The 57,671-nt window shown below is 54.4% G+C and carries 31 protein-coding genes (2 of these 31 only partly in view); 23 read left to right on the forward strand and 8 right to left on the reverse strand.

Annotated features, from left to right (window positions below):
* The 8 genes from gltB (BIT28_RS05215) to BIT28_RS05250 all read left to right on the forward strand — a co-directional run.
* Positions 1-1,527, forward strand: partial view of a glutamate synthase large subunit gene (gltB, locus tag BIT28_RS05215; protein WP_075762583.1) — the 3' portion only. 3,021 nt of this gene lie to the left of the window's left edge; only the last 1,527 of its 4,548 coding nucleotides appear in the window; its start codon lies beyond the left edge, outside the window; the stop codon is at positions 1,525-1,527.
* Positions 1,520-2,992, forward strand: a complete 1,473-nt coding sequence (locus tag BIT28_RS05220; RefSeq protein ID WP_075762584.1) for a glutamate synthase subunit beta — start codon at positions 1,520-1,522, stop codon at positions 2,990-2,992. The genes gltB (BIT28_RS05215) and BIT28_RS05220 overlap by 8 nt, the downstream gene beginning before the upstream one ends.
* A gap of 445 nt (positions 2,993-3,437) precedes the next feature.
* Positions 3,438-7,901: a glutamate synthase large subunit gene (gene gltB, locus BIT28_RS05225; RefSeq protein WP_075762585.1), complete on the forward strand. Its 4,464-nt coding sequence runs from the start codon at positions 3,438-3,440 to the stop codon at positions 7,899-7,901.
* A gap of 14 nt (positions 7,902-7,915) precedes the next feature.
* Positions 7,916-9,328, forward strand: coding sequence for an FAD-dependent oxidoreductase (locus BIT28_RS05230; protein ID WP_075762586.1), 1,413 nt, complete (start codon positions 7,916-7,918; stop codon positions 9,326-9,328).
* Positions 9,329-9,467: 139 nt separating this feature from the next.
* Positions 9,468-10,166, forward strand: coding sequence for a 5'-methylthioadenosine/S-adenosylhomocysteine nucleosidase (mtnN, locus tag BIT28_RS05235; protein WP_075762587.1), 699 nt, complete (start codon positions 9,468-9,470; stop codon positions 10,164-10,166).
* The gene (locus BIT28_RS05240; RefSeq protein WP_075762588.1) at positions 10,166-11,122 is read left to right on the forward strand and encodes a cobalamin biosynthesis family protein; all 957 of its coding nucleotides are present in this window, start codon (positions 10,166-10,168) and stop codon (positions 11,120-11,122) included. Before mtnN ends, BIT28_RS05240 begins: the two co-directional genes overlap by 1 nt.
* Positions 11,123-11,944: a vitamin B12 ABC transporter substrate-binding protein BtuF gene (btuF, locus tag BIT28_RS05245; RefSeq protein WP_075762589.1), complete on the forward strand. Its 822-nt coding sequence runs from the start codon at positions 11,123-11,125 to the stop codon at positions 11,942-11,944.
* Between the two features lie 120 nt (positions 11,945-12,064).
* Positions 12,065-12,676 (forward strand): trimeric intracellular cation channel family protein, encoded by a 612-nt coding sequence (locus BIT28_RS05250; RefSeq protein WP_075762590.1) that lies wholly within the window; start codon positions 12,065-12,067, stop codon positions 12,674-12,676.
* 161 nt (positions 12,677-12,837) lie between these two features.
* Here the strand turns inward: BIT28_RS05250 and tyrS are convergent, their stop codons facing one another.
* On the reverse strand, positions 12,838-14,025 hold the full coding sequence (tyrS, locus tag BIT28_RS05255; RefSeq protein WP_075762591.1) for a tyrosine--tRNA ligase: 1,188 nt from the start codon (positions 14,023-14,025) through the stop codon (positions 12,838-12,840).
* Between the two features lie 130 nt (positions 14,026-14,155).
* Between tyrS and shyC the strand changes: the two genes are divergently transcribed.
* A complete protein-coding gene (gene shyC, locus BIT28_RS05260) occupies positions 14,156-15,475 on the forward strand; it encodes a peptidoglycan DD-endopeptidase ShyC (RefSeq protein WP_075762592.1) in 1,320 nt (439 codons plus the stop codon).
* 161 nt (positions 15,476-15,636) lie between these two features.
* Here shyC and erpA read toward each other — a convergent pair whose 3' ends face one another.
* On the reverse strand, positions 15,637-15,978 hold the full coding sequence (erpA, locus tag BIT28_RS05265; RefSeq protein ID WP_075762593.1) for an iron-sulfur cluster insertion protein ErpA: 342 nt from the start codon (positions 15,976-15,978) through the stop codon (positions 15,637-15,639).
* A gap of 60 nt (positions 15,979-16,038) precedes the next feature.
* Positions 16,039-17,442 (reverse strand): H(+)/Cl(-) exchange transporter ClcA, encoded by a 1,404-nt coding sequence (clcA, locus tag BIT28_RS05270; RefSeq protein WP_075762594.1) that lies wholly within the window; start codon positions 17,440-17,442, stop codon positions 16,039-16,041.
* Positions 17,443-17,696: 254 nt separating this feature from the next.
* Here clcA and hemL point away from each other — a divergent pair, with 254 nt between their 5' ends.
* The 14 genes from hemL to BIT28_RS05340 all read left to right on the forward strand — a co-directional run bounded on the left by hemL (position 17,697) and on the right by BIT28_RS05340 (position 40,332).
* Entirely contained in the window at positions 17,697-18,995 is a 1,299-nt protein-coding gene (gene hemL / locus BIT28_RS05275) for a glutamate-1-semialdehyde 2,1-aminomutase (protein WP_075762595.1), read from the forward strand.
* 279 nt (positions 18,996-19,274) lie between these two features.
* Complete coding sequence (locus BIT28_RS05280; protein ID WP_083651732.1) at positions 19,275-20,360, forward strand: AI-2E family transporter; 1,086 nt, start codon at positions 19,275-19,277, stop codon at positions 20,358-20,360.
* Positions 20,361-20,482: 122 nt separating this feature from the next.
* Entirely contained in the window at positions 20,483-21,502 is a 1,020-nt protein-coding gene (rsmC, locus tag BIT28_RS05285) for a 16S rRNA (guanine(1207)-N(2))-methyltransferase RsmC (RefSeq protein WP_075762596.1), read from the forward strand.
* Between the two features lie 337 nt (positions 21,503-21,839).
* The gene (locus BIT28_RS05290; protein WP_075762597.1) at positions 21,840-25,226 is read left to right on the forward strand and encodes a response regulator; all 3,387 of its coding nucleotides are present in this window, start codon (positions 21,840-21,842) and stop codon (positions 25,224-25,226) included.
* 772 nt (positions 25,227-25,998) lie between these two features.
* A complete protein-coding gene (locus tag BIT28_RS05295; RefSeq protein WP_075762598.1) occupies positions 25,999-27,678 on the forward strand; it encodes an ABC transporter substrate-binding protein in 1,680 nt (559 codons plus the stop codon).
* Positions 27,679-27,823: 145 nt separating this feature from the next.
* Positions 27,824-28,810 (forward strand): ABC transporter permease, encoded by a 987-nt coding sequence (locus BIT28_RS05300; protein WP_075762599.1) that lies wholly within the window; start codon positions 27,824-27,826, stop codon positions 28,808-28,810.
* Between the two features lie 2 nt (positions 28,811-28,812).
* Entirely contained in the window at positions 28,813-29,841 is a 1,029-nt protein-coding gene (locus tag BIT28_RS05305) for an ABC transporter permease (protein ID WP_075762600.1), read from the forward strand.
* Positions 29,841-30,812 (forward strand): ABC transporter ATP-binding protein, encoded by a 972-nt coding sequence (locus tag BIT28_RS05310; RefSeq protein WP_075762601.1) that lies wholly within the window; start codon positions 29,841-29,843, stop codon positions 30,810-30,812. Before BIT28_RS05305 ends, BIT28_RS05310 begins: the two co-directional genes overlap by 1 nt.
* A gap of 29 nt (positions 30,813-30,841) precedes the next feature.
* Complete coding sequence (locus BIT28_RS05315) at positions 30,842-31,837, forward strand: ABC transporter ATP-binding protein (protein ID WP_075762602.1); 996 nt, start codon at positions 30,842-30,844, stop codon at positions 31,835-31,837.
* An 11-nt stretch (positions 31,838-31,848) separates the two neighbouring features.
* Positions 31,849-33,585 (forward strand): glycoside hydrolase family 9 protein, encoded by a 1,737-nt coding sequence (locus BIT28_RS05320; RefSeq protein ID WP_075762603.1) that lies wholly within the window; start codon positions 31,849-31,851, stop codon positions 33,583-33,585.
* On the forward strand, positions 33,578-34,465 hold the full coding sequence (locus tag BIT28_RS05325; protein ID WP_075762604.1) for a glucosamine kinase nucleotide-binding domain-containing protein: 888 nt from the start codon (positions 33,578-33,580) through the stop codon (positions 34,463-34,465). The genes BIT28_RS05320 and BIT28_RS05325 overlap by 8 nt, the downstream gene beginning before the upstream one ends.
* A 9-nt stretch (positions 34,466-34,474) precedes the next feature.
* On the forward strand, positions 34,475-36,406 hold the full coding sequence (locus tag BIT28_RS05330) for a beta-N-acetylhexosaminidase (RefSeq protein WP_075762605.1): 1,932 nt from the start codon (positions 34,475-34,477) through the stop codon (positions 36,404-36,406).
* Between the two features lie 41 nt (positions 36,407-36,447).
* Entirely contained in the window at positions 36,448-38,853 is a 2,406-nt protein-coding gene (locus tag BIT28_RS05335) for a glycoside hydrolase family 94 protein (RefSeq protein ID WP_075762606.1), read from the forward strand.
* Positions 38,854-38,919: 66 nt separating this feature from the next.
* Positions 38,920-40,332, forward strand: a complete 1,413-nt coding sequence (locus tag BIT28_RS05340; protein ID WP_075762607.1) for a phosphoglucomutase/phosphomannomutase family protein — start codon at positions 38,920-38,922, stop codon at positions 40,330-40,332.
* Between the two features lie 285 nt (positions 40,333-40,617).
* Here the strand turns inward: BIT28_RS05340 and BIT28_RS05345 are convergent, their stop codons facing one another.
* The 5 genes from BIT28_RS05345 to BIT28_RS05365 form a co-directional block, all read right to left on the reverse strand.
* On the reverse strand, positions 40,618-46,083 hold the full coding sequence (locus BIT28_RS05345; RefSeq protein ID WP_075762608.1) for a non-ribosomal peptide synthetase: 5,466 nt from the start codon (positions 46,081-46,083) through the stop codon (positions 40,618-40,620).
* Entirely contained in the window at positions 46,080-47,834 is a 1,755-nt protein-coding gene (locus tag BIT28_RS05350; protein WP_075762609.1) for an ABC transporter ATP-binding protein, read from the reverse strand. Before BIT28_RS05350 ends, BIT28_RS05345 begins: the two co-directional genes overlap by 4 nt.
* Positions 47,827-49,605, reverse strand: coding sequence for an ABC transporter ATP-binding protein (locus tag BIT28_RS05355; RefSeq protein ID WP_075762610.1), 1,779 nt, complete (start codon positions 49,603-49,605; stop codon positions 47,827-47,829). The genes BIT28_RS05350 and BIT28_RS05355 overlap by 8 nt, the downstream gene beginning before the upstream one ends.
* 98 nt (positions 49,606-49,703) lie before the next feature.
* Positions 49,704-53,246: a beta-ketoacyl synthase N-terminal-like domain-containing protein gene (locus BIT28_RS05360; RefSeq protein ID WP_075762611.1), complete on the reverse strand. Its 3,543-nt coding sequence runs from the start codon at positions 53,244-53,246 to the stop codon at positions 49,704-49,706.
* 19 nt (positions 53,247-53,265) lie between these two features.
* Positions 53,266-57,671, reverse strand: the 3' portion of a protein-coding gene (locus BIT28_RS05365) for a type I polyketide synthase (protein ID WP_075762612.1). It continues 343 nt past the right edge of the window; only the last 4,406 of its 4,749 coding nucleotides appear in the window; the start codon falls outside the window, past its right edge; its stop codon occupies positions 53,266-53,268.

The raw sequence follows: 57,671 nt of genomic DNA on the forward strand, positions 1-57,671 counted from the left end.
ATCGAAGATTTGGCCCAGCTGATCTACGACCTGAAGAACGCCAACCGTGCCGGTCGCGTTAACGTGAAACTGGTATCCGAAGCCGGTGTCGGCACCATTGCCTCCGGTGTTGCCAAGGCAAAAGCAGACGTTGTTCTGATTGCCGGTTTCGATGGTGGTACAGGTGCATCGCCGATGTCATCAATCCGCCACACCGGTCTGCCTTGGGAGCTTGGCCTGGCCGAGACTCACCAGACCCTGCTGAAAAACGGTCTGCGTAACCGTATCGTCGTTCAGTCTGACGGCCAGATGAAAACGCCGCGTGACCTTGCTGTCGCTACCCTGCTGGGTGCCGAAGAATGGGGTGTTGCAACCGCTGCGCTTGTCGTCGAAGGCTGTATCATGATGCGTAAGTGTCACAAGAACACCTGTCCTGTCGGCATCGCAACCCAGAACAAAACGCTACGTGAGCGCTTCGACGGCCGCGTAGAAGACGTCGTGACTTTCTTCCAGTACATGGCGGAAGGCCTACGCGAAATTATGGCCGAGCTTGGTTTCCGCACTATCGATGAAATGGTCGGTCAGTCACAGAAACTGAAGATCCGTGAAGATATCGGTCACTGGAAATACCAGAACCTCGATCTGAGCCCGGTACTATTTACCGAGCAAGCTCGTGATGAAGACGGTATCTACAACCAGCGCGAGCAAGACCACAACTTGGAAAATGTACTTGACCGCAAACTGATTGAAGCGGCAGCCCCTGCCCTTTATGAAGGTAAGCAGGTCGATGCCGAGTTTGACATCATCAATACCGACCGTAGTGCCGGTACCATGCTGTCGAACGAGATCTCCAAGATCTACAAAGATCAGGGTCTGCCTCAACCACTGAACGTGAAATTCAAAGGCTCGGCGGGTCAGAGCCTCGGTGCCTTCCTTGCCAAGGGCGTGAAGTTCGAAGTTGAAGGCGATGCTAACGACTACTGGGGTAAGGGCCTGTCCGGCGGCACACTGGTGCTGTACCCGGATGCCAACTCTGACATTGTCCCTGAAGACAACATTGTCGTCGGTAACGTCTGTTTCTACGGTGCGACCTCGGGTGAATCTTACATCCGCGGTTTGGCAGGCGAGCGCTTCTGTGTCCGTAACTCGGGCGCGAAAGTGGTCGTTGAAGGTGTCGGTGACCACGGTTGTGAATACATGACAGGTGGTGTGGCCGTAATCCTTGGCCAGACAGGGCGTAACTTCGCAGCCGGTATGAGCGGCGGTGTCGCCTATGTCTGGGATCAGTTCGATGATTTCGAAACCAAGCTAAACCCAGAGCTTGTCGACCTGGATCCACTGGAGCAGGAAGACAAAGAATTACTTCATGACATGCTAACCAAACACGTTGAGCTGACGGGCAGTACGGTGGCGCAGACTTTCCTTTCCAACTTCGAGGGCAACCTGCAGAAGATGGTGAAAGTGATGCCGAGGGATTACAAAGCTGTATTGCAAAAGCGCAAAGCGGAAGCAGAAAACAAGGAAGAGTTGGAGGCCGTAAATGGGTAAGCCTACTGGATTTTTAGAATTTGGCCGTGAACTGCCAAAAAAGCTGGATCCAAGCGTTCGTATCCAGGACAACAAAGAGTTCGTTCTTAACGAAGAGTTTGGTGACAAGATCAATACACAGGCGTCACGCTGCATGGATTGCGGTGTGCCTTTCTGTCACAACTCATGCCCGATCGGCAACATCATTCCCGAGTTCAATGATGCGGTTTATCGTGACAGCTGGGAAGAAGCGTGGAACATCCTAAGTTCCACCAACAACTTCCCGGAGTTTACCGGTCGTGTCTGCCCGGCCCCTTGTGAAAGCGGCTGTGTGCTGGGTATCAATCAGGATCCCATCACGATTTGTAATATCGAGAAAACCATTGTCGAAACCGCCTATCGCGAAGGCTACGCCAAACCGAAAACGCCGCGTTCCCGGACCGGCAAAACCGTTGCTATTATCGGCTCGGGCCCTGCCGGGCTTGCCGCAGCCGAGCAGCTAAACAGTGCCGGCCACTGCGTGACCGTGTTCGAGCGTGACGAAAAAGTCGGTGGCCTGCTGCGCTTTGGGATCCCGGACTTCAAACTCGGCATGGATATCATTGATCGCAAGATCAACCTGATGGCCGAGGCCGGTGTTAAGTTTGAGGTCAATGCCCATGTCGGCGTGAACATCAATGCCCAGCAGCTGCGTCAGGACTTTGATGTTGTGCTGTTGACCGGAGGCTCGACCGTGCCTCGTGATTTGCCTATCCCGGGACGCGATCTGAAAGGCGTACATTTTGCCATGGAGTTTTTGGGGCAGAATAACCGCCGTGCCAACGACATGGACCTCAAGACCGAGGAAATCCATGCCAAGGGCAAACACGTCGTCGTCATCGGTGGCGGTGATACCGGCTCTGACTGTGTCGGTACCTCGAACCGTCACGGTGCCGCCAGCATCACCCAGGTAGAAATCATGCCGATCCCACCGGAGAAACGCCCGGTCAACCAGCCATGGCCTTCTTATCCGATGATCATGAAAACCTCGACCTCTCACGAGGAAGGGTGTGATCGTCACTGGAATATTCTGACCAAAGAATTCATCGGTGACGAAGCCGGCAACGTCAAAGCACTGCGTATTGCCGATATCGAGTGGCAAGAAGCCAAGCCTGGCGAACGCCCGGGGTTTGAGGAAGTGGCTGGTTCAGAGCGTATTATCCCATGTGATCAGGCCTTCCTGGCGATGGGCTTCCTGCACCCGGAACCAACTGGTGTGCTGGCTCAGCTGGATATCAAGCTCGATGATCGCGGCAACGTGGCGACCGAGGGCTTTGCCACCAACCAGAAAGGCGTATTTGCCGCTGGTGACATGCGTACCGGGCAGTCGCTGGTCGTTCGCTGCATCAATGAAGGCCGCGAGTGCGCACGTGAAATCGACAACTACCTAATGGGTAATTCTAACCTGGAAGCAAAAGCCAATTCACTTATGCTATCCGGCACCTGATTTCAGCCCGATTTATGCTAACAACCAAGCCAGCTCCCAGAGCTGGCTTTTTTTATAATTATTCTTTTGACTTAGCCACATATTGCCACCCACTTCCTCTCTGAGGTATCACGATATTCTGTGATAACAGCCGTTTTCAGAACACAGCCCAACCCTGAAGCACTTCTGAGAAAGTTCTCATTTTTCATACAGTTCCAAGTACTTTTCAGCCCCAGCCAAATGTAAACAAAGTGTTTAATGCCAATCAAAAAAGTCAGAATACCAATGCTTTATACAGAAAAGTGGCGGTAATTCCTGGGTTTAGACCGTTTTGTGATGGAAATTTGACCTTTTTGTAAATTATCGTTAACTTCAAATATTGCTGGAAGCAGAAATGGCGATCAGGGAGATTGCCATAAATATGCAGTAATCCTGCTCGAATGAGCAGAAGCAAGGGAGAGTTGCAATGACACTGTATGACCCAACGCTGGAAAAAGATAACTGTGGTTTTGGCCTTATCGCCCATATCGAAGGGGAAACCAGCCACAAACTTGTCCGTACAGCTATATCCGCATTGGATCGTATGACCCACCGTGGCGGCATTGCCGCGGACGGCAAGACCGGCGACGGCTGTGGTCTGCTGATGAAAAAGCCTGACGGCTACTACCGCATTGTCGCCGAGGAAGCAGGCTGGAAGCTCGCCAGAGAATATGCCGTGGGCATGATCTTCCTCAGCCAGGATCCCGTCAGGGCCGAGCAGGCCCGCACAATCATCAATGAAGAGCTGGCGAAAGAAACCCTGTCAATCGTTGGCTGGCGAGAAGTGCCGGTCAACCCGAACGTCCTCGGCCCGATTGCCTCCGAGTCACTCCCCCAGATAGAACAGGTCTTTGTCAATGCGCCGGCGGGCTGGAAGCCCCGCGATGTCGATCGCCGACTCTATATTGCCCGTCGCCGGATAGAGAAACGCATCAGTGATGATCCTGACTTCTATATCTGTAGCCTGTCGACCCAGGTCACTGTCTATAAAGGGCTGTGCATGCCCGCTGATTTGCCGAAGTTTTACCTGGATCTGGGCGATCTGCGCCTGGAATCCTCGATCTGCCTGTTCCACCAGCGCTTCTCGACCAACACCCAGCCACGCTGGCCGCTGGCACAGCCATTTCGCTACCTCGCCCATAACGGCGAGATCAATACCATTGCCGGTAACCGCCAGTGGGCCAGGGCCAGGGCCTATAAGTTTTCCTCGCCGCTGCTGCCGGATCTGCAGACCGCGGCCCCTTTTGTCAACGAAACCGGTTCGGACTCCTCGAGCCTGGATAATATGCTGGAGCTGTTCCTGTCTGGCGGTATGGACTTATTCCGCGCGATGCGCATGCTGGTTCCGCCGGCATGGCAGAACCACCCGGACATGGATCCGGAACTGCGTGCCTTCTATGATTTCAACACTATGCACATGGAGCCTTGGGACGGCCCGGCAGGTATCGTGATGTCCGACGGCCGGTATGCGGCCTGTAACCTCGACCGCAACGGCCTGCGCCCGGCACGCTACGTGATCACCAAGGATAAGCTGATCACCCTGGCCTCCGAAGTCGGGATCTGGGACTACGCGCCGGACGAAGTGGCCGAAAAAGGCCGGGTCGGCCCCGGTGAGCTGCTGGTGATCGATACCAAGTTCAGCAAGATCTGGCACTCGGCCGATATCGACAGCGAGCTGATGAGTCGCCATCCCTACAAAAACTGGATGGACAGCCATGTCAAACGTCTGGTGCCGTTCGAGGCACTTGGCGAGGAGCAGGTCGGCAACCGCTCGCTCGATGATGCCGAGCTGCAAACCTACCAAAAGCTCTTCGGTGTCAGCAACGAAGAGCTGGATCAGGTGCTGCGTGTGGTAGGCGAGAACGGGCAGGAAGCCACGGGCTCGATGGGTGATGATGCCCCGATGGCCGTACTGTCATCGAAAGAACGGGCAGTCACCGACTACTTCCGCCAGATGTTTGCCCAGGTCACCAACCCGCCGATCGATCCCCTGCGGGAAAAACACGTGATGTCGCTGGCAACCTGTATCGGGCGTGAAATGAACGTGTTCTGCGAAACCGACGGCCACGCCCACCGCGTTGCCTTCAGCTCGCCGATTTTACTGTACTCTGATCTGGTCCAGCTGCTGGAGCTCGATAACCAGTACTACCGCAACAGCATTATTGATATTAACTACGATCCGAGCGAGAAGGATCTTAAACAGGCCATTGTCGATATCTGTGATCAGGCCGAGCGGCTGGTCCGAAACGGCACCGTTCTGGTGGTGCTGTCCGATCGCGGTATCAACAAAGACAAGCTCCCTATCCCCGCGGCCATGGCTGTTGGTGCTGTACAGACCCGGTTGGTCTCGACCAACCTGCGCTGTGATGCCAACATCGTTGCCGAAACCGCCACCGCCCGTGATCCGCACCAGTTCGCCGTCCTGCTCGGCTTCGGCGCAACGGCGGTCTATCCATATCTTGCCTATGAGTCACTCGGCAAGCTGACCGACAGCGGAGCGATTAACAAGCCGTATCGCGACGTCATGATTAACTTCCGTAACGGCATGAACAAAGGCCTGTACAAAATCATGTCGAAAATGGGGATCTCGACAATTGCCTCCTACCGCTGCTCGAAGCTGTTCGAAGCCGTCGGGCTCAGTGACGAGGTCATCGAACTATGTTTCCAGGGTGTATCCAGCCGGATTGCCGGGGCAGATTTCAGTGATTTCCAGCAGGATTTGTTTAACCTCTCGCGCCGCGCCTGGCTAAAACGCAAACCCATTGAAAACGGCGGCTTGCTTAAGTACGTTCACGGCGGAGAATTCCACGCCTATAACCCGGATGTCGTCGGCACCTTGCAACAAGCGGTTAAAACAGGTGACTACCAGGACTATCTGGCCTTTGCCAAACAGGTCAACGAACGCCCTGTCGCGGCACTGCGTGACTTGTTGAAGCTGAAAGACACTGACAGCCCGATCGATATTGATAGTGTCGAGGCAGCCACCGAACTGTACAAACGCTTTGACTCGGCCGCCATGTCTATCGGTGCCCTGAGCCCGGAAGCCCACGAGGCCCTGGCCATTGCCATGAACCGACTGGGCGGCTACTCCAACTCCGGCGAAGGCGGGGAAGACCCGCGCCGCTTCGGCAACGAGCGAAACTCGCGCATCAAGCAGGTGGCTTCCGGCCGCTTCGGGGTAACGCCTCACTACCTCGCCAATGCCGATGTCATCCAGATCAAGGTGGCCCAGGGTGCGAAACCGGGCGAAGGCGGCCAGCTGCCCGGCCATAAAGTGACAACCGAAATTGCCAAGCTACGCTTTGCCGTACCGGGGGTCACGTTGATATCACCACCGCCCCACCATGATATTTATTCGATTGAAGACCTGGCCCAGTTGATCTTCGACCTGAAACAGGTCAATCCGAAGGCCATGGTCTCGGTCAAGCTGGTGTCAGAGCCCGGCGTCGGTACTATCGCCACCGGTGTGGCCAAGGCCTATGCCGATCTGATCACCATCTCTGGCTATGACGGTGGTACCGGTGCCAGTCCGCTGACCTCGGTGAAATACGCGGGTAGCCCATGGGAGCTCGGCCTGGCCGAAACCCAACAGGCGCTGGTGGCCAATGGCCTGCGCCATAAAATTCGCCTTCAGGTCGATGGCGGCCTGAAAACCGGCCTGGATGTCGTCAAGGCGGCCATTCTCGGGGCCGAGAGTTTCGGCTTCGGTACCGCGCCTATGGTCGCTTTAGGCTGTAAATACCTCCGTATCTGTCACCTCAACAACTGTGCAACGGGCGTCGCTACCCAGGACGAGAAGCTGCGCCGCGACTTCTTCAAGGGGCTGCCCGAGCAGGTGATGAACTACTTTGTCGGCCTGGGCCAGGAAGTCCGCGAACTGCTGGCACAGCTTGGCGTCGAAAAGCTCACCGATCTCATCGGCCGGACCGATCTGCTCGAGGTGCTGGAAGGCTACACCTCCAAACAGAGCAAGCTAGAACTCGACGGTCTGCTGCATGCGCCTACCCCGGTCGCCGGCAAAACACTGTATTGCAGCGAGCCAAACACCCCATTCGATACCGCCGAGCTCAGCAACACCTTGCTCGAGGAAGCCTTACCGGCCATAGAAAGCCGCAGCGGGGCCGACCTGTACCATGACATTCGCAACACCGACCGCTCCATTGGCGCACGCCTGTCCGGAGAGATCGCCCTGCGCTACGGTAACCAGGGCATGGCAGCCCAGCCCATCAACCTGCATCTGTCAGGCACTGCCGGTCAGTCGTTCGGGGTATGGAACGCCGGCGGCCTGAACCTTCACCTTACCGGTGATGCCAACGACTATGTCGGCAAAGGGATGACCGGCGGCAAGATCAGTATCCGTCCACCGGTTGGTTCAGCCTTTAAGTCAAACGAGGCAACCATCGTCGGTAATACCTGTTTGTACGGGGCCACCGGCGGCAAGCTTTTCGCAGCCGGTACCGCGGGCGAGCGTTTCGCCGTGCGTAACTCAGGAACAATCGCTGTGGTCGAAGGGGCCGGCGATAACGCCTGTGAGTACATGACAGGAGGCATCGTTGCCATCCTCGGCAAGACAGGCGTAAACTTCGGGGCAGGCATGACAGGAGGTTTTGCCTATATCCTCGACGAAAACGGCGACTTTGCCGGGCGCGTCAACCCGGAGCTTATCGAGGCACTGCCGCTGGGCGGGCTGAAGATCCATCAGGAGCACCTGCGCGGTCTGATTGACCGTCATCTGGAAGAAACCGGTTCGAGCCGCGCCCAGGAAATTCTGGCCGATTTTGACCGCTGGATCCCGATGTTCTACCTCGCCAAACCCAAGTCTGCCGACGTGAATACCCTCTTGGGTCACCAAAGCCGTTCTGCCGCTGAACTTCGCGTTCATGCACAATAAGGGAGGGAAACCGTATGAGCCAGAACATATACCAATTTATCGATGTTGCGCGGGTTGATCCGGCAAAGAAACCGCTCAATATCCGCAAAATCGAATTCGTGGAAATCTACGAGCCTTTCACCCAGCAGCAGGCCGGCGCCCAGGCAGATCGCTGCCTGGGTTGCGGCAACCCGTATTGCGAGTGGAAATGCCCGGTCCATAACTACATCCCGCAGTGGCTCAAACTGGCCAACGAAGGACGGATCATCGAAGCGGTCGAGCTTTCGCACCAGACCAATACCTTGCCGGAGGTCTGTGGCCGGGTATGCCCCCAGGACCGCCTGTGTGAAGGGGCCTGTACCCTCAATGATGATTTCGGTGCCGTGACCATCGGCAATGTCGAGAAGTACATTACCGACAAAGCATTCAAAATGGGCTGGAAGCCCGACATGTCCGCAGTCGAGTGGACAGACAAGAAAGTGGCCATTATCGGTGCCGGTCCTGCCGGTCTGTCCTGTGCCGACATTCTGGTCCGAAACGGGGTCAAGCCTGTGGTGTTTGACCGTTACCCGGAAATTGGCGGCCTGCTAACGTTCGGGATCCCCTCTTTCAAACTGGAGAAAGAGGTAATGATCAACCGCCGCGAGATCTTTACCGAGATGGGGGTCGAGTTTCAGCTCAATACTGAAGTCGGCAAAGACATCCAGATGGAGCAGTTGCTAAATGATTATGATGCCGTATTCCTCGGTGTCGGGACCTACAAGAACATGCGGGCAGGACTGGAAAACGAAGATGCCGAGGGCGTTTATGATGCCCTGCCATTCCTTGTCTCCAATACCTACCGGGTGATGGGGCTGGATGGCAATAAAGACTTCACCGACATGAAAGGAAAAAAGGTCGTGGTACTTGGCGGCGGGGATACCGCGATGGACTGTGTCCGCACCTCGGTTCGCCAGAGCGCGACGGAGGTCATTTGTGCCTATCGCCGTGATGCGGCCAACATGCCGGGCTCCAAGCGCGAGTATAAGAATGCCCGCGAGGAAGGCGTCAAGTTCATGTTCAACCTGCAACCGCTGAGCATCAACATCAACGATCAGGGGCAGGTTACGGGGATCAACATGGTCAGAACCGAGCTGGGAGCACCGGATGAAGCCGGTCGCCGCCACCCCGAGCTAGTCGAGGGCAGCGAACATGTCATCGAGGCCGATGCCGTGATCATGGCCTTCGGTTTCCAGCCGCACGCCATGCCGTGGCTGGAGCAGTATAATGTCGAGCTGGATCAGCGCGGCCGTATCAAGGCGCCATCTGAAGGAGATTTCCAGTTCCAGACCAGCAATGCCAAAATTTTTGCCGGGGGCGATGCGGTACGAGGCTCCGATTTGGTAGTCACAGCCATTGACGAGGGACGCCGAGCCGCTGAAGGGATCCTCGATTACCTGGAAGTATAACGGTGTAGCCTCTTTTGCAGCTCCAACAAAGCGGGAATGCCCCTCAAGGCCATTCCCGCTTTTTATTGGTTCATGTTACAATTCTTGCCACACGTGCTCCTGCCTGGGAGCCTCAATTTACCGACAAGAGAACGAATTGATGAAAATCGGCATTATTGGTGCGATGGAACAAGAAGTTGCCATCCTGAAAGCGCAACTGACCAACAGCGAAACTCACAACAAAGCGGGCTGTACGTTCTATACCGGTACCCTAAATGGTGCAGATGTTGTCTTGTTGCAATCGGGTATTGGCAAGGTAGCAGCAGCCGTGGGTACAGCTGTTCTGCTTGAAGTCTTCAAGCCTGATGTGGTGCTAAATACCGGTTCGGCTGGCGGCTTCGATTCTAGCCTGAATCTGGGCGATGTGGTTATCTCGACCGAGGTTCGCTACCACGATGCCGACGTTACGGCATTCGGTTATGAAATCGGCCAGATGGCCCAGCAACCTGCTGCATTCATCTCTGATAAAAAGCTGATGAATACTGCAGAGCAGGCACTGGCAGCAATGGATGATATGCATGCCGTGCGCGGTCTGATTTGTACCGGTGATGCCTTCGTCTGCTCAGCCGAAAAACAAACCTTCATTCGCGACAACTTCCCAAGCGTAATTGCGGTTGAAATGGAAGCTGCTGCTATCGCCCAGGCGTGTCACCAGTTCGAGGTACCGTTTGTTGTGGTTCGCGCCATTTCTGACGTTGCCGACAAAGAGTCGCCAATGAGCTTCGAAGAGTTCCTGCCGCTGGCAGCGAAGAGCTCATCAATCATGGTGGCCAAAATGGTTGAGCTTCTTAACCAGTAATGACAGAAGCCCTGGCGTTACTGCTTGATAACAGCTCCCTGCTTGTCTTGTGGGGAGCTTTAGCTATGCATTGGCTGCTACCGATCCCAGCCCAGCTTCACCCGCTTCACATCTGGCAGCAGCTTGCCATTGTGATTGCCGATAAAGTCAACAAACCCGACGAGTCCCGCAAACAGCAGCTACTCTCAGGCACTCTGGCCTGGTCACTGATGTGGCTGACCGTTTTGATCCTGCTGGTGGCACTGTACCAGCTGGTATGGATAGAGAGCATGTTCCACCTCGTCCTTTTGTGGCTGGCGCTGGACTGGCGATCGACAGCCAAGCTAAGTAAGCGGTTTACTCGCGCCTACAGCCAAGAGGACAAAGCGGCTTGCCGCCAGTTGCTGGAAACTCCGCTAAACCGGGAAACCCGCAACCTGTCTCTGCTTGGCCTCGGCAAAGCCGGTGCCGAGACCCAGCTGCTCGCCTATGGCCGACTGGTCGCCGGCGTCTTGTTCTGGTACGCCCTTGCCGGTGGCATCGGTGCCCTGATGTACCGGCTGGCAGTCAGCCTGGCCCGGGTCTGGTCGCCCAGCCGTCAGCATTTCCACACCTTCGGTCTCCCGGCCATTCGCATTCTCGCTACCCTGGACATTATTCCGCTGCGCATCTTTGCTCTGCTGTTCTGCCTCGGCCATAACGGTAAAGCCGCCCTGCAGGGGATCATTCAGCAGGGAGAAAACTGGCTGTTACCCGGCCCCGGATGGCTGCTGGCTGCAACCGGGCATAAGCTATCCCTGTCTCTCGGCGGCCCCGCTATTTACGGTAACCGCAAGATGGAGCGCCCACGCCTGGGCGGGAAAATTGCCCCGGCCGCTTTCCACCTGGCACAGATAGACAAGATCGCCAACAACCGCCTGCTGGCCTGGGTGGCGATACAAAGTGTGCTTATCGTTATTTTCCAAGGAGTCCTCTAAGTGCATCTGGCTTGTCTCTGGCTATTACTGTTCTCGTCGGTCACTATTGCGGCCCCCGCTCAACGCGTGATCAGCCTGTCCCCGCACACAACCGAGCTAGCCTTTGCCGCCGGACTTGGTCCGCAACTGATTGCCGCCAGTGACTATAGCGACTACCCGGAAGCCGCCAAGTCTCTCGAACGGGTTGCCAACTACCGTGGTATAAAACTGGAACGTATTGTGGCGCTAAAGCCCGATCTGATCCTGGCCTGGAAGGGCGGAAATCCACCCCGCGAAATGTCCAAACTGGAACAGCTTGGATTCACTATTTACTACTCCAACCCGCTGGAACTGGAAGATATCCCACATACCATAGAAACACTCGGGCAATACTCGGCCAACCCGAAGCAGGCCAAGCAGGTTGCAGATGACTTCCGCCAGACCTTAACCGCGCTTAAAAGCAAATACAGCGACCAGCGCCCCGTTAAGTACTTCTATCAGCTCAGCAGCTCGCCGATCATTACTGTTGCCGACAACAGCTGGCCCAGCCAGGTATTTGCCCTTTGCGGCGGCGTAAACATCTTTGCCGACAGCCCAGCCGCCTACCCGCAGGTTTCCGAAGAGCAGGTAGTAGTACGCCAACCGGAGGTCATATTCGGTTCCCGGCATTCAGGAACGGAAACCAGCGCCTGGCAACAGTGGCAAGGCAAGTTGCCAGCCATCGATAACCAGCACGTTTTTACCCTTCAGGCAGATTGGCTTAACCGGCCAACACCCCGTACAATCAAAGCCGTAGAGCAAGTGTGCGAGCGCCTCAACCAGGTAAGAAACAGCAGCCTGTAACAGGCATTCAACATTCATTGTGAATAAGCTCACAAAGCCACTGCAGCAAGTTGTACCGCTAACATATCGTCGTACAATCTCAGCCGATTTCACTTCACTTCAGAGCTAGCAGGTAAAGATATGCTTATCTATGTTCTCGATATGTTCGGCACCGCCGTGTTTGCCGCATCGGGTGTATTAATGGCGGGCCGTCTGCGTATGGACCCATTTGGCATCGTCGTGCTTGCCAGCGTCACCGCGATTGGCGGAGGGACGATCCGTGATATGGCTCTTGGCGCAACGCCTGTGTTCTGGATCACCGATACCAGCTACCTGTGGGTGATCTTTATTACCTGTCTGATCGCCATGCTGGCGATACGCAAGCCCAAGCAAATGCCCTGGTATTTCCTGCCCGTTGCCGATGCCATCGGGCTGGCCGTGTTCGTCGCAATCGGCGTCGAGAAAGCCCTGCGTTTTGGCGCCTCTCCGATGGTGGCTGTGATTATGGGGGTAATGACCGGCTGTGGCGGCGGAGTGATCCGCGATATTCTCGCGCGTGAAATCCCGATGGTGCTGCGAACCGAAGTATACGCCACCGCCTGTATTCTTGGGGGAATAGTCCATACTACTGCGCTGATGCTGCATGTCGACGCCTCGGTCGCCACACTGGCCGGGGTCATCACCACCCTGACTATCCGTCTGGCAGCAATCCGCTGGCACCTCTCATTGCCAACCTTTATCCCGCGGCAATGACCGCAAACCAAGCGAACCAGTTGGTTCCGTTTCAGCCGATAACATCGTGATAAAGAGCCGCCGGAAAGGCGGCTTTTTTACATCCAGAAGAGATATAGCCGAGGAAACAGGCATTAAAAAAGGCGCTCGAGGCGCCTTTTCATCAATGCAGAATGACCGGGTTACTTAAGGGTAACGCGCGCAAACTTACGCTTACCAACCTGGTATACCGCTGTACCGGCAGCCGGTACCAGCTTGGTATCTTCAATCTTGTCACCGTCAATCTTCGCTGCACCCTGACGGATCATACGCATTGCATCTGACGTTGAGTTTACCAGAGCGGCCTCTTTCAGCAGGTTACCGATGGCAATACCGGCTTCGAATTCAAATTCCGGCATTTCATCAGGCATCGCGCCTTTCTGGAAGCGGTTGATAAATTCCTGCTCGGCAGCATCTGCATCGGCTTCAGAATGGAAGCGCGCAATGATTTCTTTAGCTAGCAGAATCTTGATATCACGAGGGTTTTTGCCGTTCGCCATATCTTTCTTGAACTGCTCGATCTCTTCAAGCGGACGGAAAGAAAGCAGCTCATAGTAGTTCCACATCAGGTCATCAGAAATCGACATGATTTTACCGAACATTTCGCTTGGTACATCTGCGATGCCAATGTAGTTGTGAGCAGACTTGGACATCTTCTTCACACCGTCCAGGCCAACAAGCAGCGGCAGGGTCAGGACAACCTGTGGCTTCTGGCCGTTAGCCTTCTGCAGCTCACGGCCCATCAGCAGGTTAAACTTCTGATCAGTACCACCCAGCTCGACATCTGTCTCCATCGCTACCGAGTCGTAGCCCTGCAGAAGCGGGTACATGAACTCATGGATAGCGATTGGACGGCCTTCGTTGTAACGCTTTTTAAAGTCATCACGTTCCAGCATACGCGCTACGGTCTGGTTGGCCGCCAGGCGGATCATGCCTTCGGCACCCAACTCGGATAGCCACGAAGAGTTGAACTCAATTTTGGTCTTGGCCGGGTCAAGGATCTTGAAAACCTGCTCTTTATACGTTTCTGCGTTAGCCAGAACGTCTTCACGCGTCAGCGGCGGACGGGTAGTATTTTTACCCGTCGGATCACCTACCATGCCGGTAAAGTCACCAATCAGAAATGTTACTTCGTGTCCCAATTCCTGGAAGGTACGTAACTTGTTAAGAATGACGGTGTGGCCCAGGTGAATATCCGGTGCTGTCGGATCGGCACCTAGTTTAATTCGCAGAGGACGGTTTTCTTTTAACTTAGCAATTAGCTCTTCTTCTGGTATCAGCTCGTCGACACCACGCTTAATTTCCGCTAAAGCTTGTTCAATGCTGGCCATTCTTGTTCGCTCCCACAGAATTGGCAAAAAAGTCATAGTCGACCATCTTACTTGAATAGCGATGTTTTTTGAAACCAGTTAGACTAAGCGTTGTCTTATTTTTCCCTTATTGCGCAAAAAAAACCTATCAATGCTAGTATCGAAACTTCTCCGGCTGCCAAGGATGCACCAAATACTGATCACATTGCTCAGTGCCATTGTGGTACTGCTGCTCCTACTGCCGGGCTCAGAGAACAGCGGCCACCCGGAGCGCAAGTTTGAAGTCGGTAAAGTCTACCCGCTTGATATCAACCTCGAGGCCCATCAACTGCGGCCGTTGGCAAAAGACGAAAAACCGGCCGTACCGGAGCTGAACTGGAAAGAACATACCGTAAAGTCAGGCGAGAGCCTGGCCGTTATATTTGACAAAGTCGGACTGTCACCAGGCACACTCTACCGACTGGTCAATGCCGATGAAGGCACCAAGAGCCTGACCCGCCTGCGTCCGGGCGATCTCCTGAAGTTTGGCTTTGACGAGAACAATGAACTGATACAGCTTATCCAGCCCCAAAGTGCCACCGACACCCTGGTGATCACCCGCACCGGCGATAGCTACCACTCCAGCGAAGAGAGCAAACCTGTTGATACCCAGCTTAACTTTGCTCAGGCTATTATTACGTCCAGCTTCTGGAATGCCGCCGACAAAGCCGGGCTGACAGCCAACCAGATCATGGAAATCGCCGGGATCTTCGGCTGGGATATCGACTTTGCCCTGGATATCCGCCAGGGAGACAGCTTCTCGGTGCTGTTCGAGGAACGCTTTGTCGAGGGCGAGCCTATCGGGCGCGGCAACATTGTGGCTGCAACCTTTACCAACCTGGGGGAAACCTTCACCGCGGTACGCAGCGAAAGCGGTCAGTATTATGACAAGGAAGGCCGGGCAATGCGTAAGGCATTCCTGCGCTCGCCGATTAACTTCCGCTACGTCAGCTCCAACTTCAACCCTCGCCGTCTTCACCCGGTGACAGGCAGAGTCAAGGCACACCGGGGAACCGACTATGTCGCCCCTGTCGGTACGCCTATCTGGGCCGCCGGCGACGGTGTGGTCATGAAGTCTGGCTATAACAAGTTCAACGGCAACTATGTATTCATCCGCCACAGCTCGACCTACGTGACCAAATATCTGCATATGACCAGACGCAAGGTGAAAACCGGCCAGCGTGTGAAACAGGGGCAGACCGTCGGCACACTGGGAGGGACAGGCCGGGTAACTGGCCCTCATCTGCACTATGAATTCCTGGTCAATGGCGTGCATAAAAACCCGCGGACGGTGAAACTTCCTCAGGCCAACTCACTCAAAGGAGCCGAGAAGACACAGTTCAAAAAATATGCCAGCGAGCGCCTGAACCAGTTGTCACAGTACAGCCAGTTTATCGCCGATAACAGCCCGCTGCTTATCAACCGGGGTTAATAACTATATGAACAACTACTTATCCAGATTGGTATAACCGCGCCGTTTTAGCCAAAATGCCCGTCAACAAAAAAGCCGTCACGGATGTGACGGCTTTTTGTTATCTGAGTAGCTCTCACTGCATAATTAGATCAGCGTGAAAGCTATTGCTTTTTCGGCGATTAAACGCTGAATGATGCACCACAACCACAGGTTGTCGTTGCATTCGGGTTGTTCACAAAGAAGCGGGAACCTTCAAGGCCTTCGGTGTAGTCAACCGTACCGCCGAGCAGGTACTGCAGGCTCATAGGGTCTACCACCAGCGTCACACCACTGTTTTCAATCGTGGTATCGCCATCATTCACTTTTTCATCAAAGGTAAAACCATACTGGAAGCCACTACAACCACCGCCGGTGATGTAAACGCGCAGCTTCAGCTCCGGGTTTTCTTCCTCGGCGATTAGCGCTTTCACTTTATTCGCTGCAACATCAGAAAAATTCAGCGGTAAATTGGCATCGCTCATTAAAAACCTCTCAAACACATACGGTAATTAACCTGATTATCTAATACCTGACTATCTCGTTCAAGTATTGACCACTTCAGACTGTGCTCTTTGGGCAATTTTTTCCTTTTCCATCTTACGGCGCAAGAGCAGAGAGTAAATAGGTTGCCCACCCAGCACCTGGGCCAGCATGGTCGCCCCCAGCGTAGTAATAATCAGCGGCAAAATTAGGTGGTAGTTATTGGTCATCTCAATCACCAGCAAAATCCCGGTAATTGGCGCCCTTACGGTCGCAGCAAACAATGCCCCCATCCCTGCAATGGCAAACATACCCGGCTCAAGGCCGAGATCGGGAAAAGCCATCTGTGCCACCGAGCCAAAGAAGGTCCCGAACAAGGTACCAAGGGCCAGCATCGGGGCGAAAATGCCTCCCGGCGCACCGGAGCCAAAGCACAATAGAGTTGTCGCGACGCGAGCCAGAAACAGGATCAGCAGCAGGCTGACACTGTATTCGCCATGGGTCGCGCTCGGGATCAGGGCAATTCCTCCCCCGGTCAGCTCCGGCAAATACAGCAGTAATATGCCAAAACACCCACCGAGTATGGTCCCGGTCAGGATATAGCGCCTGCGCTCATTACGGTGAATACGGTCAAACAGGTCCTGAGACAGAGTCACCAGGCGGTTAAACACAACGCCGAACACCCCGAAGAACATCCCGAGCAGCAAAAACAGCCACAGAGACTTCAGTACCGGCGCATCATACTGCGGCATGGTGATCACCGCATGCTGTCCCTGAATACTGCGAAAGACAATATTGGCGACAATGGCCGATATTAACACACACTTGATAGAGATTAGGCTGTAGCGAAACTGCGGCCGCATCTCCTCGACAACAAACATGATCCCGGCCAGCGGCGCATTGAACGCCGCTGCCAGCCCACCTGCGGCACCGGAGGCCAGCAGGGCATGGCGTCCTTCCTTATCCTTGAGGCGGAAAGTATCCGAAACCATCCGACCGATGTTACCGCCCATCTGTACCGAGGGCCCCTCCCGGCCAAGCACCATGCCGGAGCCCAGCGCCCCCAGGCCACCGATAAATTTCACCGGTAGTACCCGCCACCAGCGAACCGGACGAACGTCATCCATCGCCCCCTCGATTTCGGGGATCCCGGATCCCGCCGCCTCCGGCGCAAAGCGATGGACCAGGTAATAGCCGATCGAAGCCAGTACCGCACTGATCAGAAATGCCGCCAGCCATAATGGCAACCAGCTGCTAATCACGTCTCTCAGCCACTCCGTTCGCTGCTCGGACACCCAGTGAACCGTGATTTCAAACAAGGTAGCAATCAGACCGGCAGCCAGGCCGACTAGTGCAGAAAGAAACAGTACCGATACCGGTGTTTTATCACGAGAAAGAAAACGCCGAACCAACCCGCTTGGTTGCAGGCGTTCAGGCGCAGGAGTGCCTTGGGTGTTGTCAGTCATTAGTCAGCCGTATCTTTGAGTAGATTGCCCCGGCAGGGGCAGACAGGAAGGACGAAATTCGTCTGCGCTAAGAGTAGCCGACAATGCCCTCTTTTTACACTGCCAATGTTGAAAACTAGCTTTCCATCCGTGCCAAAACGGCGGCGGGATCTGGCCGGGCGCACATTCCTTCAATTCTCTCGCCAAGTTCCCGGAATTTTAGGTACAATGCCGACACTTTAAATCAGGTAATATTTGAAAAATAGGACATAACCATGAGCAAGTCAGCTGATTTATTTGCTAAAGCACAAGAAACGATCCCTGGCGGTGTGAACTCACCGGTTCGTGCATTTGCCGGTGTCGGCGGCAGCCCGCTGTTTATCGAGCGAGCTGACGGCGCCTACATTTTTGATGCTGATGGCAAAGCCTATATCGACTATGTTGGCTCTTGGGGTCCTATGATTCTGGGTCACAACCACGTCGCTATTCGTGATGCCGTGATCAAGGCCGCCCAGCAGGGGCTGAGCTTCGGCGCACCGACCGAAATGGAAGTGACCATGGCGGAGTTGGTCTCCAAGCTGGTACCGTCAATGGAAATGGTACGTATGGTGAGCTCAGGTACCGAAGCGACCATGAGTGCCATCCGCCTTGCCCGCGGCTTTACCAACCGCGACAAAATCATCAAGTTCGAAGGCTGCTACCACGGCCATGCCGACTGCCTGCTGGTAAAAGCCGGCTCGGGCGCCCTGACACTGGGCCAACCAAGTTCTCCGGGCGTACCGGCAGATTTTGCCAAGCACACACTGACATGCACCTATAACGATCTGGACTCTGTCCGCGCGGCATTCGCCGAGCACCCTGAGCAGGTTGCGTGTATTATCGTCGAGCCGGTAGCCGGCAACATGAACTGCATCCCGCCGGTTCCGGGCTTCCTGGAAGGCCTGCGCGAGATCTGTGACGAGTTCGGTGCCCTGCTGATCCTTGATGAGGTGATGACAGGCTTCCGTGTATCGGAAGGCGGCGCGCAGGGGTATTACAATATCAAGCCGGATCTGACCACGCTGGGTAAAGTGATCGGTGGCGGTATGCCAGTCGGCGCATTCGGCGGCCGCCGTGATGTGATGCAATATATCGCGCCAACCGGCCCGGTATATCAGGCGGGCACCCTGTCGGGCAACCCGGTTGCGATGGCTGCCGGCCATGCCTGCCTGAGCGTTCTGACCAAAGAAGGTAACGAAAAGCGTCTGGCCAATACCACCCAACGTCTGGCTGACGGTTTCAAGGCTCTTGCTGACAAGCACGGTATCGCCCTGCAGACCAACCAGGTTGGTGCGATGTTCGGTTTTTTCTTTACCGAACAGTCAAGCGTTAGCTGCTTTGATGATGTCACCAAGTGCGACATCGAACGCTTCAAGCGCTTCTTCAACCTGATGCTTGAAAAAGGGGTTTACCTGGCACCCTCTGCCTATGAAGCCTGCTTTACGTCACTGGCTCACGGCGAGAAAGAAATCGAAGCGACCCTGGACGCTGCTGACTTTGCCTTTGCAACCCTGGCCGCTGAAGCCAACGCCTAAGCCGTCAACAGCAAGCCCTATTGAAACGCCACTCATCGAGTGGCGTTTTTTGTAACAGGCATACCCCTTACTGCCAGAAAATAACCGCGAGGGCTGCCAGTATCACGAGTACCCATACTGCCAGCGGAATCCTACGCTTCTTTTTTGTTTCGCAGCCGCAATCACAACACCCCATCGCCCCGAGCCTCTCAATAGTTAAAATATTTGATTTATAAACCAAGCAGATGCAATTATAAGCCACGCTCGATGCAGTGTTAACAAACAGAAAGGATAATCACAGTGCCCAAACCCTTTAAAGCCGAATCACGCCACTGGATGCTGATCGCCGCACTGGCGCTCGCCGCCTATGCGAGCTACCGTCTGATAGAACCGTATCTGGGGCCGATTGTAATGGCCTTTATCATTTCTCTGCTCTATTACCCGCTGCATGCAAGGGTAGAGGCGAAAATTCCACGTCAGCCCAATGCGGCATCAATGATTTCATGTACCCTGCTCACCTTTATCATCGTGATCCCGGTACTGGTTGTCTTCACCTCGATTGTCCATCAGGGTTCGACCTTTTCCAAGGACAGCTATGTCTGGCTAACCACCGGTGGTGCCAAGGAAGTGCTGTCTCACCCAATCACCGTAAAAGCCCTGTCGCTGATCGAGCAATACTCGCCTTTCGAGCCGCTTGATGCCCAGGCCGTTGTTCAGAAGATTGCCGCGGCGGCCTCCAAGTTTGGTGCCCAGTTGCTCAATATCAGCGCCAGGCTTCTCGGGGATGCCACCAACTTTGTGATTAGCTTTATGCTGATGCTGTTTGTGCTGTTCTTCCTGCTTCGTGACCACAAGAAGATGGTATCGGCCATTCGCCATGTCCTGCCGCTATCCCGCAGCCAGGAAGATGCCGTGCTGACAGAAGTCGAGCAGGTGGCCAAGTCGGCGGTACTGGGATCATTCCTCACAGCGCTGGCCCAGGGTTTCGCGGGCGGTTTTGCAATGTGGCTGGCAGGTTTTCCCGGCCTGTTCTGGGGCTCGATGATGGCCTTTGCCTCATTCATTCCGGTATTCGGTACGGCCCTGATTTGGCTGCCAGCCGCTATCTACCTCTTGCTGATCGACCAGTGGGAATGGGCAATGTTTCTGGCTGGCTGGGGTATTGTCGTGGTCGGCTCCATCGACAACTTCCTTCGCCCGCTGTTGATGCAGGGCAACTCCAGCATGAACACCCTGCTGATCTTTTTCTCCATCCTCGGCGGCCTGCATCTGTTCGGCTTAATCGGCCTGATTTACGGCCCGATTATCTTTGCCGTCACTCTGGTACTGTTCAAGCTCTATGAAGTCGAATTCAAAGACTTTTTGGACAATCAGGATCAAAGCTAGTCACTGATTTCCAGCCTATCGCAACAAAGCCGCCTCTTCGCGGCTTTGTTCGTCTTTTCATAGCCAGTGATTTATGGAACAATTCGCGCCCTTACTCCATGTAAAGCTAAACTGAGGCCGTTATGTCCTATACTGCTGCAAGCCAGGTTGTTGCCCGCCAGCTTGAGTTTTTTGAAAATCGCAAGGTCCTTGTCGTCGGTGAGCTCTCTGACTCATTTCCGCTTGAACTGACGCAGGTGGCCCAGTCAGTGGCAGTATTTACCACCAATTACGGCTATTACCGCAGCATGAGTCGGCACAGCCAGATCCAGTCCTACTTCGGTGCCGAGCTGGTCGATGATGCCGATATCGACATGATCCTGCTCTACTGGCCAAAGGCCAAGGCTGAAGCCGAGTACCTGCTGGCCATGCTGCTGGCAAAATTCGGTCCCCAGACCGAGATCTGTGTCGTCGGAGAAAACCGCAGCGGTGTCCGCAGTGCCGAAAAGCTCTTTAAACCCTACGGCCCGCTGACCAAATACGACTCAGCCCGCCGCTGCAGCTTTTACTGGGGACGCTGTGACAATGCCGTGCCAGCATTCGAACTGAGCAGTTGGTTCCGTAGCTACCCAATCAAGGTAGCCGGCACAGAACTAACGATCCGCTCTCTGCCGGGCGTATTTAGCCACGGCGAATTTGACAAGGGATCGGAGCTGCTGCTTGATACCCTGCCGGCACTCAATGGCAAGGTACTGGACTTTGGTTGCGGTGCCGGCGTTATCGGCGCCGTCATGAAAACCAACAACCCGGATATTGACCTGGAGCTTTCTGACATCAGCGCCCTGGCGATTGAATCTGCCCGCGAGACATTCCGGATCAACAATCTCGACGCCAAGTTTGTCGCAACCGATGTCTATGCTGCGCTGGAAGGCCCGTATGATTACCTGATCAGCAACCCGCCTTTCCATGCCGGCCTGAAAACTTTCTATGCCGCCACCGAGGACTTTATTGCCCAGGCTCCGGGCTACCTGCGCCCTGAAGGCCAGCTGATCATCGTAGCCAACAGCTTCCTGCGCTATCCGCCGTTGATAGAAGCCAGCCTGGGTAACTGCGATACCGTTGCCAGTACTAATAAATTCAATATTTACGCCGCGAAAAAATAACCTTTCCGGGCTGAGTATATACTCAGCCCCATCCTTCTTCTCACGAGAATTAACGGCAATTATTCTAATTTAGTGCCAATTTCACCCCATGACCTCGTTAAGATTGTCAATAATGTGTTTCGGCACACGCTTCCCTGCTCACTTACTTGATCGCATAAAAAAACTCAGTAAAACTGGAAACCTTGGTGTAATTGCCTTTTTTAGCCTCTGTTCCGGCCTGATGCCCCCACGCTAAAAACGTCAAAATCACCTCCTATATTTCAGTCAAACTGAGTTGCAATTAATCATACGTTGAATTTTATCACCCACATCCAATAGGTTAATTTCAGGCACAGGAATGCAGAATACTACCCGTTTCAAGCGCCTCCAGCATACGCTCATGCTGGCTTTTCTCGTGCTCAGCATTACCCCGCTGACACTCTCGGCCCTGTTCTTTCTTAACTCTCATACCAATGATCTCACCGCGCAAAGCACCAACCACCTTGCGTCGCTGCTGGAGAACAAACAAAAACAGCTTAATAGCTACTTTGCCGCCAGAGAATCAGAGGTACAGAGCTTTGCCCGCTCAGAGCTGGCCAACGCCAGTGGAGGACGTTTCTACGGACTGGTCGGTGCCTACCATCAACTAGGGGATATCTCGGCGCTGACCAAGGGCGGAGACACCAGCCGTTACTTTACCGAAACCCTGATTGCCAAGCCCCATAACAGTGCCTATAGCGGCAACTATGTCGGGCATGAACGCTATCGCCTGATGTATAAACGCTATAACTGGGCTTATGACGAATACCTCAAGCGGTCAGATTTCAGTGATATCTTGCTGGTCGATATCAAGGGCAACGTCGTCTATTCCGCCCATAGCCCCGATAAGTTCAGTGCCAACCTGCTTGCCGATGACAGTCCTTTCGAGGCCCTGCAGCAGACCTTTGCCACGATAAAGAACAAGACCAAGCAACAACAAAGCGAGCCGGAGCAAGTTCCTGTCGCCTTTACCGATTTCACCGCTGCCTCTTCGGGCACAGAAAACGCGGCCTGGTTTGCTGCTCCTATCATTCAGCAGGGCTACCTGCACAGCTATGTGTTCTTCAAGCTCGACAACCAGTCGATCAGCGACTTTATTGCTGATACCAGCAATAGCTCTAACCGTGTGCAGACGCTGCTGGTCGGCAGTGATCACCTGTCGCGCCTGCCAAACGGCGACATGCTACCGCAGGATCTCTCAAGCCCGAGCATTGAAAAAGCCCTCAGCGGCCAGACCGGAGTCGGCAGTTTCCTCAACTTTAACCAGATCCCGGTATTGAGCGCCTTTGCCCAAATCAATGTGCTGGGCAACCCCTGGGCACTGGTGGTCGAGCTCCCTGAAGAGGAGGCTTTTGCCCGGATCCGCCAGCTGGAGAAAATCTTCTCGGTTGCGATGATCACCGCCATCATTCTGGTAATTATCGCCTCCCACTGGCTCTCCAATTCCATCACCGCTCCCTTGTTGCGCCTCACCTGGGCGGCCGAGCGGGTCTCGGCCGGTGATATGGAGCAAGAGATCACCAGCACCGAACGCAGCGACGAAATTGGCCGCCTTGCAACCAGTTTTGCCAGAATGCAGCGCTCGATCCGTGAGAAAATCTCCCTGATCCGCAAGCAAAATGCCGAGCTGGAGCAAAACCTGCAGGTCATCCAGCAGCAAAATGACGATCTGCAAACTGCCGACAAGCTGAAAGATGAATTCCTGGCCACCACGTCGCATGAGCTACGTACACCGCTCCACGGTATGGTCGGCATTGCCGAATCTCTCCTGGCCGGTGCCAGCGGCCCGGTCCAGCATACCCAGCGCCGGCAACTGGAAATGATGATTAACAGCGGCCAGCGCCTCACCAACCTGGTCGATGATCTGCTCGACTACCACAAGATGCGCTATGGCGATCTGGACATGAACAAGCAGGCAGTGGATCTGGCATCGGCCGTCCGCCTGGTACTGGAACTGTCCGGTCACCTGCTCGGCAGCAAACCGGTTCGGATCATCAACCAAATACCTGATGATCTCCCTCTGGTACTTGGCGACGAGCAACGTCTGGAGCAGGTGCTGTATAATCTCGTCGGCAATGCCATCAAATATACCTCGGAAGGCAAGATCATTCTGTCGGCGACCATCCTCGAAAACCAAATCCGTGTCCAGGTGGTCGATACCGGCCAGGGGATCCCGCCAGAGCAACTTGAACATATTTTCGAACCGTTGATCCAGGCCAACACCAATGCCGCCCGCTACCGGCAGGGCTCCGGGCTAGGGCTGTCAATCAGCCGCCAGCTTATCGAACTGATGGGAGGCAGACTGTATGTCAGCAGTCAGCCTATGGTCGGGGCAACCTTCAGCTTTACCCTGAACCTGGCATCGGAAGAAGATATCGCCGATAGCCAGCTGGCCAGCCGCAGCTCCCATTTCCAGGTTCCCTCGCTGGATACCACCTTCTGCGAGACGGAAGACATCCCGGAAAACCCGGACGGCGAATTGCTGCTGATTGTCGATGACGAGCCCGTTAACCTGCAGGTCCTCAATAACTTCCTCCGCCTTGAGGGCTACCGGGTAATTACCGCAGAAAACGGCCCTAGTGCATTGAAGCTACTGGAACACCACAAGCCGGCCCTTATTCTTCTCGACATCATGATGCCGGAGATGTCCGGGTATGAGGTTTGCCAACACCTTCGGCAGCAGTATTCCCGTCTCGAACTGCCTATCATCATGCTATCGGCTCTTGGACAGGTACAGGATCGCGTCAAAGGATTCGAGAGCGGCGCCAATGACTACCTGACCAAGCCTTTTAACAAGGAAGAGCTGACAGCACGGATCGGCGCCCACATCAGAGCCGGACAAACAGAAGTACAGCACCAGAAGAATCAGGCGCTGAAGCAGGAAATTGAACGCCGGGAGCAAGTCGAGGCTGGCCTTTTAGAAGCGCAGACCCGATTACTCGGCCTGCTGGAATCCACCAGCGAAGCCATTCTCTGCGTTCAGGGAGGCGGACGTATACGCTATGCAAACAGTGCTGCGGGCAAGCTGTTCCACCGTGCTCCCGAGCAGCTGGAACGGCACAATATTACTGATATCCTAGCCACTCACCTGCCCGAAGATATCAGCACTAGCCATCACTATAACGGCAGCCTGCTCTACCGTATCAGCGATGAGCTCGTCTCTCTGGACACCGACGTGATCAACCTTCCCGAGGAGTCCGGCCTCCAGCGCATGTTCGTGTTCGACAATAATGGCCCGGCCACCCAGCAACGGGTCGAGGTGCTGGAAAATGCGATGGAGGTGCTTTCTGGCTTTGCCTTTGATGGCGACAAGGGATGCCTGCAGCAGCTGCGTGAGCTGGGCGGCGAATTTACCCGACTGGCCGACAAGCTGGATGACAACGGCAAAAACAAGACCGATTCGGTACGGGAACTGCTGGTCGAGGTCATGAAAGCCACCTTGAGTTTCTGGGAAGAGTCGGCCAACAAAACTAAGTTCGAGCTGGCAGAAGAAAGCGGCCTATGGCGCGTCTACCTCGACCGCAGTACACTGCAGACCCGCACGCTGGACAAATACCTCCACTTAGAAACCCTGCCCAAGACCCCGCGCTGGCGCACGGTACTCAATACTATCGACTTTGTGCTTGAACGCTGCAGCACACCGAGTTCCGAGCGACAACACATCGAAATGATGAAGGACAAGCTCCAGCACTTGATCGGCCAGTAGCATCTCTAGCATTGATATAAGCCACCATCAACAAGCCCGCAGATGCGGGCTTTTTCTATCCCCGCAACTGCATTCACATACCCGCCACCATCCCGCTTTTAATCTGACAGACAGCCCCCCTCAAACGGGCTCGTAGAGGCTCTGCGCTTAGCTTATTCCGCCCATACAATAATGCTCTCAGGGAGCTATTACGAGGCTTATTTCCAGCCGTAAAGTATCCATTTTTCACATCGAAATAAAGCCATTAAAGCACGAAAAAATCGCTCAAAATTAGCGCTAATTCGCCCTTTTAAAGGTGTATTTTCCTTCAGATAGAAATATCTTTTGGTTTATGAGAAGCCAATCACAACAAATCAGGCCGTAAAATTTTCCGCAGGGAATTAACCCTAACACTTACTGTGCGTTACATCACAAAGGAATATCAGACACTCTAAGCCCCTTAATTTTAAGCGTTTATATCGTAGTGCTCACTAACTAAGACAATGAAACATAGTGTGTGAATCGTGAGTTGCCGCACACCGCCTCGAATCTATTGACTAGCTCAACAATGGAGAATTAACGTTTTTTACAGTCCCCCCCTTGATTTTGACGTTTTTGACGGGCGGGCAGATTGACGATCATGTCAATCAAGGGTTTCCTTAAGGCACTTAGAGTCTACAAGGCCATTCGATGTGAGTGTGTCATTCACTCTGTCGGAGTGGGCTCGAAAGAGACCCTTCGGGGCATTCATTTTCCATAAGTGAAACAATAAGCAATAGAGTAAGGAACAGCTATGCTTGCCAATATTAAGAAAACCAAGTTAGCACTCGCAGTCGTTGCTGCAGCTTCCACAATGCTGACAGCGCCGGTAGCCTCTGCTGCCGATCGCACTGAGCTAACCATGGTACCTAAGTTCTACCCTACTTTTGTTCGTAACTTTAACCCGTTCCTACAGACTCAGTTGGATACGGTCCAAGACTTTATCTACGAGCCTCTAGTCGTGTTCAACGAACTTCAGGGCAATAAGCCAGTTATGCGTCTGGCAACAGACTACTACATGTCTGATGACCTGATGAAAGTGACTTTCGAGATCCGTGACGGTGTCAAATGGTCTGACGGTAAAGCCTTTACCGCAGAAGATGTTGCCTTTACGTTCAACATGCTCAAGCAGTTCCCTGAGCTTGACCGTACCGGTATCAACCAGCGCCTGAAATCTATTGAGGCATCGGGCGACAAAGTGACCTTCAACCTGACTGAAGCGAACTCAAACGTACCGTATCTGATCAATGAAGTGTCCGTCGTTGCCAAGCACATCTGGAGCAAGATTGAAGATCCGACACGCTTCACCAACGAAAACCCTGTCGGTACCGGTCCATTTACCGAAGTCGAGAAATTCACTCCGCAGCTTTATACCCAGTGCCGTAACCCACAATACTGGGACAACAGCAACCTGGATGTTGACTGTCTACGCCTACCTCAGGTAGCGGGCAACGACCAGTTCCTGGGTCAGGTCCTAAGCGGCCAGTTCGACTGGACATACTCGTTCATCCCTGACGTTGACAGCACATACGCAGCAGCCAGCCCTCATAACAAGTACTGGTACCCTGCGGGCGGCAGCCAGGCATTCATGTTCAACTACAAGTCGCCAAATGCCGGTAACAACGAAGCGATCAACAACATCGACTTCCGCCGTGCCTTCTCTATGGCTATCGACCGTGAAACCATCATCGATATCGCGTTCTACGGCGGCGGTGTGGTGAATGACTATGCTTCAGGTCTGGGTCAGGCATTTGCCTCTTGGTCTGATAACACTGTCTACAACAAGTACAAGCCATTTATGACGTACAACATCGAGAACTCAAAAGCATTGCTGAAAAAAGCAGGCTTCAAGGATCTTGATAAAGATGGCTTCGTAGAAACACCATCAGGCAAAAATCTTGAGCTATCGATTCAGTCTCCAAGTGGCTGGACTGACTTCAACAACACCGTTCAGCTAGCCGTTGAAATGCTTGAAGAAGTTGGCATCAAGGCGAAAGCAAGCACACCTGACTTCTCTGTCTACAACCAGGCAATGCTGGATGCTAAGTATGACGTTGCCTACACCAACTACTTCCACGGCGCAGATCCTTACACTTACTGGGACAGCGGTTACCACTCACGCTTCCAGGCGAACCAGGGGATGCCTCGCTTTGCGCTTCACTACTGGAGCAACAAAGAGCTAGACACGCTACTTGAAGGCTTCTACAAAACGGCTGATCGCAACGAGCAGATGAACATCGCTCATAAGATCCAGAAGATCATTGCCGAGAACCAAGTAACAGTCCCTGTTATGTCAGGTGCATACACTTCTCAGTACAACACCGCACGCTTTACTGGCTGGTGGAACGAGAAGAATCCGAAGGGCCGTCCAATGCCTATCACCAATACACAAGAGCGTCTGCTACAAGTACTTGATCTAAAACCTAAAGCATAATTTTTAGGTACTAACTTGCGGTGTGTACATTGCACACCGCCTCTTCCCCCCCTCTCTATTTGAAAGTTATGGCGCCTTGCGTCAGGGGGATTTCTGTCCTGAATCCAGCGCGGTCAATACAGGCTGGATGATTAAGGTGTGAGTTATGGGATTCTTTATACGACGGCTGTCTTTTTATTTGATAGCGCTTTTATTTGCGATAACGCTGAACTTCGTTTTACCACGCGCCATGCCCGGCGACCCGGTTACTATGATGTTCGCCAATGCAGCGGTACAGGTAACCCCTGAGCGCATCGCTGCCATGAAACAGCTACTGGGCTTTGTCGACGGCCCGATCTACGAACAGTATTTTGTCTACCTCAAAGGCATCTTGACCTGGGACCTGGGTATCTCTATCCAGACCTACCCGCAGACAGTAAATGATGTCATGGCCGGAGCCGTAGGCTGGTCACTATTTTTGGCAGGTACCGCTGTTGTTCTCGCTTTCTGCCTTGGCTCGACACTGGGTATTTTTGCAGCCTGGAAGCGCGGCAGCAAATATGACGCCTTCATTTCGCCGGGAATGATGGTCGTGCAGGCCGTTCCACCCGTCGTTGTCGCGATGATTGTGCTCTACACCTTCGCAATCGGTCTGCGCTGGTTCCCGTCTACCTATGCCTATACCGCAGGTACTTCGCCAGACTGGACCAGTTGGGAGTTCATCAAGGACGTGCTCTACCACGCGGTGCTGCCACTGTTCTGTGCCACCATCATCCAGATTGGCGGCTTCTTGATCAACATGCGAAACAACATGATCAACCTGCTCAACGAAGACTATATCACCATGGCCAAAGGTAAGGGCCTGAGTGAAAACCGCGTTGTTTTCAAATACGCAGCACGTAATGCCATGCTGCCAAGTGTCACTGCCCTCTCGATGGCACTGGGTATGGCAATCGGTGGCCAGCTAATTATCGAAATGATCTTCAACTATCCGGGCCTGGGTACGGTACTGCTAAACGCCATCAATGCGCGTGACTATCAGGTTCTTCAAGGTCAGCTACTCATTATGACCCTGTTTATGCTGTTCTTTAACTTCATGGCTGACATCCTCATCGTCGCACTTGACCCTCGCCTACGCAAGGGAGGCAAATAATTATGAAAGGTCTAATCAAGTTACTTTCCAGTAACCATAAAGCCCTGGCCGGCTTAACCATTATCATGCTCTTTATTTTGGCCGCAATCTTTGCCCCGTTCATTACCAAGCATGTACCGAACAAAAAAACGGGTAACCCGCATGAGTACCCAGCATTCGTCGTCAAGGCCGCGCAAAATAATCCTGACGGCTGGGTTGCTGAGAACCTGGCCGACAGCCGCCGTACCCTGCGCATGTCCAAAAAAGCGGACCACGTTCTGGGAACCACCCGCATGGGGCGTGATGTCTGGTCACAGGTCGTCTACGGCGCACGTACATCGCTAGCCGTCGGCTTCGGTGCCGGCCTGATGGTATGTTTCCTGGCCACACTCGTCGGGGTGTCTGCCGGTTACTTCGGCGGTCGGGTCGATGACATTCTTTCCGCCGCCATGAACATCATGCTGGTTATTCCCCAGCTCCCCTTGCTGTTTGTTATCGCCGCCTTCATCGGGGAGGCCGGTCCCGTCACGATAACCCTGGTTATCGGGATCACCGCCTGGGCATGGGGCGCCAGGGTTGTACGTGCACAGACCTTGTCTATCCGGGAAAAAGAATTTGTCAAAGCCGCCGAGGTACTCGGTGAATCATCTATGCGGATCATCTTCGTCGAGATCCTGCCCAACCTGATTTCCATTGTGGGGGCGAGCTTCATCGGTTCGGTGATGCTGGCCATTATGACCGAGGCAACCCTGTCATACCTTGGGCTTGGCGACCCGGGCACCATCAGCTGGGGCAACATGCTGTACAACGTCCAGACATCATCTTCAATGCTGGTCGGTGCCTGGTGGGAACTCCTGGTTCCATGTATCGCGCTCACCCTGATTGCTGTCGGCCTGGCCCTGCTTAACTTTGCCGTCGATGAAATTGCCAACCCGCAGCTGCGTTCTCACAAAGGCATGCGTCGCTGGAAAAACATGGCCAAGCAAAATACCGAAAAACAACAAGAGACACTAGAAACCGCTCAGCCTGCCATGCAGGGAGGAGAAAAGTAATGACTAACCCACAGATCTCCATTCGCAATCTTTGTGTCGACTACATTACCGATGCCGGCGACGTCCGTGCAGTAAACAACGTCAGCTTCGATATCGGCAAGGGCGAGGTCTTTGGCCTTGCCGGTGAATCAGGCTGCGGTAAGTCCACCGTTGCCTTCTCGCTGATGCGCCTTCATAAGCCGCCAGCATTTATCACCGGTGGCGAAGTTATCTTTGACGGTCATGGCGATATTCTCAAGTACAGCGAGGCTGACATTTCGGCTTTCCGCTGGAGCCAGATGTCCATGGTGTTCCAGAGTGCGATGAACGCACTCAACCCGGTACTGACGCTGGAAGAGCAGTTCTGCGACGTGATCATGCGCCATACCAACATGACGCGCCAGCAGGCTGTTCGCCGCGCCGAAGGATTACTGGAGATTGTTGATATCCACCGGAGCCGCCTGCAGGACTTCCCGCACCAGTTTTCCGGCGGTATGCGTCAGCGCCTGGTCATTGCGATTGCCCTGGCCCTGAACCCGAAGATGATCATCATGGATGAACCGACCACGGCTCTCGATGTGGTGGTTCAGCGCGAGATCCTGCAAAAGATTTACGCACTAAAAGAGGAGTTTGGCTTCTCTATCCTGTTCATCACCCATGATATCTCACTGATGGTCGAGTTCTCCGACCGTATCGGGATCATGTACTCCGGCGAGCTGATCGAGGTTGCCCCGTCACGGCAGATCCTTGAGCAGCCGTTCCACCCATATACAGAAGGGTTGGGCAACTCCTTCCCGCCGCTGACAGGCCCGAAAACACGCCTGACCGGTATTCCAGGTAACCCGCTGAACCTGCTTGAAGTTCCTCAGGGGTGCCGTTTCCAGGCCCGCTGTAGCAAAGCCCATGATGCCTGCTTCAGCAAAGCGACACAGCTACGTCAACTTGAACCCGGTCGTTTTTCAAACTGCCACCTATTCAATAAATGCAGTTAATAAAAAATAGGAAGCAATTAGGAGGCAATATGAGCAAACCTATCGGACAACCAATTATTGAAGGCAAAAATCTGATCAAGGATTTTGAGGTCAACAGTAATTCATTAACCAAATCCAAGATGCGCGCCATCAATGACGTGTCTTTCAAGATGTACAAGAGCCGCGGCCTATCCGTTGTCGGTGAATCTGGCTCGGGCAAATCCACCACGGCGAAAATGATCGCCAAGATGTACCCGCCAACCGGCGGCCATATCGAGTACTACGGCCGGGATATTGCCGACATTAACAAGCACAGCGAGCTCATGGAGTATCGCCAGGGTGTCCAGATGGTATGGCAGGATCCGTTTGGGTCCCTGAACCCGACCCATACGATTTTCCACCACATCGCCCGTCCGTTGCTGATCCACAAGAAGGTTACCTCCGGCAATAAGAAGGAGCTGGAAGAGAAGGTCTACAGCCTGCTTGAACAGGTGGGCCTGATCCCGCCCAAAGAAACGGCGGCCAAGTTCCCCCACCAGCTTTCTGGTGGCCAGCGCCAGCGCGTCAACCTGGCCCGCAACATTGCCGTCGGTGCTGAGGTTGTCCTGGCTGACGAGCCGACCTCAATGCTGGACGTCTCGATTCGTGCCGGGGTTCTCAACCTGATGGAAGAGATGAAATTCGAGCGCGAAATGGCCCTGCTGTATATCACCCATGATATCGCGACTGCCCGCTATATTGCCGAGGATCTGGCCGTGATGTATGTCGGCCACATGGTGGAATGGGGCGATACCGAGGAGATCATCCATGATCCCCAGCACCCATACACCCAGCTGCTTGTCTCGGCTGTACCGGATCCAAGCAAGTCCATCCACGAGAAACTTAAGGGCAACAAGGGCGAGATCCCGCTCTGGACACCGGAAAGCCTCGGCTGCCCGTTTGCCGGTCGCTGTACCCATGCAACCAACAAGTGCCGCGAACAGCTTCCGGCCGTAACCCAGCTATCAGAAAACCATTTCGTACGTTGTTACCTATACGAGAACTAATTGGAGGATAAATGCAGCTGTTAACGAACCACCTAGGCTATGAGCGTTTTGGTGCCAAGCAGGCTATCCTGCTGGCGGAACCCGGTTTGCCGGCACCCCATGCAGAGATTATTCGCTGCCAAGATGCCCACCCTATTATGCAGCTGCCACTCAAAGCCTGTGGCCCAGTCGCACAATGGCACACGGGCTACACCTACTCGATTGACTTCACGGCATTCACTGGGTGCGGTGAATTCCGCCTCCAGGTTGGCGAGCTCCTCTCCGAGCCTTTTACCATTGCCGAAGGGCTGCTTATGCAGCGAACCTTCAGCGATGTACTGCACTACTTCAAATCCCAGCGCTGCAGCGGCGTTTTCGACCATGCCGACCAGCATGCACCGTTACTTGGCAGCAAAGACACAGCAGATGTCCGCGGCGGCTGGTATGACGCCTCGGGCGATGTCAGCAAATATCTCAGTCACCTGTCCTACAGCAACTACCTGAACCCCCAACAGACCCCAATGGTAGTCTGGAATATGTTCAAGGCCTTTGAGCTGCTCGAAGGCGAGGAAAACATTGCCGACATCACCCGAAGACGCCTGCTGGAAGAGGCTTACCATGGTGCGGACTTCTTGCTCCGGATGCAGCACCCGCAGGGCTTCTTCTATATGACGGTGTTCGACAAGTGGAGCAAGGATATAAAGCAGCGGGAGATCTGTGCATACGCCACCCAGGAAGGTATTAAGTCGGACGATTATCAGGCTGCATTCCGTCAGGGCGGCGGCATAACCGTTGCTGCGCTGGCTGCGGCATCACGTTGGCTCACATCAGAACAAGTTACCCGACTCGGATGGAATGACGAAACCCAAGGCGAAGCCTACCTGCAAGCCGCCGAGAAAGGCTACTGGCACCTGGTTGAGATGAATACCCAGTACCTCAACGACGGTACCGAGAACATCATCGACGAGTACTGCGCCTTGCTGGCTGCAGTAGAGCTGTTCAAAGCCACCGGCAACAACCGCTATCTTGACCAGGCCAGGGGCTGGGCCAAGAAACTGGCCTGCCGGCAAATGTCTGATCAAGACCAGCAGCATTTCTGGTCGGCCAACAACGACGGCAGCCGCCCGTACTACCATGCTGCGGAAGCAGGATTGCCAGCCATCAGCCTGATGCAATACCTGGCGATAGAAACTGACGAAACGCTGCACCAGAGCCTGAATCAAACACTGAGCAATGCGCTGCACTTCGAGCTCAGGATCACCCTGGAAGTCACCAACCCATTCGGTTACCCGCGTCAGTATGTCAAACCCGTTGACGGTGAAAAGTCCAGCAGCTTCTTTGTTCCTCACCACAATGAAAGCGGCTACTGGTGGCAGGGTGAAAATGCCCGCCTGGGTTCACTGGCCTCCATGGCCTATATGGCGCAGGCCTACCCGCTCGATAGCACCCTGAAATCAGAGCTCAAAGTCTATGCACAAAAGCTGACTGACTGGCTGCTGGGGCTCAACCCCTTCGATATGTCGATGCTGGACGGCCATGGTCGCAACAACCCGGACTACCTGCCCGAGCTGGGATTCAGCAACGCCAAGGGCGGTGTGTGCAACGGCATCACCTCTGGCTTCGACAACGAGCAGGATATCGCCTTCAAACCGATTCCGTACAAAGATGACATGCTGCAAAACTGGCGCTGGGGAGAGCAGTGGATCCCGCATGGCGGCTGGTATTTGCTCGCAATAACAACTCAATATAAGGAGCGACACCTTGGCTAGTACAATCAAATATTACGTCGGAGTAGACGGGGGTGGCACCTCGTGCCGAGCCCGGATCTGCGATTTGGAAGGTCACTGTCTTGGCGAGGCCAAGACCGGCAGTGCCAATATCATGCTGGGTGGCAGCGTCGCCATGGCATCGATTCAGGATGCCATTGCCACTGCCGCCTCTCTGGCACAGCTGACAGAAGCCGACTACGGCAGCATGTCCGTCGGTCTGGCACTGGCCGGAGCCGAACAAAAAGAGTCCTGGTATGAATTCATGGCGCTTCCCCACCCTTATGGTGCCGTCACTTTAAATACCGACGCTTATGGCGCTTGTCTGGGCGCCTGGAAAGGAGAAGAGGGCACAATCCTGATAGCCGGTACGGGCTCTTGCGGGATCTTGCTGAAAGATAAGCAGCAACAGGTTATCGGCGGCCGCGAGTTCCCAATATCCGATCACGGCGGCGGTGCCGTCATGGGACTTCGCCTCATCCAGCAGGTACTGCTCAGTGTCGACGATATCGTTCCTCACACGTCGCTGGCCCTGCATGTCATGAAGCATTTCGACAACGATGTCGATGCCGTTGTCAGCTGGTCCAAAACAGCCCGTCCGTGCGACTACGGTCAGTTCTCGCCAGCCATTTTTGCCCATGCGGCCGAAGGTGACAGCCTGGCCATCGAGATGCTCAAGCAAACGGCGGCGGATGTCGAAATGTTGCTCTCTGCATTGTTCATGCGCGGTGCCGAACAGGTCTGCCTGATGGGGAGCATTGGCGAGCATATCCAGCCTTGGCTGGCACCTCCGTTCAAAACCCGGCTGGCACTACCCCAGGGAGATGCCATGGACGGGGCAATTGCAATGGCAAAAGGTTGTCACAACCTTTACCCACTTTAAGAGGCTACTATGAGTTACCGTCTCGATTTGACCGTGATAAGCAAAAATGAGCAGCAGTCTCGTTTTGCCCTGACCTTGCACAATCTGAGTGATCAGGCACAGAACAACTGGGCGCTGCATTTTACGTTCTGCCGCTGGATTCAGGCAGAATCGCTTTCTAACGGCCAACTCAAGCAACTGGGTAGCTACTGCATTCTGACGCCGGGAAACTCGGCGTCATTAAGCCCTAACTCCCATTTCTATACGGAATTCACCGTCAATACCAAGCCCTTCACGATGTACGACGAAGGGATCGTCGATGCCTTCCTGAATACTTCGCCAGAAGGCAGTTTCATCAAGCCGCTGCCGGTAAAAATCACCACGATCAACCTCGATCAGCCGGCTACCGAGCCATTGCCGATCCCGCTGCCCGATGCCAAGCCCATCAACCTGATCCCGCTGCCGGAATCATTGATCAGGCTGCCCGGCGAATTCATGCTGAAATCGGGAACGGCTATCACGCCTCCGACAGATAAGGCCTGCGGTAGCTCACGCTGGCTTCAGGCCGAGCTGTGCCAGCTGCTGCACGAAGATATCCCGGTTTGCCAGGACGGTAATATCAGCTATCAGTATCACGAAGAGCTTGCCGACGGCGCATACTGCCTGCTGGTCGAACCCGATCATATCTGGCTTCAGGCCGGATCGCAGAGCGGTTTTGCCCATGCAACCGCCAGCCTGCTGCAGCTGATCCCGACCCGCCCCACCCATCAGGCTCATGCGACCTATATGATCCCGATGGTGGAGATCCAGGACCAGCCCAACTACCCGTACCGCGGGATGATGCTTGACTGTGCCCGGCAGTTCCACCCGATCAAACGCCTCAAGTACCTGATCGATCACCTGGCTCGCTATAAATTCAACACCTTCCACTGGCACCTGACGGATGACGAAGGCTGGCGGATTGAAATTGATGCCTACCCGGAGCTGACTCGGATCGGGGCCTGGCGGGGACCGAACGAGGTTATCCAGCCACAGTACACCAACATCAGCCAACGCTATGGCGGCTACTACAGCAAACAGGAAGTACGCGATCTCATCGCCTACGCCAGTGACCGCGGAATTACCATCATTCCGGAGATCGATATTCCCGGCCACTGCCGTGCGGCTATCAAGTCCCTGCCGGACCTGCTGGTCGACCCACAAGACCGCTCACAGTACCGCAGTACCCAGTGGTACTCGGACAACATTCTGTCCCCGGCACTGAAAGGCACCTATACCTTTATCGCTAACGTACTGGACGAAGTCTGCGAGCTCTTTCCTGCCCCCTACATCCATGTCGGGTGTGACGAGGTGCCGCAAGGTGTCTGGACCCAAAGTCCGGCCTGTCAGGCAATGATGGAACAGCACGGCTATCAGGATCCGCGAGAGCTGCAGGGACATATCCTGCGCTTTGCCGAGGAGGTCGTCCAGGCCAAGGGCAAGCGGATGATGGGTTGGGAAGAGGCAACCAACGGCAACAAAATCAGCAAGGATACCCTGATCTTCTCGTGGCAGAACGAAGAGGCCGGACTGAACTGTGCCCGCGAGGGCTATGACGTCATCATGCAGCCAGCCCAGTATACCTACCTGGATATGACTCAGGGCTACACGGCAGACGAACCCGGTTCCGACTGGGCCTGCAAGCTGCCACTCGATGTCGTCTATAGCTACAAACCCCTGTCGTCACTGGCCGACAACGACCCGGCCCACCGGCATATCCTGGGTATCCAGGCCGCATTGTGGTGCGAGCTGGTCAACAACCAGAGCCGCTTTGAATACATGATTTACCCACGCCTGCTGGCCATTGCCGAGCTGTGCTGGACTCATCCTGACAACAGAAACTGGAAAGACTTCAAGGCTCGTCTGAGCGGGCAGTTAGCCTACCTGGACAAAGCTGGCATTAATTACCGTCGTTGTGACTAGCAACTCACAGCAAGTAAAAACATTAAAAGGATTGGACAATAATGAAATACGGTTATTTTGATAACGACAACAGAGAGTATGTCATCACTCGCCCTGATGTCCCGACCCCTTGGACCAACTACCTCGGTACGGAAAAATTCTGTACGGTTATCTCGCACAATGCCGGAGGCTACTCCTTCTATAACTCTCCGGAGTACAACCGGGTCACCAAGTTCCGCCCAAACGGCTCTTTTGACCGTCCGGGGCATTACGTCTACCTTCGCGACGACGAAACCGGCGATTACTGGTCTATTTCCTGGCAGCCGGTGGCAAAGAGCCTCGACGAAGCCAAGTATGAAGTGCGCCACGGCCTGTCTTATTCGAAGTTCAAGTGCGAATACAGCGGTATCTCGGCGTCGAAAACCTTGTTCGTTCCTAAAGGTGAAGATGCGGAGATCTGGGATGTTGTTATCAAAAATGACAGCGACAAGCCGCGCACCATCAGTGCCTTCTCATTTGTCGAGTTCTCGTTCAGCCATATCCAGTCGGACAACCAGAACCACCAGATGAGCCTGTACTCGGCGGGTACCTCGTATAACGAAGGCGTGATTGAGTATGACCTGTACTACAACACCAATGACTTCGAAGGTTTCTACTACCTAGCCTCGACATTCGATCCTGATAGCTATGACGGTCAGCGTGATTCATTCCTTGGCCTGTACCGCGATGAGTCCAACCCGCTGGCGGTTGAGCAAGGGCAATGTACCAACACGGTCAAGACCTGCTACAACCACTGTGGCTCCCTGCACAAGCAGTTTGTTATCCAGCCGGGCGAAGAAGTGCGCTTTGTCTATATCCTTGGCCTGGGCAAGGGCAACGGCGAAAAACTGAGAGCCAAATACCAGAACCTGGACAATGTCGATACCGCATTCGCAGCCATCAAAGAACACTGGGCTGAACGTTGTGCCAAGTTCCAGGTGAAGTCACCGAACGAAGGCATGGATACCATGCTGAATACCTGGACCCTGTATCAGGCTGAAACCTGTGTCGTCTGGTCCCGTTTTGCCTCCTTCATCGAAGTTGGCGGCCGTACCGGCCTTGGCTATCGTGATACCGCTCAGGATGCGATGGCCGTGCCTCATGCCAACCCGGAAATGACCCGTAAGCGCCTGGTAGATCTGCTGCGCGGCCAGGTCAAGGCTGGCTACGGGCTTCACCTGTTCGATCCTGACTGGTTCGATCCTGAAAAAGCCGATGTTGCACCTTCAAAGTCACCGACGGTTGTTCCGACACCGAGTGACGAAGACAAGATCCACGGTATCAGCGATACCTGCTCTGACGACCACCTATGGCTTGTACCAACTATCTGCCGCTACGTGATGGAAACCGGCGAAACCAGCTTTTTCGACGAGGTGATCCCTTACGCCGACGGTGGCGAGGCAACCGTCTACGAACACATGAAAGCGGCGCTGGACTTCACAGCCGAGCACGTTGGCCGTACCGGTATCGCCAAAGGGCTGCGTGCCGACTGGAACGACTGTCTGAACCTCGGCGGTGGCGAGTCCTCCATGGTGGCCTTCCTACACTACTGGGCCATTCAGGAGTTTGTCGATCTGGCCAGGTTCCTTGGCAAAGACGAGGATGCCGCCCGCTACGAAGATATGGCCGGCGGGGTACAGAGCGCCTGTGAAAAACACCTTTGGGACGAGGACGGCGGCTGGTATATCCGTGGTATCACCAAAAACGGCGAGAAAGTGGGTACCAACGAACAGGTTGAAGGCAAAGTTCACCTTGAGTCCAACACCTGGGCTGTCGTATCTGGTGCCGTCTCTCAGGATCGCGGTGAGAAAGCAATGAACGCTGTCGATGAATACCTGTTCTCCGAGTACGGCCTGCACCTCAACGCCCCGTCTTTTGCGACCCCGAACGACGACATCGGTTTTGTGACCCGTGTCTACCAGGGCGTGAAAGAAAACGGCGCCATCTTCTCGCACCCGAACCCATGGGCGTGGGTGGCCGAGGCAAAACTGGGCCGCGGTGATCAGGCGATGAAATTCTATGATGCGCTGAACCCGTACAACCAGAATGACATGATTGAGAAGCGCATTGCCGAACCGTATTCCTACGTTCAGTTCGTCATGGGCCGCGATCACCAGGATCACGGCCGCGCCAACCACCCATGGCTGACCGGCTCATCCGGCTGGGCATACATTGCCGCCACCAACTTCATTCTTGGCGTACGCGTCAGCTTCGAAGGCCTGGTGGTTGACCCATGTATCCCGACAGCATGGCCGGGCTTTGAAGTAACTCGCCAATGGCGTGATGCGACCTTTAACATCAAGGTTGAGAATCCGAACCATGTCAGCAAGGGCGTAAAATCCATCATTCTTAATGGCGAAGCTATCGAGGGAGCAATTCCGGCACAGGCCGAAGGGTCTGTAAATACCGTTACTGTCGTAATGGGTTAATTACTTTTTAGGGGTGTTTTTCACCCCTACTTTTCATTTTCCACAGAGAGAAATAGGAGTTCCATCATGATCCAATTTGGAACTGGTGGCTGGCGTGCCCTCATCGGTGAAGAGTTCACCAAAGCCAATGTACAGCTGGTGGCGCAAGCGGTAGCCAATATCATGATTGCCGAGAAAGTCACCAACAACGGCTTCGTGATCGGCTATGACCGTCGCTTCTTATCCGACAAGGCCGCGGCCTGGTTTTCGGAAGTGCTGGCCGGCAATGGTATCCAGGTCAGCTTCATCGACAAGTACGTCCCGACTCCGATCGTCATGTTTAAGTCCAAACAGATCGGTGCCACCTACTCGGCATGTATTACCGCATCGCATAACCCGGCAGACTACAACGGCATTAAGGTCTTTATTGAAGGTGGCCGTGATGCCGACGAGGTGATCACCCAGAAAATTGAAGCGCAGGTTGCCAACCTGTCCGAGGCTGATATTCAAACGGCCGAGTTTGACAATGCACTGCGGGACAACCTGATAGAGATTATCAATCCGATGAACGAGTTCGTCGACTCGATCATCGACTTTATTGATGTCGAGGCCATCAAGCAGGCCAACCTGCGAGTATTGATCGACCCGATGTTCGGGGTTGCGAAAAATGCCCTGCAAACCGTTCTGATCAGTGGGCGCTGTGATGTCGACGTTATCAATGACACCCAAAACCCCGCTTTCGGCGGTTTGATGCCGTCACCGAGTGCCGCAACCTTATACCGACTGAAGCACATGGTGTCTCACGAGGGCTATGACATCGGTATTGGCACCGACGGCGATGCCGACCGACTGGGTATTATCGACGAGAAAGGCAACTTCATCCATCCCAACGAAGTGCTGTTGCTGCTCTACTACTACCTGCTGGAATACAAAGGCTGGACGGGCTCTGTGGTTCGCAATATCGCCACCACCCATCTATTGGACAAGGTGGCAGAAGCCCATGGCGAGAAATGCTTTGAGGTACCAGTTGGCTTCAAACACGTCAGCTCGCAAATGGAGGCCGACGACTCGCTGATCGGCGGCGAAAGTTCAGGCGGCCTGACCATTCGCGGCCATATCAAAGGCAAGGATGGTGTCTTCGCCTCCAGCCTGCTGGTCGAAATGATCAGTACAACGGGCAAGAAACTGTCTGAGATGCTCGATGAAATCTATGACAAATATGGCTACGCCTATACCGCAGAGGGAGACTGCACCTTCAAGCCTGCCGAGCGCCAGCGCCTGTACGACAGAATTTATGTCGAGAAAGAGCTGCCGGAATTCGCCTACGAGATTGAGAAAGTCAGCTACGCCGATGGTGCCAAGGTCTATTTCAAGAATGGCGGCTGGGCACTGGCTCGCTTCTCGGGCACAGAACCATTGCTGCGCCTGTTTGCCGAGATGGAGAACCAGGAGCAAGCCGAGGCAATCATTAAGCAGCTGAAAGATTTTCTACACGTCTAGCAGCAAAATTCAACCGTCCTGATCAGCGTCCACCGCTGCCGAGTCGCTGGTAAAACAGGAATCGTTGCTCCATTGGTAACATGCGGCATAGCTGTTACATTTCGCAAGCCTTTGGTTTCGGGCTTTAGCGGTAAGGGTAGCCTGGCTACCCTTTTTTCTTGTCTTTTATTCTTAACCCGCCTTTCCTCTTCGGCCTGTATAAAAACGTAAGGCCAGCTTAGGCTGGCCTTTATGAAAGTAGAACCGTTTTCTTCGATTCAATTTATTTAGGATCAGGCATATACATCAGGTAAATTGCGTAACCAGCTCATTCAATCCTGCACCGATCAGAGAAAAGTCCGCCCGACTGAAGCTGTTATTGTTTATCGCCGACGAAAGCATCAGCTCATCCTCCCACGAATAGACAAACACCAGATCAAACAGCGCGTTCCTTTTTACTGCCTTACGGTCGTCATTAGCGATATAGATACTGCAATGCCCTGATTTCTCCGGCGGCAGCAGTTGCCTCAACGCGACACCCGTCATCCCGGCAACCGCTTCCCCAACACGCTCAAAGAAACCCTGCAGGCTGTCTATGCCTGACAGGTCAATCGTGACGTGCTGGCACTGAGCATCGCCGTCACCCAGATAAATATCAAGACGGTTAAGCTCCGTGGCAGCCGCCAGCGCGTAGACCGTCAGGCCAGTCAACAATATATCTCGGGACACGCCAAGCTGATCCCCGAGCACTTCCAGCTGTCGGCTCTGCCCGGCAGCATAACGGTAGTCCCACTCGGGGGCCGTGGCATCATTGTCGATTGGCGCAGACAGGAACGGGATCCCGGCACAAGGTATCATCTCGACCTCGGACTGCTGACTGTCATACCAGTCAGCCAGCCCACAAATCGTGGCATGTTCGAGGATATCTATCGCCATCACATCAATCCCCTGCTCTGCCAGCGCTTTTTGCACCAGTACAACATGGAACGAATTCCCGCCGACATCAAAGAAGTTGTCATGGAGCCCGATATGCGAAACCGGCAATATTTCGGCCCAGGTCTGGTAGATCACCTGCTGGGTGGGTGTCTGGGTCTTCACCGGCTGTAATTGAGGCTTACTGCTTTCAATGGCGGGGAACGCCCTGCGGTCTGCCTTGCCGTTGGCGGTTAACGGAAACTCCGCCAATCGGGCCCATGCTTCCGGCACCATGTAGTCAGGCAGATGCGCCCTTAAATGCTGACGGAGCAAGTCTTCTTCGATATCACTCTCTGACAAATAGAATGCACAGAGGTAGCTTTCGCTAAACCCTTGTATCTGGCGCTCTCTGACCAGACAAACCGCATCACGGATAGCCGGATACCAGGTCAGCACCTCTTCAATTTCATGCAGCTCTATCCGGTGGCCTTTCACCTTGACCTGGTTGTCCTGCCGTCCGCACACACAAAGATCGCCACCTGGCAGCCAATAGGCCAAATCGCCGGTACGGTACATCTTCTCTCCGGAACGGAAAGGATTGGCAACAAACGCCGTGGCCGTTTTGTCCGGCAACTGGTGATAGCCTCGTGCCAACCCGTCACCGGCGATATACAGCTCACCCATCGTTCCCATCGGACAAAGTTGCTGAGCGTTATCCAACACATACAATTGGGTATTATCGATAGGTCGGCCAACCGTGCTCTGTATCGCATGGGTCAGTTCGCACACGGCCGACCACACGGTCGTTTCTGTCGGGCCATACATATTAAAGACTCGGGCCGGGCAACAGCGCTTTATGCTCTCGACCAGCTCGAAACCGACATACTCGCCGCCCATCAGCACCTCATCGACTCCCGAGAAACACTGCAGGTCAGGCTCAAAGGCCAGAAACATCTTCATCCGTGACGGCGTAAACTGCAATGTGGTGATCGACTCAGTCCGGATCAGTGCGCTCAGGGCCGCCATATCTTGCTGCTGTTCTCGGCTGGCAATTACCAACTGGGCGCCGGTCAGTAGCGGAAGGAAAAACTCGAGCACAAAGATATCGAAGGAGAAAGTCGTCAGTGCCAACACCGTTTTGTCGGCCGTAAAGTCCAGCGAGCGCTCCATCCCGTTGATGAAATTGACCACTGAGTGGTTTTCGATCATGACGCCTTTTGGCTGCCCGGTCGATCCCGATGTATATATCACGTAGGCCAGCTGGTGGGGATCATACGTCACCCCGACTGGCAACGACGTCGGATACTCCGTAATCCCCTTGTCACGACAGTCAAGGATCGTTTCGCCGGACAATTTACCAGCCAGCTCCGGAAGATCCGTGAGCAGCAACTCGACGCCGGCATTACGGATCATGTACTGCAAGCGCTCATCAGGAAAATCAGGATCCAGTGGCACATAGGTCATTCCGGCCTTCAGCACAGCCAGGATAGCAACGGCCAGATCAACAGACGGCGATACCATGATCGCTACCCGGGCAGGACGCCGGCCCAGCCGCTCCAGCAAGGCATACGCCAACTGGTTGGCACGCTGATCCAGCGCGAGGTAACTTAATGACAGCCCCTGACTGCGGCAGGCCTGCTGCTCGGGATCCCGTGCAACCTGCTGGTGAAAACGCTCAATCAAGGTCTGAGCACCGTCAACGGGCTGCGTGGTTTGATTGAACGATTCCACCAACTGCAACCTCTCGGCCTGCGGCAGTGTGTCGATGGTCCCCACTCGTTGCAGCGGCATGAACTGGGGAATACGCTGCAACAAGATCTGCATATGGTCCGCCAGTTGGCGGATCCGGCTGCTGTCGACCATATTGACAGCATGGGAGAAAGCCAGGGTCAGCGAGCCCCCGTTACGGTAGGCATCAACAACAATATCAGCCTTCACCTGACGCTGAGCAATATGTATCTCTTGGGCTGAAATGCCCTGCAACTCAGACTGCCACGACATCGCATCATGCAGAGCAAACATGGTATCAAACAGCGGTTGCCGACTGGCGCTACGGGGCGCTTTGACCGCCTCGACAAGATGCTCGAAGGCAAAGTCCTGATGGGCTACTGCGCCGGCAAACTGCTGCTGGATCGCTGCCAGATAATCTCCGAAGCTCATTTCACTCTGATACGGAGCCCGGACGGGCAACACGCGCATGAACACCCCGGGAACATCCGCTATCTCAGGCAAGTCCCGCCCGGCTACAGGCACCCCAATAACAATATCATCCTGTCCGCTCAGCTTGTGCAGCGTCAGGGCATAGGCTGCATACAACAAGACGAACAAAGTACAGCCCTGACGGCTGGCTACCTGTTGCAACTCACTCAATAATGCCGTCTCGATATCCAGATACAGCGTGTCTCCGGCCCCGTCAAACTGCAACGGGCGCTCCTGGCCGGGCGTGAGCTGCAAAGGTTCCGGCAAGTTGGCCAGCTCCTGCTGCCAGTAGTTCAGGTTGTCTGCCTCGAGCCGGGCCTGCTGCTGCAGGTTATAGCCGATATAATCATGGTATTGCCACGGCAGAGGAGCCGGCAGCGATGCTCCCTGGCTTAGGCTCTGATAGCTATCCAGCAGCATTGTCAGCAACTGAGTGGCACTCATTCCGTCGGCAATACTGTGGTGAATGTCCAGCGCCAGAAAAGTACTACCGTCCGCTACCGACCACAACCCGACCCTCATCAAGGGAGCTTGTTCGAGGATAAAGGGACGCACAAAGGCTGCCTGTGCCATAGTGAGCTGCTGCTTATCCGCCAAGGAAGCCGGTTCGACCGGTATGGTTACCTCGGGCATAACCCTGGTTACCACGTCTCCGTTGTCGATATCAAAGACCGAACGCAGTATCGCCAGTTGCCCGACACAGCTATCGACGGCCTGCTGCAGAATCGATATATCAAGCGACCTGTCAATTTCTACCACTCGGGTCAGGTTATAGCTGGTATTTTGTCGATGGAACTGGTGGGCCAGGATGATATTACGTTGCAGGACTGAAACCGGACCAACCTGATCCTGCGGCACTTTCTCTAAGCGGCAGGCTGGAATATGCGCCGCACTGGTTTGCGCATATTCCAGCTGTGTTGCCGGCGTAAGATGCTCAAATAACGCCGCCATCTCGACCGCCACAGCGAACGCTTTTTCCATCTCAGCCTTGAGCGACATCAGCAACAAAGAGTGGCCGCCACGGCGGAAGAAATGATCGTCCATCCCGATCCGCTCTTGCTGCAATACCTGACGCCAAACCGCCAGTATTTTCTCTTCCTGCGGCGTCTGCGGACCACGATAGGCATCGAGCCTCAACTCGACACCGGATAAGTTCGACAGCGCCTTGCGGTTGATCTTACCATTGGGCAGCATTGGCAGCGTATCGACCAATTCCCACTCGGCCGGCACCAGGGCCTGATGCAAACGCTGGCCGACAAAATCAAAGATTTGCGCCCCGTCAGCCTTGTCCGAGACGATAAATGCCTTCAGCCTTGCCGAGGGCAGTCCGCTGTCAATAACCTGAACAACACATTGCCCGACAGTCGGCGCCTGCTGAACGACTCGCTCGATCCCCAGCAGATCCGCCCGCACCCCGCGAACTTTAATCTGGTTATCTTTACGTCCGAGGCATACCAGCTGACCGTCTGGCTGGCTGACACCAATATCTCCAGTAAAATAATAGGGCGGCGACTGGCGGAAACAGCGCCGGTTTTCCTCTTCCTGACCCAGATAACCGTAAGAGCGCATCGCCGTTTCAATCACGATTTCCCCAGAGTCACCGGTGGCACAAGGCTCACCCTGCGCATCCAGAATGTGCACCTTCACCTGTTCGTCAAGTGGGCGGCCGATGGGGATGACATCCAATGCCTGATCATCAGGAGTAACCCGGCGAAAGACTTTGGCCAGTGTAGTTTCTGTCGGGCCATACAGGTTCACCAACTGGCATTGTTCCTCGCCGTAGCGGGCATAGAACTGCTCGAGATCCTGCCCCCGAAGCTGCTCCCCGGCCAGGAATAAGTATTCCAGGCTCAGTGGATGCGGAGCGCCATCCTGTGTAGCATCACCCTGAAGCAGACGCTGCCTGAACAGCGTCGGTACCATATGAAGAACACTGATCTCCTCACGGTTGAGCCACGGCAGCAACTCGTCGCTCAACACCAGATCACGCACCGCGGGCATTACCAGCACACCCCCGGCGACCAACGGCAGCAACACTTCCCGCAAGTACGGATCGAAGGCCGGTATCGTCACTTGCCCGACACGGTGGCGGGCAGAAATACCGAATTCGTGCTGCTGCCACTGGACAAAATGGCTGAGCCCCCGGTAACTGCCGAGGATAGCCTTCGGTTCCCCCGTCGAGCCCGAGGTAAAGTAGATGTAGCACCGGTCCTGAAAACGGGGGGGCTCCAGCGCAGAAAGCGGAGCAGGCTCCAGAGAGGGAGTGATCTCGTCCCACACCACAATTTTGGGTGGCTCGGGCAACAACGCCACGATCTTCTCCAGTTTGGCAACATGACGCGCCGAGGTCACGATGCAGGCAGGGGCGATACGCTGCATCATGGTTGCGGCCAGTTGCTCCGGCAAACTGACATTAACAGGAGCGAAGACATGCCCGGTATGCAGACAGGCAAGCAGCGTACTGACCAGAGTCGGGCAGGAGTCTAGATACAGGGCGATATTTCCCTGTCCCTGCCGGCGAAGACACTGTGCAATAGAGGCCGTTTGCTGCCTCAGGGCACGATAGCTTAAGGAGTCCTCTCCCCACTCGATCGCCGCAGCCTCCTCCCTCGTGGCACATTGCCGGGTAAACATTTCGACTAAATCGTATTGCCTCATGCTACTACCACCTCTTCCTGATCAGATTGCATCACCAAGTCAAAATAGGCACCTTGACTGCGCATCAAGGTATCGTGATCGCCGTGCTCCACCAGCTTTCCGTCTACCAAGACAAAGATTTGATCCACGTTACGGATTGTCTTGAGCCGGTGCGCAATCACGATGGCGGTTTTTTGCTGTAGCAACTCATCCAGTTCAGCCTGGATCTCTGCCTCTGTCCGGGCATCCAACGAAGCCGTCGGCTCGTCCATAATCAAGACCTCGGCGTCTTTGACCAGAGCCCGTGCTATTGCCAGACGCTGCTTTTGTCCACCGGATACATTGCCGCCACCTTCCGTTATCTGGCTCTCATACCCGTTAGGCAGTTGAGCAATAAAGCCCGAGCATCCCGATCGTTCGGCAGCCAGCTCGATATCAGCCATGGCACAACCCGACCGACCGTATGACAAGTTAGCCTTGACGGTATTGGAAAACAGGAACGAATCCTGGGGAATAAACGAGAAGTGTTGGCGCCAGCTATCGACATCTAGCTGTCTGGACTCGCGGCCATAGGCAGCAATACTTCCTTCAGACGGTGCATACAGCCCCATCAGCAGTTTCATCAGGGTAGATTTACCCGACCCGCTCGGGCCGACAATGGCGACCGTTTGCCCCTGCTGGACCGCAAAGGAAACGTCGCGGATCACAGCCTCGCCCGCGGGATACGCAAACGACAGGCCCTTCACCGCGATCACAGGCTGACTCAAATCCGGCTCTTCCGGCTGCTGCTTGTCGGTTAACTCGCCAGGCAGTGCGAACAGCTCGAAAATGCGCTTGGCTCCTGCGAGAGATTTTTGCAGGTAGGCCACCAGCCCGCCGAGCTCGCGGAACATCATATTGAGCGCCGTCAGCAACTGGATCATGGCGATGATTTCGCCCAGCGGCGTCACACCCATCGCCATCAGAATTGCGCCGAGTACCAACATGCCGGAGAAATTAAGGATCTTGAGGCTGAAGTTAGCCAGTTCCAGCTTCGCTCTTATTCCGCTGTTCTCTTTGGTGTTATCCAGCCATTTCCCGTTACTTTTCTCATAGTTGTCCTGCTGGGCCGACTGCATATGGTAGATCCGGACCTCTTTGGAGCCGTAGACCGCATCCATGGCCGTCGCCGACATTCGTCCGAGCGTGGCCTGAATACGATCACTGACCACCCGCATCTTTCCGGCGTAGTAGTGATTGACGACAGCCGTCAGTACGGCAACGATCACCAATACCACCCCAACCTTCCAGTCTATGACCATCATGGCGATCATGGCGCAGATCCCCGTCAGTACGGTAAAGACCAATTGCCTGAACTGATAACCAAACACCTCGGATACGGCGTCAACATCACTGTTGACCCGAGATATCAGCTCACCGGGATGGTATTGCTCGATATCTCCGACCCGTCCGGCCGACAGGTGATCAAACAGCTGCAGGCGTAAATCAGCCAGTGTCTTGAACAAACTATGGAAAAATAACTTACCGAAAATAATGAAGGTCAGGCCGGTAAATATCCCCATTCCGATCACGGCAATACTGGAGCGCTGAAGCTGCACCATATCCTGCTCGACGATGGCATTAATCATGTCTCGCATGATAAAGGCCAGCGAAATCATAATAATCGTCTCGCTGAGCGCATGGCCCAATACGCCGGCCATATATCCCAACCGCCGCTTTTTCATCAGCGTAAACAGCTGCAATAACTCGTCCCATTCCGCTCTTTTAAGCATGACTCAGCTCCTCATTGGCTGCATGGTCGTAATAAGCCTGATAAAGACGGTAGAAATGTCCTTTCCTGTTCATTAGCTCGCTATAAGTTCCATTTTCAATCACGCGGCCCTGATCCAGCACCACCACCCGGTCCATCATCGACGTAATAGCCAGCTTATGGGTGATCACGATAACAGTTCGCTCGTCGGCCTCCCGCAGGATGGCCTGTTCAACCAGGCTTTCACTGGTTTGATCCAGCGAGGCCGTCGGTTCATCCATCATCAGTACCGGTGCCGGCTTCAGGAACGCCCGGGCCAGGGAAATACGTTGCTTCTGCCCGTAGGAGAGCGACACGCCGTTTTCGCCCAAAATAGTCTCGTACCCTTGTGCCTGTTCGCGAATAAAACTATCGGCATAGGCTTTTTGAGCAGCCGCTATCACTTCGCTCTCGGTCGCATCCGGTTTGGCAAGGCGAATATTTTCCATTATCGAAATAGGGAAAAGAAAAGTTTCCTGATTGACCACCGACAACTGCCGGCGATAGCCGTCATCCTCCGGCTCCCTCTCATCGAACATCCGATCCGCCGCCAGGCTTATCTCGCCGGTATGCAGGTAGAATCCGGCCAGAACCTTCAGCAAACTGCTCTTTCCGCTGCCGCTTTCACCGACAATCGCCACTTTCTCGCCGGGCTCAATAATCAGATTGATATCTTGCAGGGCCTGTACCGCCTGGTTATTTTCGGGTTGGTAAACCAGTCCGACCTTGTCCAGTTGTAGCTGTGGTCGTTCGAGATGAGAAAGCGTCAGGTGATCCAGCTTTTCATCGGCCTCGTCCAGCAAGTGAAAAATACGCTTGCTGGCGCCCAGTGCATCTTTGCAGCCTGCAATATGGGTCGGCATCTGGGCAACCGGGTCAATGACAAAATTGAGCAGATAGAAGAAAGCAATAAGCTCCCCGAGACTAAAATCGCCGGCAAGGGCACGGCCACCGCCGACAATCAGGCAGACAATACTGGGAACTAGCCGGATCATCACCTGTACCGGCCCCATCCAGGCGTACCGGTCTACCAGCTTGAGTTGGCTGGACAGCCCGGTGTCCATCTGCTTTTTAAAATCTTGATAGAGGTAGCCACGCAAGTGAAATACCTTCATGGTGGCAAAGCCTGCCAGCATCTCGGCCAGAACACCAAATCCCCGACCGAAATAGGTTTGGGTGTTCATCGACAGCTGGGACATCGACCGCGTCATTAGCATGATCAGGAAAAAACCGACAGGGATCGGAATAATGCTCAGCATCAGCAGTTGTGCATCCAGCACCGCCAGGTAGGCCGCTCCCATGACAAACATGATCGGGTGGAGGATCAATAACGGCAGGCTGACTTCGGCAAAGGTATTAATTTTGCGAATATCACTACTAAACCGGGCAACAACATCTCCCGCATCGTAGTTCTCAAGGGCCGAAATTGACATTCGGGTCACCTTCCGGAGCAAGCGCTGGTTCAGTCGGTGAACAAAGCTGCCGCTGAAATAACCCGCCAGCTTGAAGCGGTAATAGGTCGCGGTCGCACCGACTGCCAATACCGCCAGTAACAGCATGATATTGCCAACCTGGCTACCCAGTTGCTGATCCGCAGACTCATCAATAATCGTTTTTAGCAAATAGGTCTCAGCAACACCGGCTGCGACGGTACCAAAGGCCGCAACAATAACCCCCAGCAACAGCCCCCGGAAAACAAAGGCATCCTTTAACAACCGGATCAACAATTTCAGATCCGAGCGGGAAATATCCATCTTCTCTTTACCCCACAAAAAATAATATTGGCGCCTAGCCAGCAAGGCCCTCTGCCAGGGCAGAGGGCCAGCATTAACGGCTAGCAGCGCTCACCGACTCACTCAACCAGATGATGCAGGAAGGCACCAAATTGCTCGGAAAGCTTCCTGATCGTATCGATATGGTGAATTTTTCGGTTGTACCCCCAGATCATCGTCAACTGACCGTTTTGGATGCTACCGCGCACATCGAGAATATCCGCATGCACCAGATGATCATCATCCACCTCAATAGAAATACCATCGACAACACGTACCGGGCTGTCCTCATCCACTTCGAACATATCCCCCAGATAGTTGATCGATACCTGCTTGCGCAGGTAGTCATACCGACTGCCCGGCTCGCGAGTCTCGATATTCTGGGTAATAAAGTTCCCGCATCCCTTGGCCGGCAGCGACAATAACTGCGACTGAATATCCTGCAGGTAAGCCAGCGGTGACTCACTCGGTCGATGCTGCAACACAAAGTCGCAACCCACCGCAAACAGCCCCAGCGTCTGGGTAAAGTCATGGCTACGGTCATGGATCACATCACGCCCGGTGATCACGTTATGGATTTCTACCCACTCCCCTTTGGTCCAACCGGCAACAGTGTGGGCCAGTGCCGCAACCAGAAGATCCAGCACCGTCACCTGGTGCTGCTTCACCAGCACCCGGCAGAGCTTGTCGGTAGTCTCCTTGTCGAACACCTGCTTATGCTCTTCCTTGGAATAGCGATAGTTAATGCCGTCGGCATAGTCTTGCGGAAGCAGAGGAAGATCCTGCAATGGCGTCTCGGTCATAAACCGTGTCTGTTCATCGCTGATTTCACGCGCATAGCGCTGACTTTCCTGGATAAACTGGAAATACGACAACGGTTTGCTGCCAAGGGTGAGCGGGCCGCCATGGGTCACCTGGTTGTACAGGGTCAGCAAACTTCCCATATAGAGGTTGAGGGAGAAGGCATCCATCAGTACATGGTGGAAATAAGCCGCAAGATAGTCCGGCTTACCTTCGCCCTGAGTGAAGACCGTAACGGTATACAAGGGTCCCGATGCCAAATCCAGGGCACACAGCTTGCTGTTGACTGTTTCCTCGATAAACCTTTTATGATCCTGTTCGGGAACTTCAGATATATCAATGTGCTGAAAGTTAACCGCTTCACCTTCGGGAGCAATAGCCTGGTGCCACTGGCCGTCAGTCTTGACAAATCGTGCCCGCAACATATCGTAGTAGCCATCCAGGTACTGCACGGCATCACGCACTCGCTCCGGTACCAGCGAGTATTGTACGGACAGCACCACACCCACGGTGAGGTGGCCCGGATTCTTGAGGGTATCACTGATCCCCAGCATAAAGGCCTGCGTCGAGCTGATAGGCTGCTCGCCGGTGATCATCTCCTGTATCGGAGCCAGTGCCTGAATGTCAGATTCCGGTTTTTCTTCCAGCACCGCCGCCAGCGCCTCGATAGTCTGATACTGATACAGCAGCTCAGGTTTGACTGTTTTATGCAGGTTATGACTCAAGCTCTGAACCAGAACGGCTGCACTCAGGGAGTTACCGCCATAATCCACAAAGCTCTGATCGATGGCGATGGTCTCAAGGCCAAAGAGCTCCCCCCATATCGCCCCGATGGCCTGCTCGGTCTCACTGTAATAGCCCTCCTCTCGGCCGTTCAGGCGCACTTGCTGCAGCGGCTGCAACGGTTGCTCCATGTGCTCTTCTGCCAACTCGCTATCAGGCCGGAAAGGACGCAGGGAGGATTTCGGTGCCCAGCAGCGCTCGGTATTTCTCGGATAACCCGGCAGGCTTATCCGCCTGAAAGCATGCCCGTCATACAGCGACGACCAGTCAACCTGCTTGCCGGCACGGTAAAGCGCCTCAACCTGCTCTAGAAGATGAATCTCACGACCTGCACCTGCCGGAGGCATTACCAGTCCCTGCTTTGACGTCGGAATAGGCGCCAACACATGGTAAACAGCCCCCTCCTGAGCACTGGATTCCCAGTTATCACCAAGATCTCTACGAGCCGCCTCCAGCCTTTGCAGGCACTCGGTACGAGAGGCAAACGCTAGCGTGATCACATGGCTGCGAAGCTGGCGACCGGTATTGGCCGTATAGCACAACGCCCCCAAATCAAGCTGCTCGTCCTGACAGATACGAGTATGCATGGCACTCAGCTGTCTTTTCAGCTTATCGATGTCATCGGCCGTCACCGTCAGCAGCAGCGGCACGTCAGGCTGTTCAAACGCGGGAGCCTGATATTCCTCAATCACCATATGGCAATTGGTCTTGGTCATACTAAAGGCACTGACACCAACCAGTTTTGGCTTGTCAGGCTGCGGCCAGTCGGTCAGGCGATCCTGGATATAGACCGGTGACTGCTCCAGCTGCAGATGGTGATTGGGAACATGAAAGTTAGGCGAGGCCGGCAACTTGTTATGCTTCATGGCCAGCAGAACCTTAACCACTCGCGCCAGACCCGATACCCCGGCGGTGTGACCAATATTAGCCATCAGAGAGCCCATCCCACAGAACTGCTTCTTCTTGGTATACGGCTTGAAGGCGCTGATAATCGAGGACAGCTCAATCGAGTCGCCTAAATGGGTTCCGGTACCATGGGCCTCGATGTAATCCAGCTCTTCGGGATTAATTTTCCCGTCCTGCCAGGCCTTCTGCATCACCTTGCTCTGCCTTACAGCCTGCCCGTCATGGTTAACAGCAGTTCCGCGGATCACACCATAGATGTTATCGCCCGCCTCGATGGCTTTTTGCAGCGGTTTGACAATCACACTACAGGCGCCTTCCCCCCAGAGCATGCCGTTGGCATTATCATCGAACGCGGCACTGCGTTCCGACGTTGCATTCATGCCTTCCATGCCGTCGGCCACATCGCTCTTGTAGAGGTTAAGCAGGTTAACGCTGGCGACAATTGCCTGCTCGCAGGAATTGTCACGGATGGCGTTAACAGCAGCATCCAGCGCCACCAGCCCGGAGGAGCAGCCCGTATCCATCGCCAGGCAAGGCCCGTCAACATTAAGCGCGGCGGCAATACGGCCCGGGAACCAACCGGTCATCGAGCCCATACTGCTGTAAAGGCTCTGCTCGCGGATATAACGGTCAAGGTTAAACTTGCCATTACTGTCCACCCCGACAAACACACCGGTATGGGTATTCACCCACTGTTGCGGACTGTATCCCGCATCATCGATAGCCTGCCACGCTGCCAGCATTAACTCCCGCTGACCCGGATCCATCAACTGGGCTTCCTTGGCCAATAGGGAAAACTCGCCGGCATCAAACTTATCGATATCGCTTAGCAAGTTGTTGATACAAATTTCGGCATCTTTCGGCACGGCCGGATCGCCGAACAAATAGTGCATGTCTGCGTGCCGGTTAGGCGAATACTCCCCGCCACCGGTCTTCTCCTGTACCAGCTTCTGCCAAAACGCCAGCGGCGTTTCGGCAGCAGAGAAGTGACAGGAGATACCGACAATCGCTACGTCGGTCCTGGCGCGGGTTGCACCAAGCGCCTTGATCAGCGCCAGTGCATGAGCTTTGTCAAACTTCCCCGCCTGGACCTGTTCCAGCAGATACCGGGCTAGTGCTTTGTTATCACTCATATCGGTCTCTCCGTATCTATTATTCAACAGCTTGTAGGATGTCATCGATAGAGGAGTCACCACTATCCAGCCCGTCGAGCATTGCCATCAGTTCATCGTCATCAGGCTGCGCCTTGGCGGCAGGCTCTTCTTCCTCGCCTCCGTTGAGGTAATCAGCCATCATGGCCACTGACGGATAGGAGTAGATATCGGTGATATCAAACTGGCCCGGGAAGCGTTGCTCAAGCGCCCTTTGCAGCTCGATCGCCAGGATTGAATCCCCGCCCAGACTGGTGAAAGTATCGTAGATATCAATCTCTTTCAGACCCAGGGTTGTAGCCCAGATAACCGCCAGTTGCTGAGTATTTTCATTGGCAGCCCCCTGCTCGAAGCCGGTCAGGGTTACATCCGCCGCATCCACGGCTTCAGGTGAACTGGCCGGGTTCTTGGCTTGATTCTTGGCTTGGCTGTCTTTGTCGGCATGCTTACGAACCTGCTGGCTGATCCCGTCAGACAAAGGCACGATAGAACCGCGTTCGTCAAAGACAGACAGATTCAGGCGACCGCTACACAATACCGGCAGGTTGCTATCAAGCATGGTATCGAGCATATCCAGGGCTTCGGCATCCCCCAGACCGTAGACATAGGTGCCTTCGCCCGAACCGACGCCGTGCTCAACCGCCATACCGGTTTCCATCCAAGGTGCCCAGTTGATCGCCAGAGCTCGGCGCCCCTGCTGCATGAGATTTTCTGCATAAGCATCCATGAAGCTGTTTGCTGCGGTATAGTCCGCCTGTCCCTGACCGGCAAACAGTGACGATATCGATGAGTAGAACACCATGAAGTCTGTTTCATCTTGTCGGGTCAGGCGATCAAGCAATACCGTACCGCGGATCTTAGGCAACAGAACCTTGTCGAAGACCGACTGATCTTTGTCCATGATCAGGCCACGTCCCGCGGCACCGGCACAGTGGAATACACCATTGATTCTGCCGTATAGCGATCTCGCCTTGTCGAGGGCAGCAGCCAGTGAGACTTCATCAGTTACATCGGCGCTAAAGTACTGCACATGGCTGCCAGCCACCTCGATGGTACTCAGGGCTTCACCCACCTTATCCATACGAGGATCGTCAGGATTCAACGGCGAACGGCTCATCAACACAAGATTGACTGGCTGCTTGCCGGCAAGGTGAACCGCCGTCTCCAGGGCCAGCCCGCCCGAACCACCGGTGATCACATAGCAGCCGTCAGATTTTAGCGAAAGCGGCTCTGAACCCAGCTCGGTCGGATTGACAATACCAAACTGCGGCAAGTAACGTTCTTCGTCCCGGAAGGCTACGCTGAACGGCCCCTCGGCATTGGCAAACTCTGCCGCCAGAGATTCAACGCTGGTATGCAAGTCAGTATCAATAACCCGGGTAGCGACTTTCCCGTATTCCATTTTAATGGATTTACACAAGCCCTCGACAGCTCTGCCATAAGCATTGACCTGTTGTTCCGAGGAGATCTGCTGCGCCTGGTGGGTCAATACCGAGAAGGCGACGTCGCTGTTAATTTTGTTCGCCAGCATGGCTTTGATGGTATAGATAACACTGTAAATGCCCTTGCTTAGCAAGGCGTCGTCATCCGGAGTAGAATTGACCAGGAAGCCGTGAACAACATGGGCTACAGGCTCGGCAGCCAGCAACTCGAAGAGCGCCAGATAGTCAGCCTCGCTGTCTCCAACGGTGTAGGTATTATCATCTACCTTGGCAACCTGATCGCCCAGCGTCACATCAATCACCGTGGCACCACGATGCTCGAACGCAGACTTGAGCTGACGGCTACGTGCATCCCCTGAGTTAAGGAAGATCAGACGCCCTGGCATTTCCGCTCTCGGGCTGTCAGCCGCCTCGGCCTGCCAGTCGACACGATAGAAGGCCGATCCTTTGTCGTTCTGAACCTGGAAGCGCTTACGGTCAACCCGCTTGATGTTGTAATCTGTCATCTCGGCAAGAATGTTGCCCTCGACATCACACAAGGTCAGATCAAAGGTCAGTGTTTCATTGTGTCCGCTTCGAGAGCTCTTAAGACGAGTCACGGTGTAAAACTCAGCAGGCAGCGGTGCGTAGACCTTCATCGACGTATAGATATACGGCAGATACATAGTGCCCGGAATGATAGTCTGGCTAAAACCGTTGGCACTCTGATCCAGCAGGCTCGGATGGAGGTAGTAGGTATCCAAGTCCGGCCAGAATTCCGTCGCCAGTTTGTTGTTATGGATAAACTCGTTCTCGCCTACCCACTGACGCTCGGAACACCGCCAGCGAGGTCCGAAGGAGAAGTCAGTGTTATTACTGTACATGCTATCCTGAGCTTCCTTGCCTGCTTTTAGCGCCTCGAGATCGACACGGTACTCTGGCACAGACGTCAGCTGGCGCAGTGAGCCACTGATGTGCTTGATCCAGTCAGAACCGTTATAGCTGATCACCTCGATATCAACGCCCTGATCACGGTGCGTCACCACAAACTGGACTTCGTAGCCATCAGTCTCTGGTGTCACAACCAGCGGTGCCAGGAAGGCCATATTGGTAATCTCGACCGGCACCTCTCCCCAGTAGTAAACGGCAATCTGCTTGAAGGCCTCGACATAGGCTGTGCCCGGAAGGATATTGATCCCCAGGATCAGGTGCTCGGTCAGCGGCCAGTGATCTTCGAGCGACAGCTCGGTCGTAAAGATATCCTTGTCCCTGCTCGATACGGCCAGTCTGTGCAGCAGCGGATGGATGTTTTCCTGTACCTTGCCGGCACCGCGGAAGGCATCAATCATGGCTGGCTCGGGCCAGAATTCCTTGCGATCATACGGATAGACCGGCAGCCTAACGCGCTGGCAAGGCGATGAGTAAAGCTTGTCGAAGGCAATGTCGGCCCCTTTGACATAGTAACTGGCCAGGAAGGTCTGCTTGATCACCGAGACGGCCGGTTTCGCGGTCAGATCCGTAATAAGTTGCGCCGCCATCCTGCTGTGATCTTTCTTTTCGTGCTCGGTCAGCTCACCCTGCTCCCGCTGACGCTTGCTGTCGCTGACAACCTTATGTTCAGCAAACAGGAACCAGTCTTCGGTGCATTCTTCGTAGCCTGACTCAATCACAGCCCGGATCTTGGCGCGCAGATCAGACACAGAGCTGGCAATGATCATGGCGCGCAGGTTGTAGTGCCCACGGCCGGTCGAGGCGGTATAACAAACATCCTGAATAGCCAGGTTGTCGCCCTCGGCATCAAAATAGGTCAGATAGTTTTTCAGCAAAGCCTCAAACGACTGGACTGACTTAGCCGATATCGGGAACAGATATGAAGTCTCTGTCACTTCGTTACGGGCCGGCTGAGCAGGCGCCTCCTGCACCACGACATGACAGTTGGTGCCGCTAAATCCGAACGAGTTGACCCCTGCGGTTCGCGGTACATCGCCGATGGTCTGCCAGGGGGCCATTTCGCTTGACACATACACCGGAGAATTGGGGAAGTTTATGAACTGGTTCGGCTTTTCAAAGTTAATTGTCGACGGCAATTTTTTCGCCTGCAAAGCCATGACAACCTTGATCAGTCCGGCGATACCCGACGCCCCGACAAGGTGCCCCATGTTCGATTTTGCCGTCCCGATAGCACAGAACTGCTTCTTGTTGGTAAAGCGCTTGAAGGCATTGCTGAGCGCCTTGATCTCAATCGGATCGCCCAGCGCCGTCCCGGTGCCGTGAGCCTCTATGTAACTAACCTGCTCAGGGTTGATCTCGGCATCTTTCCAAGCTTTGACCAGCATTTCTTCCTGAGCAAGTGCATTTGGCGCCGTATAGCCATTGGAACGACCGTCGTTATTGGCAGCACTACCCTTGATAACCGCGTAAACCCGATCACCGTCCTTGATTGCCTGCTCCAGAGATTTGAGCATCACAACACCGGCCCCTTCACTCCAGACAGTTCCGTTGGCACGGTCATCAAACGTCTTAACGATACCGTCAGCCGACTCATAGGTCGCCAAAGAGGTATCTGCGCCAATTACCGGGTTGTACTGCACGCCGCTGACCCCGCCGGCAAGTGCCATCTCACACTCTCCGCTACGAATGGCCATACAGGCCTGGTGGACAGAAACCAAACCGGCAGAGCAGGCGGTATCCGTGACGATACTCGGCCCTTTCAGGTCAAACAGGTACGAGATCCGGCTAGACAGGATCCCGGTCCATGTACCCGTCACCCCGAGTGGCTCGTCCTCGACCATAATGTCAAAGCTCAGGCTCTTGGTATGGTTACGGCCGATAAAGACACCGGTATTCGAACCGAGGATCTTTTCGCCGCCATAACCGGCATCTTCCATCGCGTGATAGACCTCCTCGAGGAAAATCCGCTGGATCGGATCGATAACCGCCGCTTCACGAGGAGAAATACCAAATACACTGGCATCAAACTCATGAA

This window comes from Photobacterium proteolyticum (genome assembly GCF_001939735.1).
Taxonomy (GTDB): domain Bacteria; phylum Pseudomonadota; class Gammaproteobacteria; order Enterobacterales; family Vibrionaceae; genus Photobacterium; species Photobacterium proteolyticum.

Coding starts and splice junctions, on each gene's coding strand:
- BIT28_RS05345 (WP_075762608.1), bottom strand. CDS start 46,083: ATGAGGCAATACGATTTAGTCGAAATGTTTACCCGGCAATGTGCCACG.
- BIT28_RS05250 (WP_075762590.1), top strand. CDS start 12,065: ATGCTTATCTATGTTCTCGATATGTTCGGCACCGCCGTGTTTGCCGCA.
- mtnN (WP_075762587.1), top strand. CDS start 9,468: ATGAAAATCGGCATTATTGGTGCGATGGAACAAGAAGTTGCCATCCTG.
- BIT28_RS05320 (WP_075762603.1), top strand. CDS start 31,849: ATGCAGCTGTTAACGAACCACCTAGGCTATGAGCGTTTTGGTGCCAAG.
- BIT28_RS05360 (WP_075762611.1), bottom strand. CDS start 53,246: ATGAGTGATAACAAAGCACTAGCCCGGTATCTGCTGGAACAGGTCCAG.
- BIT28_RS05355 (WP_075762610.1), bottom strand. CDS start 49,605: ATGGATATTTCCCGCTCGGATCTGAAATTGTTGATCCGGTTGTTAAAG.
- rsmC (WP_075762596.1), top strand. CDS start 20,483: ATGTCCTATACTGCTGCAAGCCAGGTTGTTGCCCGCCAGCTTGAGTTT.
- BIT28_RS05220 (WP_075762584.1), top strand. CDS start 1,520: ATGGGTAAGCCTACTGGATTTTTAGAATTTGGCCGTGAACTGCCAAAA.
- BIT28_RS05300 (WP_075762599.1), top strand. CDS start 27,824: ATGGGATTCTTTATACGACGGCTGTCTTTTTATTTGATAGCGCTTTTA.
- BIT28_RS05290 (WP_075762597.1), top strand. CDS start 21,840: ATGCAGAATACTACCCGTTTCAAGCGCCTCCAGCATACGCTCATGCTG.
- BIT28_RS05340 (WP_075762607.1), top strand. CDS start 38,920: ATGATCCAATTTGGAACTGGTGGCTGGCGTGCCCTCATCGGTGAAGAG.
- BIT28_RS05310 (WP_075762601.1), top strand. CDS start 29,841: ATGACTAACCCACAGATCTCCATTCGCAATCTTTGTGTCGACTACATT.
- gltB (WP_075762585.1), top strand. CDS start 3,438: ATGACACTGTATGACCCAACGCTGGAAAAAGATAACTGTGGTTTTGGC.
- BIT28_RS05305 (WP_075762600.1), top strand. CDS start 28,813: ATGAAAGGTCTAATCAAGTTACTTTCCAGTAACCATAAAGCCCTGGCC.
- erpA (WP_075762593.1), bottom strand. CDS start 15,978: ATGAGCGATGCCAATTTACCGCTGAATTTTTCTGATGTTGCAGCGAAT.
- tyrS (WP_075762591.1), bottom strand. CDS start 14,025: ATGGCCAGCATTGAACAAGCTTTAGCGGAAATTAAGCGTGGTGTCGAC.
- BIT28_RS05240 (WP_075762588.1), top strand. CDS start 10,166: ATGACAGAAGCCCTGGCGTTACTGCTTGATAACAGCTCCCTGCTTGTC.
- BIT28_RS05315 (WP_075762602.1), top strand. CDS start 30,842: ATGAGCAAACCTATCGGACAACCAATTATTGAAGGCAAAAATCTGATC.
- BIT28_RS05335 (WP_075762606.1), top strand. CDS start 36,448: ATGAAATACGGTTATTTTGATAACGACAACAGAGAGTATGTCATCACT.
- hemL (WP_075762595.1), top strand. CDS start 17,697: ATGAGCAAGTCAGCTGATTTATTTGCTAAAGCACAAGAAACGATCCCT.
- BIT28_RS05230 (WP_075762586.1), top strand. CDS start 7,916: ATGAGCCAGAACATATACCAATTTATCGATGTTGCGCGGGTTGATCCG.
- clcA (WP_075762594.1), bottom strand. CDS start 17,442: ATGACTGACAACACCCAAGGCACTCCTGCGCCTGAACGCCTGCAACCA.
- BIT28_RS05350 (WP_075762609.1), bottom strand. CDS start 47,834: ATGCTTAAAAGAGCGGAATGGGACGAGTTATTGCAGCTGTTTACGCTG.
- BIT28_RS05295 (WP_075762598.1), top strand. CDS start 25,999: ATGCTTGCCAATATTAAGAAAACCAAGTTAGCACTCGCAGTCGTTGCT.
- shyC (WP_075762592.1), top strand. CDS start 14,156: ATGCTAGTATCGAAACTTCTCCGGCTGCCAAGGATGCACCAAATACTG.
- BIT28_RS05330 (WP_075762605.1), top strand. CDS start 34,475: ATGAGTTACCGTCTCGATTTGACCGTGATAAGCAAAAATGAGCAGCAG.